General features: G+C 70.1%; 48 protein-coding genes and 1 pseudogene (2 of these 49 only partly in view). 21 read left to right on the top strand and 28 right to left on the bottom strand.

The window, feature by feature from the left end:
- The 5 genes from F8M74_RS37670 to F8M74_RS01115 form a co-directional block, all read left to right on the top strand.
- Positions 1-504, top strand: partial view of a DUF1629 domain-containing protein gene (locus F8M74_RS37670; RefSeq protein ID WP_228559606.1) — the 3' portion only. The gene continues 96 nt to the left of window position 1, outside the view; the window shows 504 of its 600 coding nt (coding positions 97-600); its start codon lies beyond the left edge, outside the window; its stop codon occupies positions 502-504.
- A complete protein-coding gene (locus F8M74_RS01130; RefSeq protein WP_141254900.1) occupies positions 501-1,838 on the top strand; it encodes a TIGR02270 family protein in 1,338 nt (445 codons plus the stop codon). Before F8M74_RS37670 ends, F8M74_RS01130 begins: the two co-directional genes overlap by 4 nt.
- Positions 1,835-2,962 carry a hypothetical protein gene (locus F8M74_RS01125; RefSeq protein WP_141254899.1) on the top strand — a complete coding sequence of 376 codons (1,128 nt, stop codon included), beginning with the start codon at positions 1,835-1,837 and terminating at the stop codon, positions 2,960-2,962. Before F8M74_RS01130 ends, F8M74_RS01125 begins: the two co-directional genes overlap by 4 nt.
- Before the next feature lie 33 nt (positions 2,963-2,995).
- Positions 2,996-3,763, top strand: coding sequence for an Imm49 family immunity protein (locus tag F8M74_RS01120; RefSeq protein WP_141254898.1), 768 nt, complete (start codon positions 2,996-2,998; stop codon positions 3,761-3,763).
- 239 nt (positions 3,764-4,002) lie between these two features.
- Positions 4,003-4,161 (top strand): hypothetical protein, encoded by a 159-nt coding sequence (locus F8M74_RS01115; RefSeq protein ID WP_228559604.1) that lies wholly within the window; start codon positions 4,003-4,005, stop codon positions 4,159-4,161.
- A 224-nt stretch (positions 4,162-4,385) separates the two neighbouring features.
- Here F8M74_RS01115 and F8M74_RS01110 read toward each other — a convergent pair whose 3' ends face one another.
- From F8M74_RS01110 to F8M74_RS01100, 4 genes and pseudogenes are all read right to left on the bottom strand, one after another.
- Positions 4,386-4,844, bottom strand: a complete 459-nt coding sequence (locus F8M74_RS01110) for a hypothetical protein (protein ID WP_228559602.1) — start codon at positions 4,842-4,844, stop codon at positions 4,386-4,388.
- A 331-nt stretch (positions 4,845-5,175) separates the two neighbouring features.
- A complete protein-coding gene (locus tag F8M74_RS37665) occupies positions 5,176-5,307 on the bottom strand; it encodes a DbpA RNA binding domain-containing protein (protein ID WP_228559600.1) in 132 nt (43 codons plus the stop codon).
- A gap of 74 nt (positions 5,308-5,381) precedes the next feature.
- Positions 5,382-5,480, bottom strand: a pseudogene (locus F8M74_RS38515) (hypothetical protein); the annotation flags it as partial.
- A 140-nt stretch (positions 5,481-5,620) separates the two neighbouring features.
- Entirely contained in the window at positions 5,621-6,277 is a 657-nt protein-coding gene (locus tag F8M74_RS01100) for an SDR family oxidoreductase (protein WP_141254897.1), read from the bottom strand.
- A 223-nt stretch (positions 6,278-6,500) separates the two neighbouring features.
- On the opposite strand from F8M74_RS01100, the gene F8M74_RS01095 reads away from it, so the two are divergent.
- From F8M74_RS01095 to F8M74_RS01080, 4 genes are all read left to right on the top strand, one after another.
- Positions 6,501-7,043, top strand: a complete 543-nt coding sequence (locus F8M74_RS01095; RefSeq protein WP_141254896.1) for a DUF2378 family protein — start codon at positions 6,501-6,503, stop codon at positions 7,041-7,043.
- Between the two features lie 36 nt (positions 7,044-7,079).
- Positions 7,080-7,748, top strand: a complete 669-nt coding sequence (locus F8M74_RS01090; protein WP_141254895.1) for an exopolysaccharide biosynthesis protein — start codon at positions 7,080-7,082, stop codon at positions 7,746-7,748.
- A 142-nt stretch (positions 7,749-7,890) separates the two neighbouring features.
- Positions 7,891-11,430 (top strand): serine/threonine-protein kinase, encoded by a 3,540-nt coding sequence (locus F8M74_RS38510; RefSeq protein ID WP_301340579.1) that lies wholly within the window; start codon positions 7,891-7,893, stop codon positions 11,428-11,430.
- Entirely contained in the window at positions 11,427-12,299 is an 873-nt protein-coding gene (locus F8M74_RS01080; protein WP_141254894.1) for a methyltransferase domain-containing protein, read from the top strand. The genes F8M74_RS38510 and F8M74_RS01080 overlap by 4 nt, the downstream gene beginning before the upstream one ends.
- Positions 12,300-12,369: 70 nt before the next feature.
- Here the strand turns inward: F8M74_RS01080 and F8M74_RS01075 are convergent, their stop codons facing one another.
- The 8 genes from F8M74_RS01075 to F8M74_RS01040 form a co-directional block, all read right to left on the bottom strand.
- On the bottom strand, positions 12,370-13,197 hold the full coding sequence (locus F8M74_RS01075; protein WP_141254893.1) for an SDR family oxidoreductase: 828 nt from the start codon (positions 13,195-13,197) through the stop codon (positions 12,370-12,372).
- On the bottom strand, positions 13,194-13,964 hold the full coding sequence (locus F8M74_RS01070; RefSeq protein ID WP_141254892.1) for a lysophospholipid acyltransferase family protein: 771 nt from the start codon (positions 13,962-13,964) through the stop codon (positions 13,194-13,196). The genes F8M74_RS01075 and F8M74_RS01070 overlap by 4 nt, the downstream gene beginning before the upstream one ends.
- Entirely contained in the window at positions 13,961-14,929 is a 969-nt protein-coding gene (locus F8M74_RS01065; RefSeq protein ID WP_141254891.1) for a 3-oxoacyl-ACP synthase III family protein, read from the bottom strand. The genes F8M74_RS01070 and F8M74_RS01065 overlap by 4 nt, the downstream gene beginning before the upstream one ends.
- Positions 14,926-16,788 carry a patatin-like phospholipase family protein gene (locus F8M74_RS01060; protein ID WP_228559598.1) on the bottom strand — a complete coding sequence of 621 codons (1,863 nt, stop codon included), beginning with the start codon at positions 16,786-16,788 and terminating at the stop codon, positions 14,926-14,928. Before F8M74_RS01060 ends, F8M74_RS01065 begins: the two co-directional genes overlap by 4 nt.
- Positions 16,789-16,857: 69 nt before the next feature.
- Positions 16,858-20,019, bottom strand: a complete 3,162-nt coding sequence (locus tag F8M74_RS01055) for an efflux RND transporter permease subunit (RefSeq protein ID WP_141254889.1) — start codon at positions 20,017-20,019, stop codon at positions 16,858-16,860.
- Positions 20,020-20,028: 9 nt separating this feature from the next.
- Positions 20,029-21,186 carry an efflux RND transporter periplasmic adaptor subunit gene (locus F8M74_RS01050; RefSeq protein ID WP_141254888.1) on the bottom strand — a complete coding sequence of 386 codons (1,158 nt, stop codon included), beginning with the start codon at positions 21,184-21,186 and terminating at the stop codon, positions 20,029-20,031.
- A complete protein-coding gene (locus F8M74_RS01045) occupies positions 21,174-22,634 on the bottom strand; it encodes a TolC family protein (protein ID WP_141254887.1) in 1,461 nt (486 codons plus the stop codon). The genes F8M74_RS01050 and F8M74_RS01045 overlap by 13 nt, the downstream gene beginning before the upstream one ends.
- 197 nt (positions 22,635-22,831) lie before the next feature.
- Positions 22,832-23,824, bottom strand: a complete 993-nt coding sequence (locus F8M74_RS01040) for a hypothetical protein (protein WP_141254886.1) — start codon at positions 23,822-23,824, stop codon at positions 22,832-22,834.
- Positions 23,825-23,921: 97 nt separating this feature from the next.
- Between F8M74_RS01040 and F8M74_RS37650 the strand changes: the two genes are divergently transcribed.
- From F8M74_RS37650 to F8M74_RS01025, 3 genes are all read left to right on the top strand, one after another.
- Complete coding sequence (locus F8M74_RS37650) at positions 23,922-24,371, top strand: hypothetical protein (protein WP_228559596.1); 450 nt, start codon at positions 23,922-23,924, stop codon at positions 24,369-24,371.
- A gap of 34 nt (positions 24,372-24,405) precedes the next feature.
- Positions 24,406-25,647 (top strand): AAA family ATPase, encoded by a 1,242-nt coding sequence (locus F8M74_RS01030; protein ID WP_141254885.1) that lies wholly within the window; start codon positions 24,406-24,408, stop codon positions 25,645-25,647.
- 117 nt (positions 25,648-25,764) lie between these two features.
- On the top strand, positions 25,765-26,592 hold the full coding sequence (locus tag F8M74_RS01025; protein WP_141254884.1) for an alpha/beta fold hydrolase: 828 nt from the start codon (positions 25,765-25,767) through the stop codon (positions 26,590-26,592).
- A 32-nt stretch (positions 26,593-26,624) separates the two neighbouring features.
- Here F8M74_RS01025 and F8M74_RS01020 read toward each other — a convergent pair whose 3' ends face one another.
- The 5 genes from F8M74_RS01020 to F8M74_RS01000 all read right to left on the bottom strand — a co-directional run bounded on the left by F8M74_RS01020 (position 26,625) and on the right by F8M74_RS01000 (position 31,644).
- Entirely contained in the window at positions 26,625-27,389 is a 765-nt protein-coding gene (locus F8M74_RS01020; RefSeq protein ID WP_228559594.1) for a sterol desaturase family protein, read from the bottom strand.
- A gap of 32 nt (positions 27,390-27,421) precedes the next feature.
- Positions 27,422-27,613, bottom strand: a complete 192-nt coding sequence (locus F8M74_RS01015; RefSeq protein ID WP_141254882.1) for a hypothetical protein — start codon at positions 27,611-27,613, stop codon at positions 27,422-27,424.
- Positions 27,614-27,768: 155 nt separating this feature from the next.
- Positions 27,769-30,003, bottom strand: coding sequence for a hypothetical protein (locus F8M74_RS01010; RefSeq protein WP_141254881.1), 2,235 nt, complete (start codon positions 30,001-30,003; stop codon positions 27,769-27,771).
- On the bottom strand, positions 30,000-30,776 hold the full coding sequence (locus F8M74_RS01005; protein WP_141254880.1) for a DUF3142 domain-containing protein: 777 nt from the start codon (positions 30,774-30,776) through the stop codon (positions 30,000-30,002). The genes F8M74_RS01010 and F8M74_RS01005 overlap by 4 nt, the downstream gene beginning before the upstream one ends.
- A 70-nt stretch (positions 30,777-30,846) precedes the next feature.
- On the bottom strand, positions 30,847-31,644 hold the full coding sequence (locus F8M74_RS01000) for an ABC transporter ATP-binding protein (protein ID WP_141254879.1): 798 nt from the start codon (positions 31,642-31,644) through the stop codon (positions 30,847-30,849).
- Between the two features lie 240 nt (positions 31,645-31,884).
- On the opposite strand from F8M74_RS01000, the gene F8M74_RS00995 reads away from it, so the two are divergent.
- A complete protein-coding gene (locus tag F8M74_RS00995) occupies positions 31,885-32,898 on the top strand; it encodes an ABC transporter ATP-binding protein (RefSeq protein WP_141254878.1) in 1,014 nt (337 codons plus the stop codon).
- 6 nt (positions 32,899-32,904) lie between these two features.
- Here F8M74_RS00995 and F8M74_RS00990 read toward each other — a convergent pair whose 3' ends face one another.
- On the bottom strand, positions 32,905-33,102 hold the full coding sequence (locus F8M74_RS00990) for a hypothetical protein (protein ID WP_141254877.1): 198 nt from the start codon (positions 33,100-33,102) through the stop codon (positions 32,905-32,907).
- Positions 33,103-33,375: 273 nt separating this feature from the next.
- Between F8M74_RS00990 and F8M74_RS00985 the strand changes: the two genes are divergently transcribed.
- The 4 genes from F8M74_RS00985 (at position 33,376) to F8M74_RS00970 (ending at position 37,074) form a co-directional block, all read left to right on the top strand.
- The gene (locus F8M74_RS00985; RefSeq protein ID WP_141254876.1) at positions 33,376-33,681 is read left to right on the top strand and encodes a DUF2171 domain-containing protein; all 306 of its coding nucleotides are present in this window, start codon (positions 33,376-33,378) and stop codon (positions 33,679-33,681) included.
- A 295-nt stretch (positions 33,682-33,976) separates the two neighbouring features.
- Positions 33,977-35,050, top strand: coding sequence for a kelch repeat-containing protein (locus F8M74_RS00980; protein ID WP_228559592.1), 1,074 nt, complete (start codon positions 33,977-33,979; stop codon positions 35,048-35,050).
- A gap of 121 nt (positions 35,051-35,171) precedes the next feature.
- On the top strand, positions 35,172-35,546 hold the full coding sequence (locus F8M74_RS00975; protein ID WP_141254874.1) for a hypothetical protein: 375 nt from the start codon (positions 35,172-35,174) through the stop codon (positions 35,544-35,546).
- 121 nt (positions 35,547-35,667) lie between these two features.
- Positions 35,668-37,074: a M24 family metallopeptidase gene (locus F8M74_RS00970; protein ID WP_141254873.1), complete on the top strand. Its 1,407-nt coding sequence runs from the start codon at positions 35,668-35,670 to the stop codon at positions 37,072-37,074.
- Positions 37,075-37,131: 57 nt separating this feature from the next.
- Here the strand turns inward: F8M74_RS00970 and F8M74_RS00965 are convergent, their stop codons facing one another.
- The 6 genes from F8M74_RS00965 to F8M74_RS00940 all read right to left on the bottom strand — a co-directional run bounded on the left by F8M74_RS00965 (position 37,132) and on the right by F8M74_RS00940 (position 43,656).
- Positions 37,132-38,925, bottom strand: coding sequence for an Ig-like domain-containing protein (locus tag F8M74_RS00965; RefSeq protein ID WP_228559590.1), 1,794 nt, complete (start codon positions 38,923-38,925; stop codon positions 37,132-37,134).
- 65 nt (positions 38,926-38,990) lie between these two features.
- On the bottom strand, positions 38,991-40,523 hold the full coding sequence (locus F8M74_RS00960; protein ID WP_141254872.1) for a caspase family protein: 1,533 nt from the start codon (positions 40,521-40,523) through the stop codon (positions 38,991-38,993).
- Positions 40,520-41,311 (bottom strand): hypothetical protein, encoded by a 792-nt coding sequence (locus F8M74_RS00955; RefSeq protein ID WP_141254871.1) that lies wholly within the window; start codon positions 41,309-41,311, stop codon positions 40,520-40,522. Before F8M74_RS00955 ends, F8M74_RS00960 begins: the two co-directional genes overlap by 4 nt.
- Positions 41,308-41,820 carry an RNA polymerase sigma factor gene (locus F8M74_RS00950; RefSeq protein WP_216619838.1) on the bottom strand — a complete coding sequence of 171 codons (513 nt, stop codon included), beginning with the start codon at positions 41,818-41,820 and terminating at the stop codon, positions 41,308-41,310. The genes F8M74_RS00955 and F8M74_RS00950 overlap by 4 nt, the downstream gene beginning before the upstream one ends.
- A gap of 88 nt (positions 41,821-41,908) precedes the next feature.
- Positions 41,909-43,072, bottom strand: coding sequence for a cytochrome-c peroxidase (locus F8M74_RS00945; protein WP_141254869.1), 1,164 nt, complete (start codon positions 43,070-43,072; stop codon positions 41,909-41,911).
- A gap of 173 nt (positions 43,073-43,245) precedes the next feature.
- Positions 43,246-43,656, bottom strand: a complete 411-nt coding sequence (locus F8M74_RS00940; RefSeq protein ID WP_171410180.1) for a hypothetical protein — start codon at positions 43,654-43,656, stop codon at positions 43,246-43,248.
- A 425-nt stretch (positions 43,657-44,081) separates the two neighbouring features.
- On the opposite strand from F8M74_RS00940, the gene F8M74_RS00935 reads away from it, so the two are divergent.
- Positions 44,082-44,540, top strand: a complete 459-nt coding sequence (locus tag F8M74_RS00935; RefSeq protein WP_141254867.1) for a DUF2267 domain-containing protein — start codon at positions 44,082-44,084, stop codon at positions 44,538-44,540.
- 59 nt (positions 44,541-44,599) lie between these two features.
- On the opposite strand, the gene F8M74_RS00930 is transcribed toward F8M74_RS00935, so the two are convergent.
- Positions 44,600-45,277 carry an outer membrane beta-barrel protein gene (locus F8M74_RS00930; protein WP_216619839.1) on the bottom strand — a complete coding sequence of 226 codons (678 nt, stop codon included), beginning with the start codon at positions 45,275-45,277 and terminating at the stop codon, positions 44,600-44,602.
- A gap of 110 nt (positions 45,278-45,387) precedes the next feature.
- Positions 45,388-47,121, bottom strand: a complete 1,734-nt coding sequence (locus tag F8M74_RS00925) for a S8 family serine peptidase (RefSeq protein ID WP_228559588.1) — start codon at positions 47,119-47,121, stop codon at positions 45,388-45,390.
- A 349-nt stretch (positions 47,122-47,470) separates the two neighbouring features.
- Between F8M74_RS00925 and F8M74_RS00920 the strand changes: the two genes are divergently transcribed.
- Positions 47,471-49,813 carry a serine/threonine-protein kinase gene (locus tag F8M74_RS00920; protein ID WP_141254865.1) on the top strand — a complete coding sequence of 781 codons (2,343 nt, stop codon included), beginning with the start codon at positions 47,471-47,473 and terminating at the stop codon, positions 49,811-49,813.
- A 31-nt stretch (positions 49,814-49,844) separates the two neighbouring features.
- Here the strand turns inward: F8M74_RS00920 and F8M74_RS00915 are convergent, their stop codons facing one another.
- A complete protein-coding gene (locus tag F8M74_RS00915) occupies positions 49,845-50,516 on the bottom strand; it encodes a hypothetical protein (protein WP_228559586.1) in 672 nt (223 codons plus the stop codon).
- A 411-nt stretch (positions 50,517-50,927) separates the two neighbouring features.
- Between F8M74_RS00915 and F8M74_RS00910 the strand changes: the two genes are divergently transcribed.
- A complete protein-coding gene (locus F8M74_RS00910) occupies positions 50,928-55,028 on the top strand; it encodes a two-component regulator propeller domain-containing protein (protein WP_216619840.1) in 4,101 nt (1,366 codons plus the stop codon).
- 17 nt (positions 55,029-55,045) lie between these two features.
- On the opposite strand, the gene F8M74_RS00905 is transcribed toward F8M74_RS00910, so the two are convergent.
- A complete protein-coding gene (locus F8M74_RS00905) occupies positions 55,046-56,020 on the bottom strand; it encodes a PDR/VanB family oxidoreductase (RefSeq protein WP_228559584.1) in 975 nt (324 codons plus the stop codon).
- Between the two features lie 278 nt (positions 56,021-56,298).
- On the opposite strand from F8M74_RS00905, the gene F8M74_RS00900 reads away from it, so the two are divergent.
- Positions 56,299-56,665, top strand: the 5' portion of a protein-coding gene (locus F8M74_RS00900) for a hemerythrin domain-containing protein (protein ID WP_141256579.1). It continues 269 nt past the right edge of the window; only the first 367 of its 636 coding nucleotides appear in the window; its start codon is at positions 56,299-56,301; its stop codon lies beyond the right edge, outside the window.

The raw sequence follows: 56,665 nt of genomic DNA, 5'->3' as shown, positions 1-56,665 counted from the left end.
TATGCCACGAACCTCGGCGAGCGGTTGCGCCCCTTCTATCCGAAGGATGCCCGCATCCCGATGAGCCCGGAGCACCCGGGCATCAAGCTGTCGGCACTGATTGGCAATGGGCGGGGCATGCTGATTGCCTCCTCCGCGCTCAAGGAGGCCATCCAGAAGCACTGCACAAACGAGATCGAGTACCTCCCGTTCACGCTTTACGACCACCGCAATCGCCCCTACAGCGGCGACTACTTCATCATCAATCCGATTGGCACCGTCGACTGCCTTGACCTCGAGGCGAGCGATATCTCGTGGAGCACGAAGGCCCCGAAGAAGATCCTCCGCATTCGCAAGTACGTCCTGGACCGCGCGAAGATGCAGAACGCGCCCCAGCTCTTCCGGGTGGACGGGGACCCATCCGAGTATGTCATTGGCCGGGAGTTGGCGCGGGAACTGTACGACCGCAAGCTCACCAACATCCTCTGGATGGAGCTGCGCTTCAGCGACGAGCCGAAGACATGAGCGAGGCCCTCTCTCCATCCTTTCCTCGCGCCGTGACGCGCCGCCCGCCGCTGCTGTGGGATGTGCTCGCGGAGCACCTGGAGGAAGCCAGCTTCCTCTGGACGCAGCGGGAACGGGCGATGGACTCCCCGGATGATACCCTGCTCGAAGTCGAGGCGGGCGACGAGGCCCGGTTGCGAGCTCATCTGGACGGGCTCCGGGTGGGCGGACCGCCAGTCGCGCTCCGGATACTGCGGCCCGCGCTGGAGAGCGAGGAGCCCGGAGGCGTGGCCTCCGCCGCCTTCGTGCTGCTCGCGTCCGGCGAGCAGGCGCTGGTGCTGGAGCGATGGGGGGAAGACGCGGAGCGGCGCCCCTGGCTGCGGCATGCGCTGGCGCTGTGCGAGCGCCAGGAACTGGACGCCGCGCTGCTCGACCTGCTGCCGCGTCTGGTGCCGACGCTCCAGGCCGAACTGCTCGACCTCCTCGCCTTCCGGCAAGTCGACGCGGGCTCGCTCCTGGAGCGCCTGGTCCTCGCGGACACGGAGCCGGTGCTCCTCGCGGCCGCCTTCCGCGCCGCGCGGGTGACGAAGCCGCCGGTGCTGGCGACCTGGCTTCGCAAGGGGATGGAGGACGCCCGGCCCCTGGTGCGCGATGCCGCCATCGAAACAGGGCTGCTCCGGGGCCTGCGCGCGGCCTGGCAGTCCTGCCAGCGGCTCGCGACAGAGGGGGCGGAGCCCCGCCTGGCGATGCTCGCGCTGGCGGCCGGAGGGGCTCCCGCCGACGTGGAGAAGCTGGTTCGGGCGTTGGACAGGTCCGAGCTGCGCGCGGAGGCCCTGTGGGCGCTCGGCTTCAGTGGCCGGTTGGCGGCGGCGGACGCGGCCCTGGCCGTGCTGAAGGAGCAGACGCCGGAGGTGGCGTGGCTGGCCCTGCGGACCTTCTCCGTCATCACCGGTCTGTCCACGGAGGGCCTCTTCATGCGCGGGGATGACGAGGACGACGTGGCGCCGCCTTCTGGCGCCGTGTCCTCCAGCCTGCCGCCCCCCGAGCACCGTCCTGGCCGGGTCCAGGTGGCCGAGGTGGAGCGGTGGTGGGCCCGGGCTCGTAAGCGCTTCGAACCGGAGGGCCGCTACCGGGATGGCGTGCCGTGGACACCCGAGGCCCTGCTCCAGGCCCTCCACCTGGCGCCGATGCGCCACCGTCCGGCGCTGGCCTTCGAGCTGGCCGTCAGGAGCCGGGGGGGCTGCCAGGTGGAGACCCGAGGCTGGTGCGGACACCAGCGCGCGCGGCTCCGGGCCGCCGGGGCGCTGTCGCTGGAGCGGCTCACGCGCGGCTTCGACGCGTGGATGAACGCATGAGCGCCCCCCGCGAGCCCCACCCGCGAGACGTGCTCGGGGTCATCACCGCCATCGGAGCCGTGACATCGGTGGGACGTGATGCCGCCTCGGCGTGCGCCGCCATCCGGGCAGGCATCTCTCGCCCTCGAAGGGTGAGTCACTTCCAGGTGCTGGAGCCGGAGACCCAGGACACCCTTCCGCTCACCGCACACCCCGTCCAGGGCTATACGGACGGCTTTGCGGGAATGGGGCGATGGCTGCGCCTGGCGCGAGGTTGCCTCCGTGAAGTGTTGGAGACGCCCGGACTTCCTCGCCCCTCCGACGCGAGGTTCTGGAGCAGCACGGCCCTGATGATGGTCGCCCCCTCCCGTGATGATGGGGTGTTCGAGGTGGAGGGGGACGATGGCCTGGATGGCATCCGCGAGCACTGCCTCCGCCCGCTCCGCGACGCGCTGGGGCTGTCCCTCCCCGACGCGAATGTGCGGGTGGTGGACCAGGGCCCCGCGGGAGCGGCGGTGGCGGTCCAGCAGGCCTCGGGCGAGCTGTGGCGGGCCGGCTTCGAGCGGATCCTCGTGCTCGCGGTCGACTCGCTGCTGGACCCCGAGGCGCTGCGGGTGCTCGACGAGGAGGGCCGCCTGAAGGTGGGCGACAATCCGGTGGGCCTGATGCCCGGAGAGGCTGGCGCGTGCTTCCTGTTGGAGCAGGAGGGAGGGGCGCGCCAGCGCGGCGCCGCGCCCCTGGCCCTGGTGACGGGCGTGGCCACTGCCCAGGAGCGCCTTCACTTGTACGCGGGCCACGTCAGTCAGGGAGATGGGCTCACGGCCTGCATCCGCGAGGTGCTCGCGCGAGGCCCGCGCCCGGCTCGCTTCGAGGGGGACCTCTACTCCGACTTGAACGGCGAGGAGTGGCGCGCGCGGGAGTGGGGGACCGCGCTCATCCGCTTGGGGGAGGAGCTGGCCGCGCCGAACGTTCATCTCCCCTGCGTCTCGGTAGGGGATGTCGGCGCCGCGAGCGGAGCGCTGGGGGTCTGCCAGGCGGTCCACGCCTTCGTCCGGGGACATTCCCGGACGGGGCAGGCCCTGGTCGTCTCCAGCTCCCCCTGGGGCATCGTGGGCTGTCTGCGTCTCCACTCCGCGGGGGCCTGAAACCCGCCCTCATTCCCGCTTCCAGGTGCGCCCATGGCCTCCCGCTTCCTGCCCGCCGTCATCGAAAACGCCCTGCACCAGAACCGGGCCCTGCGACGGGTGCTCGTCCGTGGGGCGGGACGCTCGCGGCACATCCTGACGTTCTGTGACAACTTCCGTGTCGCGGGCATTGGCTCGCTCTTCCTGACGGGCACCTCGGAGCCCTTTCTCCATCACCTCCATCGGAGCGGCCGGGCCTTCGCCCACTACCTGCGCAACGCGGGGAACGCCGACGTGCGACTGAGCCTCTCGCGGCCCTTCTTCGACGCGGTCGGCGTAGGGGACTTCGACGGCGCGGCGCTGATTGCGCGGCACGCGCGGCGGGCCTGGGCCCAGGGCGAGGAGTACGAGGAGGACTTCCTCTTCATCGAGTTCCTCATCCAGCATGGCGTGCTGGGGGCCCCGGTGGCCGCCTGTGAGGACCTCCTTGCCCGCTATGAGCGCGCGCTGAGAGGCTCCGAGGACCTCCGGCTCGACGTGTGCCGGGCACTGCTTCAAGCAGACTCGGACGCCTTCAATCAGGCGCTCGCGTTGTTCCTTTCGGACAGGAAGGACAGGCTGGAGGCGCAGGCGGAGACCACCCCCTTCCCCGAGGAGTTTCTCGCCACCGAGTGGAACTTCTCCCTCGAAGGTCTGGTGCTGGCGCGGCTGGCCGAGCGCAACGGGCTGGAGACCGAGGAGGATTATCTCCACATCCCGTCACTCACACGAACGCTGGACCGGACGCGGCCGGGTGAAGACTCGTGGATGGATGTCGACTGAGGTTCATGCTGGCCCCGGCCTCCGGCGAGGGGGTTCCCCAGGAGAGGAGGCACGAGGATGTGCGGGCCCTCTTCCTGGGCGCTATCTCGCCGCGGACGACGGGCAAGGAGCCGCGGGTCCTAACGCAGAGCTCCGCCGAGTGCTTCCTTCAGTTCTCTCTGGAACGCCGGAAACCGTGAAGTGCGTGTGCGCAGGGCAACGGCGTCTTCGGAGGCCTTCTGCCGCGGATTGCCTCGGCGGTGACGGTGGCCACGGGCAACATCTACGCGGGGCTCATCTACCCGATCGCCGTCGACCTCACGACCTTCGTCGTCGGCAGCCTGTACCTCAAGGAAACGAAGAACGTGCGCATCTGGGACGAGCAGGAGGAAGCGCGCAAGTCCGGCGAGGCGCGCTGAGCGCCCCCGCCACGGCCTTGAGGCCGGACGTGACACGAGAACGGGGCCGGAAGCCGCTGAGCGTTCAGCGGTCTCCGACCCCATTGCTTTCAGCCCTGGAAGGAGTGCTCGGTGGTAGGCCAACGAACTCCGTCCAGCGTGATGGGATGAGCGGAGAAGTTGGTTTCCTCCATACACTTAGTTGAAATGGAGTTCCTTACATGACCTCGCAGGGAGCCCAGGTTTCACTGGTAGTCGGCCCACTGCCTGTCATTCGGCGACGAGTTGGTCGAGCGCGTGAACGTCGCGGTCTTCCCCACCGCGTCCGCATAGCCGATGGTCCGGTCCAGCGTGCAGAGAAGCGCGTCGTTTCCGTCCACCTTGAGGCCTTGGCAGGTCATCAGGTCGCCGAGCTTCAACGAGCTGCCACTGACCCTCCAGGTGCCGGTGCGTTTGAACATGCGGGAGAGAGGAATCTCGGCGGTGTAGCCATTTGAACGCACGGTCCCCGCGCCCTCGGCGTAGTAGAGGATGAAGCTCTTGTCCTGCTTCAGAAAGGCGGTCGCGGCGAACAGGTTGATGCCATCCCGCTGGGCGGGGAACGCAACCGCGCCACCCGGGGCGCCAGCGTATTTCTCATAGGCGAACTGTGCGTAGTACTCGCTCGCGGGCCTGCCGTTCACCGTCGTTTCCGTGACAGGCACCTCCTCTCCATTTCCATCTCCATCTCCATCTCCGTTCGGATTGGACGGCTCCGAGTCACCTCCACAAGCAACGAGAAGGGCCCCGAGGGAGAGTCCAGCAAGCGCGCACGGCCAACGCATGAACGACGTATTCACAGGATGAATCCTTTGATGCGAGGGTTTGCTCTCGCGAGCTGCGGCCCTGAACTCGCGGCCCCAACAGCGCGAAAATTCCGACGAGCACCCGCGAGCGCCGTCGGCCCCCGTGGGACCGCGCATACGGCGAGTTAATTCACGCGAAACACACCACTTGGAAGATTTCACACTTTGAGAATGTGACAGGGAGAGGCGACTACCGCACGCGCTCGATGCGGTGCTTGCGCCCCTTGATGCGCCCCTCGCTCAATCGCGGAAGGGCCATCTTCGCGACGCGCTTGGAGACCGCGACGAAGGCGTGGCGGTCGTGGATATCGATCTTGCCCACGTCCGACGCGGCCAGCCCACGCGCCTCGTCCGGCCGATGCGATGAACGTACGCCTCGGGGTGTTGGGGCAACTCGTAGTTCACCACCGAGTCCAGCGCCTCCACGTCGATGTCCCGGCCCGCCACGTCCGTGGCCATCAGCACCCGCGTGCTGTGGTTGCCGAACTTCGCCATCACCCGGTCCCGGTCGAACTGCTCCAGGTCTCCAAGAACTGTCCGCCTCCTGCGGAGGCTGCGTCGCTCAGGACGGCTGGGGCACCTGGCGCTTCGGGTACCCCCTGAACGGATTCAAGCTCTCTGGCTTAGAAGATGGCTCAGGCGCCCGCGGCGGCGACCTCGGCCCAGAGCGTGTCGCCTTCCAACACCTGGTTCAGCGGCGCGCGTCGCTCGGAGACACGCAGCAGCACGGCGGCGAGCTGGTCCAGGTGGATGGGCCGCATGTTCCGCAGTGGCGGCAGGCGGGTGAGGGCGCGCAGCACGGGGTTGATGTGGTGGTACTCGCCCTCGAAGGCGGGCGGGCGCACCACGGTCCAGGGGATGCCGCTGTCGCGCACCAGTCGCTCCGCCTCCGCCTTGGCCTTGAGGTACGCGCCCACCGGCCGGCCCGCGCCCACGGAGCTGAGCAACACCAGGTGGTCCACACCCGCGCGCCTGGCGGCCTCCACCAACTGCCGCGTGGTGCCGATGTCGCTCGTCTCATACGTGTCGCCCGACCCGAAGCGCTTGCGCATGGTGCCAATCAACTGGAGCACCGTGGTGCAGCCGCGCATCATCTCCACCAGCGTCTCACCGTCAGACAGTTCCACCATGGCCTTGTGGGGCCAGGGGCGGACCAGGTCGCTGTCCGCGCTCTTCGGCCGCACGTGTGCGAGGACTGGCGGCGCACCGCGCGACAGCGCCTGTCGCATCAGCGTGCGGCCCGTGGCACCCGTGGCGCCAGCGACGAAGAGGTGACGAGAGGGCGTGTTCATGAGGGCGGACTCCGGTGGAGAGGGGCAGCGCGTCGTGCGGGCCCGAGCGATGACGCGGACCGTCGGCTCTTCATCACACTGCGTCGCGCGAGCCCAGCGCGGCGTGGCGCTCCGTGTCGAATGAGGCACACGCCGCGCCCCCATGCCGGGTGTTGAATAGCCATCGATAGACAGTCACCCGATGGGTTGAGGCCCTGTGCTCCAGGCGATACATTGCCGCGCCTTGGAAAATCCCGAACCCCTTGTATTCCAGCAGAGCTTCCAGGGACTGCTTCGCGCCCTGGGCGATGACCTGGATGACGCGTGTGTGGGCCGGCTGCGCGAGGTGGGCCTCGATGCGCGAGGCTCGCTGGCCCTGGCCTATCCCTTGAAAGTCTGGGTGGCCGCGCTGAAGGTCGCGGCGGCCACGCTGGCACCGGAGGCGCCGCTGGACGAGGCCGCCGCGGTGGTGGGGCGGCGCTTCGTGGAGGGCTTCAGCTCCACGCTCATCGGCAGCGCGCTGCTGGGCACCGTGCGGCTCCTGGGGCCGCAGCGCATGCTGGCGCGGATGACGCGCAACCTGCGCACGGGCACCAACTATCTGGAGACGCACATGGAGCAGTTGGGGCCCACCCGGTATGCGCTGACCTGCCGGCCCGTGGTGGTGGCGGGTTTCTACGTGGGGCTCTTCCTGGCGGGGCTGGAGGCCAGCGGGGCGAAACACCCCTCGGTCCAGATTGTCCGGAGGGAGGGCGAAGAGGCGGTGTACGACATCGCTTGGAGCTGAGCATTGACGGGGAGGGCGTGGTAGTGACGGCTTGAAATGTCGACGCCTTCGCCTACCCCCTCTTCGTCCACGGGTTTTTCGGACACCCAGGCCCAGCTCTCCGCCACCCTCCGCGCGCTGTCCGCGCGGCTGCCCGAATCCCTGACGGTGCGGGAGCTGATGCAGGCGTGTGGTGAGCAAGGCCTGCTGCTCTTCTGCTGCATCCTGACCTTCCCCTTCCTCCTGCCCGTGTCGATTCCGGGCGTGTCCACGGTGTTCGGCCTGCTCATCGTCCTCATCGGCGTGGGCGTGACGTTCAACCGGACGCCCTGGCTGCCCCGGAAGCTGCTGGACAAGCCGCTGCTGCGCACCAACCTGGCCCCGGCGTTGGACAAGGGCGCGGAGGTCTTCACCAAGTACGTGGACAAGATGAGCAAGCCGCGGCTGCTGGCGCTCACGCACGGTTCCAGCACCAACCGCTTCAACGGCTTCATGCTCTTCTTCGCGGGCGTGCTGCTGATGATGCCGTTCGGCCTGATTCCCTTCAGCAACACGTTGCCCGCACTGGCCGCGCTCTTCTTCGCCATCGGCATCCTGCAGCGCGACGGCTACTTCATCCTCATGGGGCATGGGATGACGGTGGGGTCGCTCACCTACTTCATCGTCATCATCTACGGCGCCGTGCAAGGGGGCCGCAGCCTGGCCAGTGTCTTCGGCGGGGGCTGAGCCCGCACCTGGGTAGTGGCTGACCTGCCGCCCGGGCTCGCCTTATTTGCCCGGTGAGCCGGGGATTACGGTGCGTCTGGAATCAGTCCTACCGCCGCCAGGGGTTCCCGTTATCATCGGGGGGGCGGGCGGCCCCCCTCTGATGCGGCAACTTCCTTACGAAACCCGGCACCGGCCGGAGGATGCGACGCGTCGCCACGCGGAAGGCGAGGTCGTGGGCGGGCGCTACCGCATCCTCGGCTTCCTGGGCCGGGGCGGTGCGGGCACGGTGTGGCGCGCGCAGGACCTGCTGGCGGGCCCCGTCGCGGTGAAGCGGCTGCACCAGACGCTGGAGGACCTGGCGCGGCTGCCTCGGCTGCCCGAGGGCGAGTACACGCCGTCTTCCATCGCCCGGCATGAGCTGGCGCTGTCGCTGGCGCACGAATTCCAGACGCTCGCCTCGCTGCGCCATCCGCATGTCATCAGCGTGCTGGACTACGGCTTCGACGCCGAGCACCGGCCCTATCTGGCCATGGACCTGCTGGAGGACGCTCGGCACCTGGTGCAGGCGGGCACGGGGCAGCCATTGCGTGTGCAGGTGGGGCTGCTGGTGCAGACGCTGATGGCGCTGGCGTACCTGCACCGGCGCGGCATCATCCACCGCGACCTCAAGCCCGCCAATGTGCTGGTGGCCCACGGGCAGGTGAAGGTGCTGGACTTCGGCCTGGCGGTGGGGCGCGAGCACGTCCACCGCGCGCAGCCGGCCGGCACGCCGGGCTACCTCGCGCCGGAGCTGTTCGAGGACCAGCCGCCCTCGGAGGTGACGGACCTCTTCAGCGTGGGCGCCATGGCCAGCCAGATGATGTTCGGCCGGCTGCCGCATGCCGGACAGGTGCCCTCGCCGCCGGACTTCCCGCCCGCGCTGAAGGCCGTGCTGGAGCGGCTGGTGTCGCCGGACCCGAAGCTGCGGCCCCGCAGCGCGGACGCGGTGATTGCCGAGCTCTGCGCTGCCACCGGTGAGCCGGTACCGCCCGAGTCCGCCGCCACACGCGAGAGCTTCCTCCAGGCCGCGCGCTACGTGGGCCGGGTGGCGGAGCAGGCGCGGCTGTCCACCGTGCTCGAGTCAGCGATGGTGGGCCGCGGCGGCGCGTGGCTGGTGGGTGGGGAGAGCGGCGTGGGCAAGTCGCGGCTCCTGGAGGAGCTGCGCGCGCTGGCGCTGGTGAAGGGCGCGGTGGTGCTGCGAGGCCAGGGCGTGGCGGCGGGTGGTAGCCCGTACCAGGAATGGCGTCCGGTGCTGCGCTGGCTGGCCATCCTCACCACGCTGAGCGAGCGCGAGGCCAGCATCCTCAAGCCGCTGGTGCCGGACATCGAGGCGCTGTTGGGGCACCCCGTCGCGGACCCCGCCGACGTGGGCGCGGACATGGTGCAGGCGCGGCTGCTCCAGGTGGTGGAGGACGTGTTCGCGCGGCTGACCCAGCCCGTGGTGGTGGTGCTGGAGGACCTGCACTGGGCGGGCGATGAGTCGCTGCATCTGCTCTCACGGCTCGCCACGCGGGCGTTGGCGCTGCGCCTGTTGCTCATCGGCAGCTTTCGTGACGATGAGGCGCCTTCGCTTCCCTCGGCACTGCCGGGCCTTCCGCTGCTGCGGCTGCCTCGGCTGGACGCTCGGGAGGTCTCCATCCTCAGTGAGTCCATGATGGGGGCACCCGGAGCCCGGCCCCACCTGGTGGACCTGTTGCTGCGCGAGACGGAGGGCAATCCCTTCTTCCTCGTGGAGGTGGTGCGGGCGCTGGCGGAGGAGGCGGGAGGGCTGGACCGGCTTGGCGACATGGCACTGCCGGAGCGAGTCTTCGCTGGCGGCGTGCGCAGGCTGGTGCAGCGGCGGCTGGAGAAGGTGCCGGTTCCTTCGCGGGAATTGTTGCAGGTGGCCGCCATCGTCGGGCGGCAGGTGGACGTGCCGCTGCTCCAGCAGGCCGCGCCGGATGTGGACGTGGAGCACTGGCTGACGGACTGCGCGGCGGCGGCGGTGCTGGACGTGGCGGATGGGCGCTGGCGCTTCGCACACGACAAGCTGCGCGAAGGGGTGCTGGATGATTTGCCCGTGGACGCGCGGCCCGCGTTGCACCGGCGCGCCGCGCTGGCGATGGAGGCGGCGCATGGGCAGCGGGCGGAGTGGACAGCGGCGCTCACCTACCACTGGGGCATGGCCGGGGACGCGCTGCGTGAGGCTCGCTATGCGCTGCGCGCGGGCGAGGAAGCCCTTCGCGTGGGAGCCTGCCGCGAAGCACTGCCTTTCCTCACCCGGGCGCTGACACGGGTGACCGAAGTGGGTGGCGACGCCATGACGTTGGGGCACCTGGAGGCACTCCTGGCGGAGACGCGCTTCCAGTTGGGGGAGCTCCAGTCCTTCCGTGAGCATGCGGAGCGTGCGCTGCGGCACTTCGGCTGGCCCGTGCCGTCCAGCCGCATGGGCTGGGCGCTGGGGACGCTGGGGCAGGGCCTGCTGCGGCTGGCGCAGAGCTCCCGGCCGGAGGACTACGACGAGGAGACGGAGGAGCAGCGGCGGGTGCGGCGCGTGGCGGGGCGGCTGTTGATGCGGCTGCTCGATGCGTTCATCTATGCGCACCAGGCGCTGCCCGTCCTCTGGTCCGGCCTGCGCGCGTTGAACCTGTGCGAGCCGGCGGGTGCGTCGTCGGAGCTGGCGCGGGGCTACACGAGCATGGCGGTGGTGGCGGGCACGTTGCCCATCCGGTCGGTGGCGGAGACGTGGGCCCGCCGCGCATTGGAGGTGGCCGAGCGCGTGGGCAACCCCGCGGACCTGGCCTTCGTGCTGTGCCGCAACGCCGTGTATGGCGCGTACGTGGCGCGGTGGGCGGAGGCCGAGGCGTGGCTGGAGCGGGCCATGGGTATCGTCGACTCGGTGGGCGACGTGCGGTTGGCGGAGGAGTGCCGCGCGCTGCTGACGGTGGTGTCGTGTTACCAGGGGAAGTTCGCGCGGGGGCTGCCGCTGATGGCGTGGCTGGAGCACTCGGCGCGGCGGCGCGGAGCGCTCCAGACGGAACACTGGGCTCTGCACTACCAGGCGCACATCCATTTGCGGCTGGGCGACTACGCGAAGGCTCGCGCCGCGCTGGCCCAGACGCTGGCATGGACGGAAGCCCAGGGTGGGCAGACGGACCGCATCATCGTGGAGGGGGCGCTGGCGCTGTTGCGGCTGCGTGAAGGTGACGCGGAAGGGGCCCGGGCCGCGGCGGACCAGGCGCTGGCGAGGATGTCGTCCGGAAAGCCAGTGGCGCACTTCGTCTACTTCGGCGTGATGACGGTGGCGGAGGTGCTCTTGACGCTGTGGGAGCGGGGCACGGATGCCTCGCTGGTGGCGAGCGCCAAGGCTGCGCGCCGGGAGGCGGAGGTCTTCGCCAAGGTGTTCCCCTTCGGTGAGGCCGCGGCGCGCTTGTGGCGTGGGCGGGAGGCCTGGCTGGACAACGACGCCACGCGGGCCTTCGAGGCGTGGCGCCGGTGTATCGCTGTCGCATCGAGGAAGGGGCAGTCCTTCGAGGAGGCCCACGCGCGAGTGGCGCTGGCCAGGCACCTGCCATTGGAGGACCCGGCACGGTGTGTCCATCAGCAGCGCGCGGTGGAGTTGTTCACCCGGCTGGGCATGCGGGATGAGCAGGCCCGCGCGGAGGCGCTCGCGCGTTCATGAACGGTGTGCGCGTCCGGGACGTGGCGTTGCTGGCGTGTCCCGCATGTGGTGGGGCGCTGGTGTTCCACGGGCTCGAGGCGGACGGATGCATCCGCGATGGGTGGCTGCGTTGCGGTGGCTGCGGCGAGGCGTGGAGCGTGGCGCGCGGCATGGCGCGGCTGTATCGCGAGGACGCGGTGCGCGGTACGGACCGGCTGATGCGCATCATCTACGACGGGCTGCCGGTGTTGCATGACCCGCTGACGAAGCTGCTGACACCGCTGTTTCAATCTGTCTCGGAAGCGCGGATGCGCGCGGGGTACATGCGCCGTGTGGAGCTCGGCTCGCTGACGCCGCACGAGGACGGGAGCCCGGTGCGGGTGCTGGAGGTGGGCGTGGGCTCGGGGGCGAACCTGCCGCTCCTGCGCGACGGCTTGCCGCCGGGGCTCGACGTGGACGTGTGGGGCGTGGACCTGAGCGAGGGCATGCTCAAGCACTGCAAGCGGCGGTTGCGGTCTGGTGGTTATGCGGGCGTGCGGCTGATGATGGCGGATGCGCACGCGCTGCCGTTCCCGGATGCGTCGTTCGACCGGGTGTTTCACGTGGGAGGCATTGGCGGCTACCGGGCACCCGAGCGGGCCCTGGCGGAGATGGCGCGCGTGGCGAAGCCGGGCACGCCGCTGGTGGTCGTGGACGAGCAAATGGACCCGGCCTTCCGGCCCTCGCTGTTCCAGCGCGCCGCGTTCCGCGCGATGACGTTCTACTCGTGGGATCCACACTGCCCCCGGGAGCTGCTGCCTTCGGGGGCGTTCGACGTCACCGAGGAGCAGGTGGCGCCGTTTTATTACTGTCTGTCGTTCCGGATGCCGGAGCAAGACGCACGGGCCTGACGGCCGACGCACATGTCTGTCTTGAGGGAGATGCCGATTCCTGTCTCTCGGCCATCGGACAGGGCTGACCTCACGGATTCAGCACCAGGTCCAACAGCCGCAGCGTCATCCCGCCAGTGAAGTCGATGGTGGCTCCGTTGAACCAGCCTGCCTCCTCACCGGTGAGCACCGTGACGAAGCGGGCCACATCCTCCACGGTGCCCATGCGTCCCGCGGGATTCATCCTCGCGTGGGCCGCCTCCAGGCGCGCCAGGGCCCCGGGCGAGTACACGTGCTTCAGCGCGGGCGTCATCACCGTGCCGAACTTCAGCAGGTTCACGCGGTGTCCTCGCGGTCCCAGCTCCATGGCCAGGTAGCGCACGTACATCTCCAGCGCCGCCTTCGACGCGCTGATGAGCCCTGTGTTCCCCAGGTGCGTTTCATCCAGCGGGTTCTGCAGACCGAGAAGCCGGGCCTCCGGCGCCAACATGTCTTCATTCACCAGGGCCTGCACCCAGAAGACAAACGAGTGCGCCATCGTGTCGAAGGTCCGGCGGATGCGCCGCGCGTGCAGTCGGTCCTCGCCCTCGGACAGGAATCGCCCCACCGACGCCCCCGCAATCGAATGCACGAAGAGCTTCACGCTCCGAGGCCCGGCGACGTCCCGCAGCGCCGCCACGCCTGCCTCAGCGGCCTCTGGAGACGACGCGTCCGCCTGCCACATCACACTGAGTCCACCGGCGTCCCGCACCCGCTGCTCCAACTGCACGGCACCGTCCGCGTACCGGCCCCGGTGGACACCGAAGACATTCAACCCGGGCTTCCGAGTCACTGCCTCCGCGATGGCCGCGCCCGTGCCAGACGAAGCTCCCAGGATGAGCGCCCACTGTCGCGCCTCGGAACCCTCACCTTCCTTCATTGCACTGCCTTCCGTGTGCTGCCCTTGTCCACGTCGCGAGCCTTGTCGAGCAGCCCCTGCACCGCGTCCGCCACTTCCTGATGCACCGCGCGCATCGCGTCCCGGTTGCCCGCGTCGAAGCCTGGCTCCAGGTGGCGCGTCAGCGGCTCGCCCACCCACTGCGTCATCTTCACGGGGAAGGGAAGCGACAAGGGCCACAGGCCCGTGGCACCCACGCCCAGCCACAGCGGCAGCCGCGCGGGCATGCCCACCCGCCGGCCCAGCGCGTACCCGTCGTTGAGGCCCACGTACGCGTCGTCCATGCCGCTGCCGCCCACGGGGACAATCGGCAGCCGGTAGCGCACCGCCAGGCGCAGGTAGCCCATTCGCTCGCCCCAGTCGACGCGGTAGCGGTGGCGGAAGTCACGGCAGCCCTCGCGCGTGCCTCCTGGCTGCAACAACACGTGCTCGCCGCGCGCCACCGCCTCCGCCAGCCGCGGGTCATCCCTTGTGACGAAGCCCAGCCCGTCCGCCACCGTGCGCATGCCCGGAATCGAATCGAACGCGCCGTGCGCCACGCCGTGCGGCAGATAGCCCAGGCGTTCGTGGAGCGTCACCGTCAGCATGCACAGGTCCACGGCCAGGGGGCGCCCGTGGTAACCGACGATGAGCTTCGCGCCGGGACGGAGCAGCGGCTCCAGGTTCACCACCTCGTAGCGGTGATACCGGCGCAGCAGCCGGAATGTGGTCAGCCATGCCGTCAGGGGCCAACCGCCCGCCTGTTTCATCCGCCCACCTGGTAGAGCACCGCGCCGTGGGCCACGCCCGCGCCCACGCCCACCAGGAGGATGCGGTGCCCTGGCTTCACCGGACGCGTGCGCAGCAGCCGGTCCAGGCTGGTGCCCAGCGAGGCCGAGCCCACGCTGCCCACCGTGTCCACCACGCGTACGCTCCGCTCCGGTGACACCTCCAGCGCCTGGAGGATGGCCTCCAGCATGCTGCCATTCGGCTGGTGCGTGAGCACCCACTCGACGTCGCGAAGGGCCACGCCCGCCTCGTCCAACGCCGCGCGCGCCGCCCGTACCAGCGCATCCAGCGCGACGCGGGTCATCTCCTGACTGGGCGTCAGGAAGCGCATCCGCTCCAGCTTGCCGGTGGCCGTCGGGTTCTCCAGCACCACGTCCGTGGGCAGCGTGCCGTCATTGCCCAGGGCCACGCCCAGGACGCCTTCTCCCGAACGGCCCGCGCCCATCACGGCGGCGGCGGCGGCGTCGCCCAGCACCAGGTAGGGGCGGGGCTCCTCGGGCGTGGTGGTGCGCGACAGCAGCTCCACGGACACGATGCCCACCGGCCCCAGCCCCGTGGCCACTGAGCGCGCCGCCAGGTCGAAGGCGCTCAGGAAGCCCATGCAGGCGTTGCTCAGGTCCATCGCGTCGCAGCTTCCCGACAGGCCCAGCGCCGCTGCCACGCGGTTGGCGGTGGCGGGCGTGGTGACGTCGCCGCCCATGGAGGTGACGCAGAGGATGCGGCGCAGGGCCCGGGCCTCCAGTCCCGCCGCGTCCAGCGCGCCGCGCAGCGCCTGTGCCGCCACGTCCGCGGCCTTCGTCCCCGGTGGCGCGAAGTGGCGGGTGCGGATGCCCGTCTTCCGTTCCACCTCCGCGGCGTCACGTCCCACGCGCGCGCACAGTTCCGCGGTCGTCACGGCGGGGCCGGGAAGGACACTGGCGGTGCCCATGATGCGAACGGGAATCATGCGGCTTGCTGTCCTCCTGGATGCGCGTGGGCACGGGCACCCCGGGCTTTGACCTGGAGCCAGTGCTGCTTCATCTCCTCCAGCCGCTTCGCGAGCGAAGCATCCTCCGCCGCCCGTCCGAGGATGTCCCGGGCCTTGGTGAACTCCATGGCGGTCAGCAGCGGCGCCTCCGCGGATTGGATGTCGTAGCGGACGTCCGCGAGCAGGCTCTCCACGTCACCACTGCGGTGCAATAGCAGCACGCCACTGGCCGCCAGGTCCAGCGCGCGGGCCACCGGATTGAGTCCCGCCAGGAATCGCCCCAGGCCGGACTGCCGCCGCGGGGACGCATGCCGGACGCCGAAGGGGAAGATGTTGCTGGAGAAGATGACGTCCGCGCCCGCGTTCAACAGCACGTGTGCGGGCACCATGCTGGTGAAGGCGCCGTCCACGTACCGCGCGGGAGGCACCACCGTGGGGCCCCAGATACCCGGCGCCGAGCCACTGGCGCGCACCGCCAGGGCCACCGGCCCCTGCTCCAGCGCCACGCAGTCTCCGCTGGTCAGGTCCGTCGTCACGGGCAGGAAGCGGATGGCCATTTCCTCCAGGCAGAGCCGGCCCAGGTCCTGCTCCACGAAGCGCTCCAGCGAATACGTGGTCACGATGGCGGCCGTGGCGGCCAGGGTGAGCTGCCGGCTCATTGCTCGCTCCTCCAGCCGTCGCAGTCCTCCCATCCCGTCGTGCCCATCCAGCGCGCTGCCGCAGAAATACGCGCCCACCAGCGAGCCCATGCTGGCGCCGCTGACGATGTCGATGGGCACGCCCTGGCTCACCAGCCAGCGCAGGATGTGGACGTGATAGAAGCCCCACACGCCGCCGCCGCTGAGCGCTAGGCCCACGCGCCGGTGGGTGAGGGCACGGGCCCAGCGGGAGAGCGCGTCCCGCTCGCCGGGGCTCAGCACCGTGGCGTCCAACGGACGGTCATCCACGAGCACCCGCGCCATCCTGTCCATGCTCAACCGCAAGGGACAGGGCGGCAGCCACTGGGGATGCAGCGACTGGCCACTCAGCTCCGACGCGTGTGACGCACGGCGGGGCTCCACCACCACGGTGGGAAGCACGCGAGGGGCCGACGTCTGCCGCGCGTCCAGCGTCGTCACCAGCCGCGCCGTCTTGCCTGTCATCCCGGCGTCCGCTACGCCGCAGCCGTCGAGCAGGGCGTAGTGGAGGCCGTGCTCGGCCGTGAGCCGTTGGAGCACCGATGGGGTCAGCAGTCCGGGACCGCCAGCTTCCGCTGGAGGCAGTGTGGCGCGCAGGACGCCATCCGCCCCCTTCGTGACGGGCGCGTCATGCCCGCCCGGTGCGCTCCGGAGCAGCAGCACGCGGTCTCCGAAGTCACGGTGGATGACCTTCGCCACCAACTCGATGAGGGAGGACAGGGGCGCGCCGCGCACGTCGCTCTCGAAGGCGATGACCTCCGCTGGCGGACGGGGCCGCTCCTGCACGCCGGTGGGCGCGTGCAGCAGGCTCGCGACAGCGTCCTTCGGAAAGAAGAGGCCCTCGGAGTCCGTCGTCGCGCGGATGGTGAAGGCGTTGCTGCCGCTCGACAGCGCCTCCAGTCCCAGGGGCGTGCCGGGCTGGAGCGTCATCAGGAGCGCGTCACCGCGCATGACCTCCAACTCGCCCTCCAGGAGAAGGGAGAATCCCTCGGGGGGCTCGCCTTCCCGGCACAGCACCTCGCCGCGAGCCCAGGACACGTCCTGGCCCTTGCCCAGCAGTTGGAGCAGCGCGGTGTTGCCATGGTGCCGGAGCCCGGGCGCACGTTTGAGTGCATACAGCCGCTGGCGCCGCCGGTCATCGCGTGACGGGAAGTGAGACATGGCACCCCGCAGGATAACGAAGCCCCTCCGGCGGGGCATCCAGTGGGCCCCCAGGCCGCTGGTCAGCACTCAGGGTGCGTGGGGCTCCGGAGGGCGGACGGAGGGCGGCGGCGTGTTGACATCGCCATGCCCGCGGACGCGGAGCCTGGCGGCCTCCAGCACCACGTACAGCACGGGGATGAAGATGAGGTTCACGAAGGTGGACAGCAGCATGCCGCCGAACACGGTGGTGCCCAGGGACTTGCGCGCGGAGGCCCCCGCCCCCGAGGCCAGCATCAGCGGCACCACGCCCATGAGGAACGCGAAGGACGTCATCAGGATGGGCCGCAGGCGCGTCTGGGCGGAGTGGATGGCGGCGTCCACGACGCTTCGGCCTTCGTGGCGGAGCTGCTCGGCGAACTCGACGATGAGGATGGCGTTCTTGCTGGCCAAGCCTACCAGCATGACGAGCCCGACCTGGCAGAACACGTCGTTCTGGAGGCCGCGCAAATTCTGCAGCCCCAGCGCGCCCAGCATGGCCACGGGGACGCCCAGGAGGATGACCAGGGGCAGGGCGAAGCTCTCGTACTGCGCGGACAGCACCAGGAAGACGAAGACGACGCCCAGCCCGAAGATGAGCAGCACGCTGCGGCCCGCCTCCTTCTGCTCCTGGGACAGGCCCGTCCATTCGAAGGTGTAGCCCACGGGCAACGTCTTGCGCGCCACCGCCTCCATCGTGTCCAGGGCCTGCCCGGAGCTGGAGCCCGGCGCGGCCTGCCCGTTGATGGTCGCCGAGCGATACAGGTTGTAGTGCTGGATGTTCTGCGCGCTGGTGATGGGCCGCACCTGCACCAGCGACTCCAGCGGCACCATCTCTCCCTTCGCGGAGCGGACGTAGAGCGCGTCGATGTCGCGCGGCTCGTTGCGGAACGGGACGGCGGCCTGCACGTACACCCGGTACACGCGGCTGGCGAAGGTGAAGTCATTCACGTACTGGCTGCCCAGGTAGACTTGCAGCGTGGAGAAGACGCCGTCCAGCGGGACGCCCATCGCCAGGGCCTTCTCCCGGTCCACCTGCACGTCCAGGAGTGGCGTGTTGGCGGTGTAGGAGGAGAAGACACCGCGCAGGCCGGGGTTCTGGCTGGCCGCGCCCACCAGCATGTCCGTCGTCTGCGCGAGCTGAGCGAGCGTTCGGCCGCCTTGCTGGTCCTCCAGCACGAACTCGAAGCCGCCCACGCTGCCCACGCCGCGGATGGCGGGGGGCTCGAAGGGCAACACGCGCGCGCCGCCAATGGCCATCAGCGGGCGTCGCAGGCGCTCCACCAGTCCCGCCACGCTCTGGTCCGGCCGCTTGCGCTCGTCCCACAGGTGCAGGTTGACGAAGAGGGTGCCGTAGTTGACGCCCGTGCCCAGCAGCGAGAAGCCGCCCACGGTGAAGATGTCCGCGACCTCCGGCTGCTGGCGCAGCACGTCTTCCGCTTGGATCAGCACATTGCGCGTGTAGTCCAGCGACGTGCCCTCCGGTCCCTGCACGGCGATGATGAGGTAGCCCTGGTCCTCGCCCGGGATGAAGCCGGTGGGCGTGAGGTGGTACACCAGGATGGTGCCGGCCAGACACACGACGAAGGCGATGACCACCGGCCAGCGCAGCGGTCCGATGAGCTTCGCCAACATCCGGCCGTAGGCGTCGCGGAACGCGTCGAGCCCCCGGTCGAACATGCGGAAGACCTTCCACTTCTGGCCTTCGTGGGGCCGCAGCAGGATGGCGCACAGCGCGGGGGACAGGGTGAGCGCCACCAGCGCGGACAGGCTGATGGAGAAGGCCAGGGTGAGGGCGAACTGCCGGTAGATGATGCCGGTGGTGCCGGGGAAGAAGGACACCGGCACGAACACCGCGGACAGCACCAGGGCAATGGCCACCAGCGCGCCGGCGACCTGCTTCATTCCCCGGTGGGTGGCCTCGCGAGGGCCCACGTTGTCCTGCTCCATGGTGCGCTCGACGTTCTCGATGACGATGATGGCGTCATCCACCACCAGGCCCGTGGCCAGCGTGAGGCCGAAGAGCGTCAGCGTGTTGATGGAGAAGCCGAACGCGTTGACGAAGAGGAAGGTGCCCACCAGCGACACGGGCAGCGTGGTGGCCACCACCAGCACGCTGCGCCAGCCGTGCAGGAAGATGAAGATGACCAGCACCACCAGGAAGATGGCCTCACCCAGCGTCACCAGCACCTCCTCGATGGAGGCCTGCACCGCCGCCGTGGTGTCGAAGGCGCGCTGGTAGCGCATGCCCGGCGGGAAGTTGCCCTTCAGCCGCTCCAGCTCAGCGACGATGCCGTCGCGCACCTCCAGCGCGTTGGAGCCGGGGAGCTGGAAGATGCCCAGGCCCACGGCCTCACGGCCGTTGAAGCGCAAGAGCTGTCCGTAGTTCTCCGCGCCCAGCTCCGCGCGGCCCACGTCCTTCAGCCGCACCAGCGAGCCGTCCGGCCCCTGCTGCACCACGATGTTGCCGAACTCCTCCGCGGACGTGAGCTGCCCCAGCACGCGCACCGTGAACTGGTACGTCTGTCCCGGCGGCGCGGGCGGCTGTCCCACCTGTCCCGCGCCGATTTGAACGTTCTGCGCGCGCAGGGCGTTCACCACGTCCGTGGCGGCGAGCCCACGCCGCGCCAGCTCCGAGGGGTCCAGCCACAGCCGCATGGCGAAGCGCCGCTCGCCGAAAATTCGCACGTCGCCCACGCCCGTCACGCGCAACAGCGCGTCCCGGATGAAGACGTCCGCGTAGTTGCTGAGGAAGCCCGTCTCGTAACGGTTCTCCTCGTCGAACAGGCCGAAGGCCATGAGCAGCTGCGTCTGGGCCTTGGTGATGGTGACGCCCAGCGCGTTGACGGCGGCCGGGAGCTGCGCGGACGCGGTGGCCACGCGGTTCTGGACGTCCACCGCGGCGATGTCCAAGTCCCGTCCTGGGTCGAAGGTGACGGTGATGGTGCTCACGCCCGTGTTGCTGCTGGTGGAGGAGATGTAACGCATGCCCTCCACGCCGTTGAGCTGCCGCTCCATCACGGTGGTGACGGCGCTCTCCACTGTTTCCGCGGAGGCGCCGATGTACGTCGCCGTCACCTGCACCACGGGCAACGACAGGTCAGGGTATTGCTCGACGGGCAGGATGGGGATGGAGATGGCCCCCACCAGGGTGATGATGATGGACACCACGCTGGCGAAGACGGGACGGCGGATGAAGAAGTCGGTGAACATGGCGGCCCCTCACTGTTCCGGCGGGGTGCCGCCGTCGGCGCCGCTGCCGCCCACGCCATGAGGTGGCTTGCGCGAGGGGGCCTTGGGTTGGATGGGCTGGCCATCGCGGAGCAGCTGGATGCCGCTGAGCACCACGGGCGTGCCCGCGTCCAGTCCGCCCGTCACCTCGTAGTCATTGCCGGAGACGAGGCCCAGGCTCACCGGCGCCCGCTGCGCCACGGTGCCCGCGTCCGAGTCCTGCACCACGAACACGAAGGCCTGGCTGCTGATGCGGGTGACGGCGGAGGTCGGGACGCGCAAGGCTTCCCGCGTGGCATAGACGACCCGGGCGCGCACGAACTGTCCCGCGCGCAGGCCCACGGTGTTCTCGAAGACGCCGCGTATCTCCACCAGCTGCGTGGTGGCGTTGGGCGTGGGCGCTACGAAGAACACCGGCGCGGACACCACGAGCCGGCCCTCCGGGTCCAACACCTCCACTGGCGTGGTGCCCACCCGGACGGTGCCTGCCCGCTCGACGGGAATCTGGACGGACAGCTCCAGCGTGTTGCTCTGGTCCAGTGTGGTGAGGACCGTCTGCTGCGTCACGAAGTCGCCCACGTTCACCGGGTAATCGCCCACGATGCCGGCGAAGGGCGCGCTCACTTCGTAGAAGCCGAGCTGGACCTCCTGGGCCTGCACCTGGGCTTCGATGGCATGCGCGTTGGCCTCGGCTTGCAGTGCCTGCGCCACCGCCTGGTCATGGTCCTGGCGGCTCTGGAGTCCCTCCTTCAGCAGTTGCGCGCTGCGCTTGCGCGTCTGTTGGGCGTACTCTCGCTGCGCCATGGCGGCGGCTTGCTGCGCCTGGGTGGCGCGCAGGCCCGCGCTTTCTCGCCGGGGGTCCACCACGAGCAGCACTTCACCCTGTTGGACGCGTGCTCCTGGCTCGAGCGGAATCGCCTTCACGTAACCCGCGACCTGCGGATAGACGGTGATGCTGCTGCGGGAGATGAGCGCGCCCAGGTACTCGTTGGACTCGCGCACCTCGGCGGGGGCCAGGCGCTCCACCTCCACCGGCATGGGCTGGTTCGTGGCCTCCTGGCCTCCCTGCGGCCCCGGATCGCTCTGCGAGCGGCAGCCCGCGAGGAGCAGAACGGCGAGCCCCGTGCTCCACGCCCTCACCAATCGCATGCCGCCTCCGTGAGAAACGCCGCGACCCGCGCCTGCTCCAGCTCGAACTCGCGCACCACCAGCAGCAGCTCCGCCTGGCGGAGGTCCGACGCTGTCTGGATGAGCTCCAGGCTGGTTCCCGTTCCCACCTCGAAGCTGCGCCGGGTGAGCCTGTCATTCTCCTCGGCCAGGGCGCGTCCCCGGCCCGCGATTCGCACGGCCGCCTCCGCGACCTCCACGGCGCGCCGGGCCTGCAGCACCTCCACTGAGGCCGTGCGCTCCAGCTCCACCAGCCCCTGCTTCGCCACCTCCACGCCCGCGCGCGTCTGCCGCAGTTGGCCTTCACGCGCGCCGCCATCCCAGAAGGGCAGCACCAGGCTGGCGCCGATGTTCCACACCGGCACCGTCGCGAAGCCCTCTTCCACGGTGAGGGCCAGGGTGGTGCTGGTCAGCGCGAGCGTCGGGGCATAACGCGCCTTCACCTCCGACACCTGCCGCTCCGCCAGCGTGCGCCGCGAGCGCGCCACCGCGATGTCCGCGCGCCGGTCGAGCGACTCCAACTGCTGGCAGTCCCGCCGCGAGTGCTGGAGCAGGGTCTCCAACTGGACGCCCCGGACCAGGCCCACGCCTCGAGGAATGCCCAGCACCAGTCCCAGCGTCTCACGGGCCTTGCGCAGGGTCTCGTCACCCAGGACGACGAGGTTGCGCGCCGTCTCCGTGTCCTGCTGCACGCGCACCACGTCCAGCCGCGTGCCCGCGCCCAGCTCGAAGCGACGCTCCGTGAGGGCCAGTCGCTCCAGGGCGGTGCGGAGGTTGACGCGGTTGACCTCGGCCGTCCGCTCCTGCGCGGCGACGAGCACTAGAGACTGGGCCAGCGCGCTGGTGAGCTGGCGCCGCGTCTCCGCCAACGACAGGTTGGCGGTGCGCCGGGCCTCGCGCGCGGTGCCCAGCGCGATGATGGACGGGAGGTTGAACAGGGGCTGGGTGGCGTTCAGCAGTCCCAGGAAAGGCGGGCGGGTGAGGCCCGGTGACTGGGCGCCTCCGACGTCGCCGCCAATGCCGCCTCCCACGCCGCCGCCACCACCACCCAGCAGCGGCGTCGCGTTGGGGTTGAGCACGTTGTACTGGACGGAGACGGTGCCGGTGAGCGTGGGCAGCAACGCGGCCAGGGCGATTCGCTGCGCGCCCGCGGCGGACTCCACCTGGGCCAGTGCGGTGTACAGGCTGGTGGAGCGTTGACGCAGCAGGTGCAGCGCCTCGTCCCAGGTCGCCACCTGCATCTCGGCCGGGGGAACGGGCTCCAGCAGCGGGTCGGACACCGGGAACTTCGGCGGCTCGGGTGTCTCCGGGGAGAGGGCGGGAGCACGGGTCGCGGGGGGCTCCACGCCCGCGTCGGTGCCGGGGCCCGCCTGGGCCAGCAGGAGGCTGGAGGCGTGGGACAGCAGGACTGCGAGCAGCAGGGCATTCATGGGAGCGCGCGCACAGGTAGGAAGCGCGTTGCCCAGCCACCACGGCCGGCGGGGCTGCCCTGCGTCTGGTGGACAGAAAAAGGGACGGGACTGCGTGTCAGTGCATGAAGAAGGGCAGGACAGGCAGCCCGTGGGGCAGGGCTGCTGTCATGCACGGCCTCCGGGGGCGATGCGACTGCGCGGGCTTGGACAACAGCTCAGAGCTCCGCGTCCCAGTAGTAGTCGAAGCGCAGCATCCCCGTGAGGGTGCGTGCGTCCGTTCGCGGAGTGAGCCGGGCGTAGCCCGCGTGTGTCTCGATGCCGGCCCGGAGTTTCCGGTGGGTCACCCACAGGCCGCCGCCCAGTTCGTGCGTGCGGAACGCGCCGGAGGTCAGCTCACCAGCGAACCGGTAGTTGAGGCCGAGCCCCAGGTTGATGGTGGGGCTGCCGAACACCTGAACGTGCTCCCTCTGGATGCCGCCGCCCACGCCCACGTCGAGGAGGCCCACGTCACCGGGGCCTCGGGCGAAAAGGTGAAGGTAGCGGGCATGGGCGGTGAGCTGGGTTTGGAAGGGCCAGCGCGAGGGGGCGTTCCGGACGACGAGGCTGGGCGCAAGGGTGGTCCTGCCACCGGCCGACAGCGGCGCTGGGGTCAGCACGCCCGCGAAGCCTCGCGCGTTGACGTACTCGCCGTCGAGGTTGGCGGTCATGTCGAACGAGGGGCCCAGGAAGGACAGTGACTTCGAGACGCCCGCGCCCGCCGACCAGGCGCGCCGCTCGGACTCTGGGAGGTCCAGGCCTTCGACGTGGGTGAACGTCGAACCGCTCAGGTGCGCCCGCGCGGCGATGGTGGGCCACGCATAGTGCTGGACGTTGAAGCGCGCCGAGGGCCCACTGTAGGTGCCGGAGGGTGCGTCATCGCCGGTGAGGGTCAGGCTCGAATAGGCCAGTCGTCCACCCGCGTGGTCGTAGAGGTCGGTGTCAGGAACGTCCTCCGGCGTCATCTGGGTGGGATTCCCCCAGTCGCAGAACGGGAGGATGCACGCCTCATCGGGGCCGGTGCAGATGCCACAGCCGCTGTTGCAGCAGGCGGTTCCTTTCGCACAGTCAGTGGGGCCACAGCGGATGCGATTGAAACAGCCCGTGAGGCCCAGGCTTGCCGCAATCAGGATGAGGACGCACAGCCGCCGGTTCGAGCCAGGTGTTGTCATATGAGGGAAACTAGACAGGGCGCCCCGTGTCGTTGCATCACGGAACCCTCATGGATGGCGCATCCTTGCGTCCTTCCATCGCCGCCATGGAGTCGGAATGAGAGTGGAAGAATTTCGCCGCGCCCTCGACAAGCGGAGCGCCTCTCGTGGGCTGGAGGTGGTCTTCCACCCACCCGCTTCAACCGAGGCACTCCAGGCGCTCTCGGAGCAGCTTGGCGGACCGCTTCCATTCCAGGTCGAGCTCTTCTGGCGCGCGCATGATGGACTCGTCGTGCGGGAGCCAGCGCTGTGCGTCCTGCCCTGTGCGCAGTGGGTTCCGGTGGGTGGCTTCGTGCATTTCGCCACGTTCGACGGCCAGCATCGGCTGGGCTTCGACACCCGGGCCCGGAATGACGCCGACCAGTGGGACATCGTCCATGTCGATACCGGAGACTGCGTGACGCTGACGATGGCCAGCTTCTGGTCCAACAAGGTGTTCGCGTGGGTGGACAAGCGCCGGCCCATCTGGGAGTCCCAGGGGGGCATGCTGCCGTGCGGCGCGAGTTGACGCTGAAGCGTCCAGGGAGCCAGTCTTCCGGCTGATGCTCAAGCTCCAGTGGCTCCAGGTCCACCAGTTCCGCTCCGTGAAGCCCGGGACGCGGTTGCTCTTCAGCCCGTCCCTCAACGTGCTGCTCGGAGATAACGGCACCGGGAAGTCCACGCTGCTGGATCTCGCCGCCGCCGTGGTCAGCTCGGACTTCACGCCGTTGCGGCATGAGGCGTTCGACCTCGAGTATGCGCTGGCCGCGGACACCGGCCGCATCACCGTGCGCGTGCGCAACGTGCCCTCGGGCGCGGAGGGCACGAGCGGCTTGTCCATGGACATCACCGTGGCCCCGCGCGACATGGCCTGGCCGCTGGTCATCCACCGCGAGGGCCAGCAGCTCCGCGTCTCCCGCGAGGACGACACCACCGACGTCGTGCACGAGCGCATCGCTCCCGAAGTCGGTGGCCGGCTCTGGCTCGTCTTGATGACGGGCGGCATCGCCTGGGTGGAGAAGACGGGTGAGGGCACCGCCGCCGTCGAGCCGATGCTCGCCATGGCGCGGGAGGTCTCCGCGCAGGCCGACCTCCGCCGCTTCGACGAGGGGCTCGCCCACTTCGACCAGCTCTGGCGCGCCGAGCTGCGGCTCTCCCGTCGCGCGGAGGGCGTGCTCGCCACGGGCACGGGCGTGGCCTCGGAGGACCTGCTCGACGGCCTGCGCAAGGTCGCCGCCGCGCAGTGGGGCGCCGCCCGCTACGTGCTGTCCTCGGAGAACGTCCCCTTCCTCCGTGACGCCGCCCGGCTCCTCGGCTTCGCGTCCGCGGAGGCGCTCCTGTCCCCGCTGGAGACCCAACCCCAGGGCAAATACGAAACGCTGTCCCTGGGAAACCTGGACCTCTGCTTCGTCACCGCCGCCGGCCAGCGCCTCTCCGCCCGACAGCTCGGCTACGGACAGAAGCGCCTGGTGGCCTTCCTCCACTACCTGGCCCACGCCCGCGCCGTCGTCATCGCGGATGAGGTCGCGCACGCCTTCCACCCCCGGCAGGTCCGCGCCATCCTCGAACAGCTCGAACCCCGGCAGGCCCTGCTCACCAGCCAGAGTCCAGAGCTGCTCGACAGCCTCACCTTCGACTCGCCCGAGCAGGTGCGCTCCACCTTCGTGCGCTGCCGCCGCGAGGAGGACACCGGCCGCCTCATCTGGGAGAACCTGTCCCCCGACGCCGCTGGGGACTTCTTCACCGCCTGGCGCGCCGAGCCCCGCCGCGTGGGCGAGCTGCTTCAAGCCAAGGGACTCTGGTAGCCAGTCGCGTGGGCTCCGAGGGCAGCGCGACGTCATCCGGCCAACGGCTCCGCGAAGGGGCGTACCCGTTCGTGTGAGTCGCTCGCCTATCCTCGCCAGCCGGGGAGGGTGCTGCGCATGTCGATGCTGACCGTCAACGGAACGGAGCTGTACTACGAGGACTCGGGTGGCACGGGCGTGCCCGTCGTCTTCAGCCACGGCTTGCTGTGGAGCTGTCGCCTCTTCGACCCGCAGGTGGAAGCGCTGTGCGGACGTTACCGCTGCATCGCCTATGACCACCGGGGCCAGGGCCAGAGCGCCGTGCCTCCGGCGCGCGTCATCGACATGGAGACGGTGTACCTGGACGCGGTGGCGCTCATCGAGCAGCTGGGCGTGGGGCCCTGCCACTTCGTGGGCCTGTCCATGGGCGGCTTCGTCGGCATGCGCATCGCCGCGCGGCGTCCGGACCTGCTGCGCTCGCTGGTGCTGATGGAGACGTCCGCCGACCCGGAGCCCCTTCACAACGTGCCGCGCTACACGCTGCTCAACCTCACCGCGCGCCTGGCGGGCCTGCGCCCGGTGGCGGACCCGGTGATGCGCATCATGTTCGGCCGCAGCTTCATGACGGACCCCAACCGGGCCGAGGAGCGCAGCCGTTGGCGCACGCGCCTCGTGGAGAACCGCCGCGACATCTGGCGCGCCGTCAACGGCGTCATCGAACGGCGCGGCGTGGCCCATGAAATCCCACACATCCGCGTGCCCACGCTCGTCGTCGTCGGCGCCGAGGACACGGCCACCGTCCCCGCCAAGGCGCAGCGCCTGCACCGGCTCATTCCCGGCTCACGTCTGGTGACCCTGCCGCGCGGAGGGCACTCCTCCACCGTGGAGGAGCCCGCGCTCGTCAATGCCACCTTGGGAACATTCCTGGACGCGCAATCAGAGACGCGGACCTCCAGGGCGGGGTGACGGATTGCCGCCAGCGGGAACGAAATTCCAGCTCAGCGTGGCGTATTCCTGCTGTCAGTCGCCCGCGTCACGGGCGAGAGGAGCTGGGCCCAGAAGCGCCGGGGAAACGGCTCCACGAGCCCGAGCGGATACTGCTCGGGCCCGGTGGGCCGGTGGTAGGTGCCGAAGAGCCAGTCCGTCCACGGCGCGAGGTTGCCGAAGTTGTGCCGTGTGTGCCGTTCGCGCGCGTGGTGCCAGTGGTGTAGTTCGGGCGCGCCGAAGAGGAAGCCGAGGGGGCCCAGCGGCAGCCGGACGTTGGAGTGGATGAAGATGGCCCACATCCCGCGGAAGGCGATGAGCATCGCCAGCGTCTCGAGCGGAAAGCCCATCATCATCGCGGGGAGGTTCACCACCAACTGCGTGAGCAGTCCGTCCACTGGGTGCTCGCGGTGCGCGGCGAGCCAGTCGAGGTGCTCGGCGGAGTGGTGGACGGCGTGGAAGCGCCAGAGGAAGTCCACCTGGTGGGACAGTCGGTGGAAGCCGTAGACGAGCAGGTCGCAGAGCACCACCGCTTCAAGTGCCTGGAGCCACCAGGGCTGGTGTGCCACGGCGGCCTGGAGTCCGGTCAGGACACCCACCTGGCAGAGTGCCTTCACGTGGCTCAACACGAACAGCGCCAGCGGCGCGAGCACCAGGTACTGCGCGACGAAGTAGGCGAGGTCGGTGCGGAAGGCAGGACGCAGCAGCGGCTGTCCGGGGCGCGCGGCCCAGGCCTTCTCCAAGGGCCAGAAGACACACGCGAGCACCCCGAAGGACATCGCGGCCCCCCCGCCTAGGACCTCCAGACTCATCACGGCGTGGCCGGGGGCGCCGTGTCACCGTCATCGAGGGATTGCAGGCCGCCCTCCGGCATGCCGAACAGCGGGCGGATCTTGGTCCCACCGAAGAAGGTTCCAGCCGCCGTCAGCACCACGAAACCCAGCAGGAGGACCGCGAGGATCACCGTCACCGTACGAAGAACCTTGCTGCCTTGTGATTGCATGGACACGCGTACTCCCGTTATCCGGGAGGCTACACCACGCGTGCCATTCGAATGCAAACGCACACCATCTCAGCGGCTGAGAAGATAATCCGGACAGTCACTCCACATCCCGACCGCATCCGCCAGGCCACCCAGCGCGTGCTGTAGGCAGGCCGTCAGTACACGTAGGGCGTGCGCTTCGCCCAGCTCGTCTTGCCGTAGTGCTTGTGGAGATATCGGAAGGCATCCCGGGCCTCGCGCGTGGCCTGTCCGCAGCCGCGCTTGCTGGCGCGGACCGCGCGGAACAGGGCGATGGGCGAGCGCGGGTCATCCGGGTGGGCCTGGGCCCAGGCCATGGCGACGCGGGCGAAGTAGGGCACCGAGTTGCCCGCGTCCTGGAGGGCCTTCCACTCCCGCGCCGCGTCCGGTGTGTCGGGCGTGTCCTCGAAGTGTACGGAGGGCACGCTCGCGTCTGGCTTCGGGCCGCACCACCCGTTGCGCTGGTAGGAGATGTCCATGGTGAGGCTGAGGTTGGGATGCGTGTTCGCCAGCCGGTCCTCGCCCGGGTAGAGCCGCGCCGAGACGGCGGGCAGTCCCATGAGGAGCAACTGGGCCTCGAATTGACGCTCTTCGGGCGTGGGCTTGCCGGCGAGCGCCAGCAGCTCCGCCTTGGCCTTGGGCTCCGTCTCCGCCAGGCGCTTCGCCACGGCCTGAATCGTCGCGTCATCACCCGCGACGGTGGCGCGTGCGAAGGCGGTCCACATGAGCTGCCGCCGAAGGGCGGGAGGCAGGGTGTCCCCCGCCGCCAGCTCACCCATGCGCTTCGCCGTCAGCCGGGGCTCCAGCATGGCCACGGCGCGCGGGCTGAAGAGCCGGGGCCGTTCGGCCAGCGGCGTGGTGTAGGGCTCGGAGTAGCTGCTGGTCATTTCATAGTCGGCGATGATGTTGACGGCTTCCCGCATGGCCTCGTCCAGGTCTCTGGCCACCGCGAGCCGCTCCTCGCGCAGCAGGTTGTCCGTGGAGGGAAGGTCCCGGGTCAGCTCGGCGGGCACCGTCGCGAGCCGCGCCCGCGCCGCCTCCACCTCGCCTCGGCCATGCAAGAGCCGCGCGGCATGGTACGCCACCATCAGGCCGGCGGGAGACGTGGGCGCGACCTTCGCGGAGGCGGCGAGCAGCTCCGGCACGCCCGGCGCGTCCGGCGTCGCCTTGCTCAGCGCGGCGACGAGCCACGGTATGTGCGCCGTCTTCTTCCATCGGGCCAGGGCTCCGTCGTATTGCGCGCGGCGCTCCGCATCGGGCGCCGCGCTGTAGGGCGTGTCCTTCATGGCGTGGAGCCACGCCTGGAGCGCCTCGGCGGGCGCGGGGAGGCCCTCGCAGGTGCTCGCTTCCCGCAACATCAGGTCGAGGTCGCCCAGCTCCGCGGCGAAGGCAGTGCCCGTCCCGGGTTCGAGCACGTGCGACAGCAGCTCACAGTGCCAGGTCTTGGGTCGCAGCCGGTAGCGCACCAGGCTCCGCAAGCCGCGCGCGGACGCATGGACGCTCCGCAGCTCCGGGGAGGCGAGCACGCCATCGAGCACCCGGTCCGCCTCGCTCAGTCGCGAGAGGAAGACGGCGTCTTCCCGCGACTCGAAGGGATACTCCCCCTGCTTCTCCATCAGCGCCTGCCGGACGTGGGTGCGCGCCACGAGGTAGGCGGCGAGCGCCCGGTAGGGCGATTCCTGCGACGCAGCGAGCTTCTGGAACGAGGACAGGGCGCCGGGATAGTCGTCGCAGTAGAAGCGCGAGGCCGCCTCCTGGTAGGCGCGCTCGTCCCGCCGGCGGGCCTGGTGCTGCGCGCTCACGCCTTCATCCAGCCGCGGGTCGGGCTCCGGCAGGCTGGCGCACGGGCCGAAGACGGTGTCCTGGTTGCGCACCCACTCCTCCACCAGCGCGGGGTGCTTCTTCCACGCCTGGGCCAGGTCGGTGGCGGTGTTCGCGGCGCGCTGGAACGCGTCACCCTGGATGCGGGGGACCTGTGCGTATTTCACCTGCCGGGAATGCGCGAGCGAGGCTTCCGGGAGCTGAGGCGCCACCTGCTTCCGTGCCGCCAGCCAACGCTGGAATCCAGGTGTCAGGGAGAGGTGCTCCGGCAACGCCTGGTGCATGAGCTCCCAGCGCGTCACCAGGGGCTGTTGCTCCTCGGGCGTGGTGGGAATGCCCATCATCGTCCGGTAGGCGAACGCGAGGTAGGCGGTGCGCATCGAGCCGTGCACCACGCCCAGCCGCCCGGCCGCGAAGGTGGAGAGCGGCCAGTCGGGATGGCTGCTGGTGACGAACACGGGCCCGGCGAAATCGTGGGCACACGCCCTCGCTTCGGTGGGGGTGAGCAGGAACGCGAGGCCGCTGGTGACGGTGATGAGCAGCTTCTTCATGGATGGAGCTCCGCCACCGCGCGCGCGAACGCATCGGGCGTCCAGGGCCGGGGGTTGAAGACATAGAGGGTGGAGACGCCAGGGGGCACGGCCTGCCACTCATCGAGCGCCAGCCCCACGCTGCCCCGGCAAGGGGCGGGCAGTCCGCGCGCGAAGCGGGCCCGCCACGTGGGGGCCTCCGGGCCCATGCGGAAGAGCTGGGGCACCACCTCGTCCACGGGGGCGTGCGTCAGCCAGCTTCCGGGCGTGCACCATGAGGCGAGACCGGTGATGGACAGCGCCATCGATGTGGGCAGCTTCTGGCGGAGCGCCTGGAGCAGCGCGACGTAGGCGTCGTATTCGGACGCGCGGGCATCGAAGTCAATCTGGAGTGCCGTCAGCTCCGGAAGGCGCGCCAGCGTGGCGAGCCGGTCCGCCAGCGCGTGCAGTCGCTCGGGCGGGTACCGCGCGAGCGACGCGCCCGGCTGGGTTTCCATCCGCACCGTGGCCCTCAAGGGTGTCCCGGGCGGAACGTGGAGCGGCTGCCGGCGCGGGTGTTCGCGCACCTCCGTCTCCGTGAGCGCGAGCGTGGCGCGCAGGAAGGCCACGCTGACCGGGCGCCCCGTCCGCGCGAGGAAGCGGAGGTCTTCCGGCCGCTCCCAGGCCCAGAGCACCACGCGCGGTGGCTCCGGCGGCGGCGTGGGCGTGCTGCACGACATGAGCACGGCGAGGGTGGCCAGCAGGCCGCTCCGTGTCCAGGGTGCCACGAGGGGCGAAGGGGATGGGGGAAGCATCGTGGTCGTCGGGCCGCACTCGCGCGGTGGACCGGACTGTTTGCAACGCGCGTTCCGGGTACGCGCCGCCTCAGGCCTGGGCCGCGCGCTTGTTCTGGGCGCGGCGCCGGAGCCAGTTGCGGAGGAAGGCCTTCACCGCGGGGTGCTGTGACTCACGGAATGCGTCTGGCGGGCCGTACTCCACGATGCGGCCTTCGTGCATCAGGGCCAGGTGGTCCGCCATGCCAAAGGCGGAGGCCACGTCCGGCGTAATCACCAGCGAGGTGGCGCCGAGCTGCTGCTTGCCGGTGGTGATGATTTCATTCACCGCCGCGGTGGTGAGCGGATCCAGTCCGGCGGTGGGGTCGTCGTAGAGGAGAATCTTCGGCTGGAGGATGGTGGCGCGCGCGAAGCCCACGCGCTTCTGCATGCCGCCGGACAGCTCGCCGGGGAAGCGCTGCGTTGCGTGCGACAGGCCCACGCGCTCCAGCGTCTTGTTCACCGTCTCGGCGATTTCTGCCTCGGGCATGCGGGTGCGCTCGCGCAGGGGGAAGGCCACGTTGTCGAACACGGTGAGCGAGTCGAAGAGGGCGTTCGCCTGGAAGAGGATGCCCTGCTTGCGGCGCATCTGGTCGAGCGCGGCCTCGTTCATCCGCGCGATGTCCTCGCCATCCACCAGGACGGTGCCCCGGTCCGGCTGCAAGAGGCCCATGATGTGCTTCATCAGCACCGTCTTGCCCGACCCGGACACGCCCATCAGCACGCAGGTGGTGCCCTCTGGCACTTCCAGGTTCACCCCACGCAGCGCGTGCTGGTCTCCGAAGGACTTGTGGAGGTCCCGCACTTCGATGGCCAACTGGCGGGAGGACGGTGGGCTCGAGGGGCTCATGGCCGCGCGAACATAGTGCGCGTCCGCCGCCTTCCGCCTCCAAGAAGCGGCTGCCAGGCGTGGGGAAGGGGCGCCCGGCCGCCCGGCTTCCATCCCGGTGTGGAATGGCGGTCAGAGGCGGGGCGGCCCCTCGCCACGGGGCTTGCCCTGGGAGCGGAGGGCGCGATGCTTCGAGGTCCGTGGGGGAGACGGAATGACACATGGGGCGTCCAGAGGCCGGGCGCCCGGGAGGCAAGGCGTTTGGCGACGGTGTCCCTGGAGGACGTGCGCAAGGTGTACCGGGGCGGCGTGGTCGCGGTGAAGGGCGTGAGCCTGGACATCGCGGACGGCGAGTTCATCTCGCTGGTGGGCCCGTCGGGCTGCGGCAAGTCCACGACACTGAACCTCATCGCCGGGCTGGAGGAGATGTCGGGCGGCACGCTGCGCATCGATGGCGCGGTGGTGAATGACATGTCACCGCGGGAGCGGGATATCGCCATGGTGTTCCAGAGCTACGCGCTCTACCCGCACCTGGACGTGGCGCGGAACCTCGCCTTCCCGCTGAAGGTGGCGGGGATGGCGAAGGCGGAGATCGACGCGCGCGTGCGCGAGGTGGCTTCGCTGCTGGGGCTGGAGGGCCTGCTGTCGCGCAAGCCGAAGGAGCTGTCGGGAGGCCAGCGGCAGCGCGTGGCATTGGGGCGCGCCCTGGTCCGCCGTCCCAAGGTGTTTCTCTTCGACGAGCCGCTGTCCAACCTGGACGCGACGTTGCGCACGCAGATGCGGGGGGAAATCAAGAAGCTGCACGAGCAGCTCAAGGCCACCTTCGTCTACGTCACCCACGACCAGGCGGAGGCGATGACGTTGTCGGACCGCGTGGTGGTGATGAACCAGGGTGAGGTGCAGCAGGTGGCCCCGCCGCGCGAGCTGTACGACGCGCCGGCGAACCTGTTCGTGGCGGGCTTCTTCGGCGCGCCACGCATCAACCTGGTGAGGCCCCGGACGCTGGGGCTGCCGGACGCGGACGTGGTGTTGGGGCTTCGTCCCGAGCACCTGGAGGTGGGGCAGGGCACGCCGCCACCGGACGCGCTGGAGGGCCGCGTGTACCTGGTGGAGTCCATGGGCGCGGAGAGCTGGGTGACGGTGGACGTGGCCGGGGAGCGCATGGTGGCGCGCGCCGCCGGGGACTTCCGTGTGCCCACGGGCGCTCCGGTGTGGCTGCGGTATGACGCGGCGAAGCCGCGGCGCTTCGATGCGAAGTCGGGCCGGGCCCTGTAGCGGGCCTCAGGCGTAGACCTGTTCTCCCTCCAGGCTCATGTCGAGCCGGCGGTTGAGTTGGTCCAGCCGCTCATATCGCTCGCGCAGCAGGTCGCGATGGGCGCGCGGGTCCGCATGGGCCATCTCTTCCAAGATCGCGCGCAGCGCTGTGTCCAACGCTTGCTTCACGTCGCGCGCCTCCACGGCGGACAGTTCCAGCAACATGGTGCACCTCCTGCCTGGAACGTTAGGCACGCACATACCCATGTGGCCTCGCCGCCTGCCCGGAGTACGCCAGGGCTGGCGGCCAGGCGCCTCGCGTTCTCCTGGCAGGACATGAGGCCCGGCGGCCCCTGCGTTCGCGCGGTGGTGGAGCGGCGGGCCGTCGTCGCGAGCGCTCCACCGTGTGCGCCGTTGCAGGTGCGTCCCGTCATGCCCGCTCGCACTGTTGTCTGGGAGTCCCGGACGGGCCGGGCACCCGAGCGCGAGGAGGCCGGAATGATTCGGACAGACGACGTACACGAAGGCATGACCGTGCGGACGGCGACGGGCCGTGTCATCGGGCGCGTGGCGGGCATCGGGGACACGCACTTCGAACTGGAGCAGGGGCTGATGCCCATTCCCCGGCGCGACTACCTGGTGGAGTTCTCCGACGTGGACTTCATCCGCGGCCACGACGTCTACCTGGTCAACGCGGACCATCCGCTCCTCGCGCTGGAGGTGGATGACGACGGCGGCGCGCTCCCGCCTCGCCATTCCGAGGGACTGGAGCGCGAGCCCGTGAATGTCGACGTGGAGTCTTGAGCCGCGAGAAAACGAGTGACGCAAGGCGTTGCACGTTCGCTCCGGCCCGCTCTGGACAGGTGGCCGGACAGGCCCCGAGTGCCGGGTAAGCGTCGGGAATCACTCAGGTTGGACCGCCCTGGAATGTCAGACGGTCAGTCTAGACATGACTGCTTCGACGGGCATTCCAGGTGGGGTCATGCAACGGTTTTCGGCATCATGTGTCACGGTCATTCTCTTCGCTGTCTCGTTCGCTTGCAGCGCGGGTCCGCGCGCGGAGGACGGGGGAAATGGGGCGGCGGAGCAGGGCCTGTTCTTGTCCACACCCCGCAAGCTCCTGCCCTTCGTGGTGATGGAGAGCGGGCATGTGCTGGCCTCGGGCGGGCATGACGGGAGCCGAACGCTGGGCAGCTGCGAGGTGTTCGAGCCGGAGACGGGCCGCTGGCGTGAGACGGGGGCCCTGCGCACGCGCCGGCGCAACCACGCCGCGGTGCGGCTGACGGACGGCCGAGTGCTGGTGATGGGCGGCTCCAACGGCTTGGCGATGGGCGCGCTTGCGGACGCGGAGGTGTATGCGCCGGCCACCGGGACGTGGACGGAGGTGCGCCCCATGGGCGTGGCGCGCAATGACCCGGCCGCGGTGCTGCTGGCGGATGGGCGCGTGCTGGTGGCGGGGGGGACGGATGTGGACCAGCGGCCGCTGCGCTCGGCGGAGGTGTTCGATCCTGCGACGGGGATGTGGAGCGCCGTGTCGCCTCCGGGCTTCTCACGGGGTGGGGCTCAGACGGCGGTGGTGCTGGCCAACGGCAAGGCCCTGTTCGTGAGTGGCCTGCAGGCGGAGCTGTATGACCCGGTGACGGGACTCTGGGAGAAGGCGGGACTCACCGGTGGGGCGGCGGGCACGCACCGGCTGGCGCACTCGGTGACGTTGCTGCCGGATGGGCGCGTGTTGGTGGTGGGGGGAACCACGGCGCGCGCGGCGGCCACGGCGGAGGTGTATTCGCCGGAGACGGGTGTGTGGACGCTGGTGGGAGCGCCCAAGGTGCCTCGTGAGCATCATGCGACGGTGGTGCTGCCGGATGGCGCGGTGCTGATGATGGGCGGCGAGCACTACACGACGGGGGCGCTCGCGTCGGTGGAGCGCTTCGATTTGAAGACGGAGACGTGGTCTTCCGCGCCCGCGCTGGACGAGCCGCGCGAGAAGCTGGGCGCCCTGGCGCTGGGCGATGGCGCGGTGCTGGTGATGGGCGGTGGCAACGAGGCGGCGGGCATGCTGTCCGAGAGCGAGCGCTATGTCCCGGATGCTTGTGTCGTGGAGCCGTGTGCTGCGCGAGAGATGGATGGGGCCGAGGCCGTGATGGAACTCTCCGTGGCCGGGCAGGTCGAGTGACGCGCGTCTCGCAGGCCTCGCTGTGTGTGGGTGAGCGCGGCGAGGCTCGAGGTCGCTGGGGGCAAGCGGGCAGGCAGGCGTTGAGGGTGACTCCAGCGTTAGCGCCGGGTGAGATGGGGGCATGAACCCGTGGAAGGCGTCGCTGGTGGTGTGCGTGTGGCTCGTGGCGTGTGGTGGCTCGGAGGCACCGCAGCGCTCCTACGCTGGCTGGTCGGAGCGCGTGGCGGCATCCGCGTGCGCGTATGAGGAACAGTGCGGAACCCTGACGGTGTCACGCGAGCAGTGCGAGGCGGACCGCATCGCGGCCTACGCGGCGGTGGAGCCGGACCTGTCGCGAACCGAAACTGGCGCGAAGGCGGGCTGCGTGCAGTGCATGCGCGTGCGCATCGATGAACTCGACGCGGTCGCCGCGAGCGGTTGCCTGAAAGCCATCGACGAAGCCCGTCTGCTCGCTGTGTGCGGCGTGGATGGCGCGGCCTGTGCGGGCGTGCCCTGACGCCGGCGATTTCACGGCTGCTCCCTGCGTTCCGGAGTCGCGGGCCTCTCGGGGCGTGAGCCGCTGACGGCGTGCGGACTCCGCGCGCGCCGCGTGCCGGTGCGTGACAGACTGCGCGGCCATGCGCACTCGGACCCTGTTGCTTGCCCCGTTGCTGCTCTCCACTTCCTGCGCCACCGTCTCTCCGAAGGCACAGGCACCGGACGCCACCACCGCCGAGGCGAAGTCCCCGGCACCCGAGCGTCCCTTTGGCACCCTGCGTGAGCAGGCGAAGCGCCAGCAGGCATGGCTGGCCGAGCGTGTGGAGAAGGCCCTGCCCCAGCTCATGCGCCAGTACGGCGTGGACATGTGGGTCATCCCCATGCGCGAGTACAACGAGGACCCTGTCTTCAAGGCGCTCGTCTCGCCAACGACGTTCGCCGCGCGCCGCCGGACCATCTACGTCTTCTTCGACCGAGGTCCGGAGCAGGGCGTGGAGCGGCTCGCGCTGGGAGGTGGCTCGCAGGGAGGCATCTACACGCCGCGCCGCGCGCAGCGGCAGGTGGACGGCGGCGGTGTGAGTCGGCAGGCGGAGCTGTGGGGCCCCGAGCAGTGGCAGGTGCTCAAGCAGGTGGTGGAGGAGCGCCAGCCGAAGCGCATCGCCCTCAACGTGTCGCGCACCTTCGCCTTCGCGGACGGCCTCACCCATGGCGAATACGAGGGCATGGCGGAGGCGCTCGGCCCGGACTGGGTGAAGCGCTTCACCTCCGTGGACGGGCTGGCGGTGGACCTCCTCGCCTGGCGCAGCGCGGATGAGGCCCGCTTCTACGAGGAGCAGACGAAGCTCGCGTGGAACATCATCGAGACGGCCTTCTCCAACCAGGTCATCACCCCGGGCGTCACCACCACCCGTGACGTGGAGTGGTGGATGCGTCAGCGCCTGGCGGACCTGGGCCTGGAGACGTGGTTCCAGCCGTCGGTGGACATCCAGCGGCAGGGCGTCACCGAGCAGGAGCTGGGCGACGACCCCATCATCCAGCGTGGCGACGTGCTGCACTGCGACTACGGCGTCACCGCGCTGGGTCTCAACACCGACACCCAGCACATGGGCTACGTGCTGCGTGAGGGGGAGACGGACGTCCCCGCAGGACTGAAGGCCGCGCTGAAGACGTCCAACCGGCTGCAGGACATTGTCTTCGAGGAGCTGCGTCCCGGTCGCACGGGCAACGACATCCTCCGCGCCTCCCGCGAGCGGATGCGCGCCGAGGGCATCGACGGCACCGTGTACTCGCACCCCATTGGCCTGCACGGCCACGGTGCCGGCCCCATGGTGGGCTTGTGGGACCGCCAAGAAGGTGTGCCCGGCAATGGAGACCACAAGGTGATTGCGAACCAGTGGTACTCCATCGAGCTGCAGGCCACGTCCGCGGTGCCGGAGTGGAACGGCCAGCGGGTGCGCTCGGCGCAGGAAGAGGACATCACCATCGACGCCGAAGGCCGCGTGCACTGGGGCTGGAAGCGCCAGACGGACTTCCATCTGGTGCGCTGAGCACGGTGCCGGGATGCTGGGCGAGCGGCCTCACTCCGGGGCCGCTCGCGGCGAGCCCTACTGTGGCCGCACGACGGTGAAGCCCGACAAGACCCAGGGGAACGCGTTTCCGTCGAGGAGGAACGTCGACAACGTCTCCCCGGAAATGAGTTGCTTGGGCTCCCAGGCTCCGGCGCGGCGCCTGCGGTAATAAGTCTTGTTGTCCTGAGGAAACGGATATTCGGTCCAGGCCAACCACGGCTCGTTGTCGCGGTCCACGACGAGCCTGAGCGATGCATGCGTGCTGGTCTGGCTCAGGACTTCAATTGATTCGGGCGTGGACCAGTTGGATGACCAGGAGCGCAGCGCCGCGGATGAGAATCGGATGGTGCTGACATTGGTCGTGGGGTTGATCTCGCTCCATGCGAGGGCAGCGCGGTTGTTGGGCTGAAACGCAAGCTCCACTCGATCCACGGAGGTGTCCGCCGGGATGGGGATGGACGAGCCCACGGGAAACCATCTTCCGTTCTCGAACATGCTGACGTGAAGGTGGAGGGAGCCGGTATCAGCGGAGGTCTCCAGCCAGCTCACGAAGACCACGCTGTCGGCGGCGATGGCTGCCCGCCACGAAGGGGTGCGAGGCGCAGGGTTGGCACTGAGCGGCTCTCCCAGGGCAATCCATTCCGTGCCGTTCCACTCGATGACGCGCACTTCGGTTTCGTTCAGCTCAGGCATCTGTTCCAACGCGATGACGGGACGTCCCCACCAGTTCAATGCCAGCTTGACCTGGGTGTACTCGGATTGTGTGTCGTAGGGCGCCCCCAGGCGTTGCCAGGCCGTTCCGTCGTAACGCACCACGTGAATCTGGTCGAACCCGGTTTCTTCAACCTCTTCGCGCCAGGTGGCGACGAGGGTCTCCCTCGTCGCGGCAATTTGGAGGTCCAGGGCGCGCCGGGAGCGTGCATCCTCCGCCCGGAGTGGAGGGAGCTGCTGCCATGCATGACCATCCCACCGCGCGACGGCCGGTTCCGATGCGCTGTCGGTGAAGCCGACGACGGGCATTGTTCCGCTAACGCCGCTTCCCAGCACGAGCGACATGGGGACGACGGAGGAGTTCGTCGGGTCCAGGGGCTCCGTGGCGCGGGCGAAAGGCCAGTAGGTGGCGTTGTGGGTGAGGGAAAAGGCCGTCAGGCTCGGGTCGAGCAGGTTGCCGGCCCGGTCGGTCAGCGTTCGCTGGAGCAACACCGCATGGAGCGTGGTGGGAGGGCGGATCGGCGATGTCGGCACCAACTCGAGGACCGTTCCGTCCTCACTGAGGGCCGCTCGATGGGCGACGGAGAACCCGTCCGGGTCACGCAGTTGGGTGGGCACGGGCTGGAGTGAGCCCGGCTGCAGCGGCTCGGAGAAGACGAACGCCAGCGGAGACGTCACAGCCGGGTGGCTGAGGCGCGGGAGCCAGGAGACGATGGTGGGGGGCGTTCGGTCCACCTCCACGGAGGCGCTCTCCGCCTCGAAGTTCCGGTCCTCGCCCACGGCTCGGGCCACGAACGAGAAGCGGCCCTCGGCATGCGTGGCGCAGTCGATGACGTGTTGGTACGGCGCCTCCAGCATCATGGGCTCTTGCGCGTTCGTGAGGAGCTCCACGCGCTCCGGCGTGCCGCCTTCCACGGAGACGAAGAGCGTCCACTGGCCTTCCCGGCAGTACTCGGGACCCTCGGTCCGAACGGTGACGCGCAGCTCGGGAGGTGGTTCCTCTTCGCCGGGGGGAGGCGGCGGGACAGGCTCTGATTTCAGGCTGTCACAAGCGGTGGTTCCCAGTGCCACATAGAGCAACGGGAGCGCCCAGCGGGCACGGGTGCGGCGGGGAGTCATGAGGAGCCTCTCGGATGGAGTTTCGCGTGTCGTGCCTTGGACACGCGAACCCGCGAAGTTGGGACTCAGCGCACGAAGCTGATTCCCAGACTCCCCCCGAGCGACAGCGCGGACGCGGTGCCCGCCTCCTCACGGACCCAGGTATGTCCCGCGTTCACGAGCAGCGACACACCGAAGGGCCCGTGCACGGGCAGCCATGCGCCGCCCACCGCGCCCACCATGGGTTGCAGGGCGAGCGCCTTCTCTCCATTGCTGGGCTGCCATTGCTGGGACAGGGTGGCGCCTACCTCCACCGCGCCGTGGAGCCTCAGGCTCCGCCAGACGCGCGCGTCATGGCCCACGCCCAGCCGCAGCGTGTGGTCGTTCTGCCGGAGGTTCCCGGAAGGATGCCGTCCATGCCGCACGTCCACGCCTGCGGTCATGACGTTCGCCCAGGCCGCCGCCCACGTGTACTGGAGCGCGGCGGTGCCACCCATCATCGCTCCGAAGGACGGCACGAGCGGCCTGCCGACGCTGGGCCCCACGTGTATCCGCAACGCTGACGCCTGCTCGCCCTTGAGCGAGTTGACCTCCAGCCGCTGGGGGCGGAGCTGGGCCCGCGTGAGCTGCGCGCGCCCGGCGTCGGGCACCTGCACGCGCGCCGTCATCGCGGTGTGCTCGCCGCGAGTGGTGACGATGTATCCACCCGCGGGAAGGGCGAGCGTGGCCGTGCCCGCGCCCTTGCGCAGGTTGCCCAGGAAGGGTTCTCCCGCCAGCGTGAACACGGTCCAGTCCCCGGGCTCGTCGATGGCGAGCGTCAGCAGCGACGTGGCCTGCGCGGGAGAGGAGAGGATGAGGTCCCCCTTCCCCTGGAGGTCGAAGTGGAAGCTGGGATGCTGCGCGCCCGCGCGGGACATCAGCGAGGACTCCACCGTCCGCGCGTAGGAATAGGTGTAGGCCTCCGCGAGCGTGACGCGGCCATCCCCGGACACGTCCGCCGCCCCGCGCAGCGCGGCGACCAGGTGGTGCGTGAAGACGGAGCCCCCGAGCGCGTCCGACTCCTGCGCGGCTTCATCCGCGGCAGAGGCGGTGATGATGACCCGTCCCGCCAGCTCCGGCCGCTCCACGCTCACCAGGACGCCGGGAATGGGCTTCAGCCCCTTGAGCCGCACCGCCTCGCCTGACTGGCACGAGTCCACCACCAGCAGCGCGACGCTCACCGGCGCGCGCTCGATGAACCGCACCAGCTCATGCAGGGGCAGGTTCGTGCCGGACAGGTGCAGCTCGCCCGCGTCCGCATGGCTGGAGACGTAGACGAAGAGCTGGTCTCCCTTCCGCGCCTGCGCCTGGAGGTGGCGCTCGAAGCGGGACACCGCCTGTCGCACCGTGTCCGCGTCATTTCCCAGGACGAGCACGGCATCCTCTCGCCGCACGCCGCCCACCTCGTACAGCACGTCCATCAGGGTGCGCGCGTCACGCTCCGCGTAACGCAGCACCGCGTCCGCGCTGGAGCCCCGGTTGTTGCCCACCGCCAGGGCGAACCGGCGCGGGCTGCCGTCCGCGACCGCTGCTGTTGGCTGCGCCGCCACCACCGCCGCCAGGAGCAGGGCGAGCGTCATGGACGGGCCTCGACCTGGAGCGCCACGGCCGCGTGCGCCACGCCCGGGGGGACGCCGGCGAGCGACAGACACGCGGCCGACATCGGCGCGGCGCGGCACTCCGGCTTCAGCGTGCTCAACCAATCCCGGACGGTGTCGAGCCGCAGCGGCGTCTCCGAGTACAGCGCGTGCACCACAAAGTCTCCTTGGGTGACCTGGAACAGGGGGGCGGGCTGCGCGGCGGCCAACTCGCCGCTCTGACGTCCTTCGGGGGGCCACAGTGCCTCCACCTCTTTCCCGCTGTCCATGGCAACGACCAGCGCGTAGCGGTGCCCCCCACTCCTCAGCCGGAGCGCCACCTCGTCGCCTTCCTGGAGTAGGGGGTTGATCTCGCCGTCCTTCAGCCGGAGCAGCTCCACCTGAGGAGGTCCCTTGATCCGCATGCCCAGGAGCGGCTCCTGCGTCCCCGGATGGGCGAAGGGGGCCTCGGGGGAGGGGCCCTCGGGCGAGGTCACCGGGTCCACCGCCCGTGCTCCGCGGACCACCACCACGGTGGCCAACGTGGCCAGGACAGGGACGAGCAGCCACCGGGTGAGCCAGGCGCCGCCGGGCTTCCGTGGCGGGGCCGCCCGCTCCGACAGGACGCGAGCCCGGACGCGGGCGAAGTGGGGCCCGGCACGGACCTTCTCGGCGTGCGACTCCAGCAGCGCCAACCGCTCACGGCAGGCGACACAGGAGTCCAGGTGTGGCGGACTCATACCGCCAGCGACCACCTCGTCCATGACGAGGTCCGACAGGTGTTCACTCATCCGGCACCTCTTCGAATCCCCTCGGGCTCACCCAGCGCGCGGGCCAGGGCGCTGATGCGCTGGACGTCGCGGACAATGGTCTTCCGGGAGAGCCCCAGGACCTGGGCAATCTCCTCCTGGGACATCCCATCCAGGTAGTGCAGCGTCGCCACCGTGAGGGCGCGCTCGTCCAGTTCGCGCGCCAGCTTCATCAGGAAGTCGCGGCACTCGGTGGCGGCGAGCGCGTCCACAGCGCCTTCGCTTCCGGCATCCTCCGGGGCGACATCCCGCAGGGCCCGGGTGCGGAGCATGTTGAGGCAGACGTTGGTCGTCACCCGGTAGATGAACGTCATCGGCCGGGCCTCCCGCCGGAATGCGGCGGCGGATTGGAGGACGCGGATGCAGGACTCCTGCACCGCGTCCCAGGCGTCCGCCTCCCGCTGAAGCAAGGCGAAGGCCCTCCGGTACATGCCAGGGGCATACCGGTCGTACAGGTCCTGGAGCTCCTTGGCGCTCAACCCTGGTGGCATCTTCGCCACCTTGGACACGGGGGCCGGGACAACTGGGACATTTCCCGTGCGAAAAGGTGCCGGGGCCCCAAGGGCCGCCCCGCCTGCATCAGGGGTGCGTCGCGCCCGTCATGGACTGGAGCAGCGTCACCAGCGCGCGCTTCTCCTCGTTCGTCAGCTCCAGCGGCACGATGGTCACCGTCTTCTGACCCACGAAGCTGCCGGCCGCATCGCCGCCCTCGTTGTAGAAGTCGATGACCTCCTCCAGCGTGGTCTGGGCGCCGGTGTGCATGTACGGTGCCGTCAGGGCCACGTTGCGCAGCGACGGCGTGCGGAACGCGCCTTCCAGCGTCGCCGGGTCCGCCTGGGTGCGCAGCGTCTGGAGCCGCGCCGCGATGGTGCCGGTGGGCGCGTCGCTATAGCGGCCGGCGGCGTTGAACTCCCAGTCCAGCAGCGGCGTTAGCGCGCTCCACTGCCCGCCCGCGCCCGAGCTGCTGTCCTGCACGCCGATGTTGTGGAACAGGTCGTCGGTGAGCGCCGGCCCCTTGTGGCAGACGATGCACTGGCCCTTGCGCAGGAACGTCTTCAGCCCCAGGTACGCCGGGTCCGCCTCCGCCTGGCCGGCCTCGGCCGCCGTGATGAAGCGCCGCACGTCCGTGTCGAAGGGCGCGTCGATGCGCATGAGCGTCCGCTGGTAGGCCGCCATCACCTTGCCCACGTTGGCCAGCAGCGCCGAGTCCGTCTCGTCCGCGGGCGCCTTGCCGAAGAGGGCCTGGTACTCCGTGGTGTACGACTCCTCCGCGGTGAGCCGGGCGCGCACCACCTGCGCGTCCGTGTTCATCTCCACCGGGTTGAGCAGCGGCAGGATGGCCTGGCTCCAGAGCCGGTCCGCCCGTCCGTCCCACATGAACCAACGGTTGTAGGCCACGTTCAGCAGGGTGGGCGGGTTGCGCTCGGACAGGTGTCCGTCGCAGCCCTTCGCCTTGGCGGTGGACACCGTCAGGCCCTCGCCGCCATGGCAGCTCGCGCAGGACACCGTGCCGCAGCGCGACAGGCCGCTGTCGTGGAACAGCACGTCGCCCAGCGCCTCGGCGCGCGCGACCCCGTCCATCCGGTTGGTGCTGTCCTTCGGCGGCTGCCGCCCCAGGCTGTGGAGGCTGCGGAGCTGGTCCAGCTCGTCGAGGTTGGGGAACGGCTCTTCGGATTCACACGCCATGCCTGACCCGCCCAGGGCCAGGGCGAGCGTCACGGCGCGCAAGCGGTACGGAGTCATCACCCAACTCGTCTTTCTGCGAAGGACCCGGGAAGCTTCGCGTCCCCTTCGACGCGAATCAATCCACAAGGGCCCCTTGCCCGCCAGACGAGTTCGTGCTGATGGCGTGACGCCGCTACGCCTGCCCCATGGGGAGGGCTGGACGGGCGGCGTCACAGGCGTGCTTCAGGACCTCAGGCGCCGCAGCTCAGGGCGAAGTCGCGCGTGGCGGTGCCGTAATCGCTCACCTTCACAGTGGAAGGCTCCGGGGTGATGGTCGGCGTGGCGCCCGTCTCGCACTTCAGGCCGCCGCCCGCCGCGAGCCCGACCTGGAGGTCGGTGTTGCTGGGGACGCCCGACACCGTGAAGGAGCAGCGGTTGCCGCGGCTCGGCTTCACCATCGTCCGGCCCAGCCCGTTGGTGGGCGCGTCCGGCGAGGCCACGATGACCTGGAGCTGCCCGCAAGCGTCATCGGCACGCAGCCCGCTCTCCGGCAGGCGGATGACGCCGGCGATGGTGGCGTTGCCCTCACGGCCACCGCCACCGCCCGTGGTGGCGCAACCGGACGCGGCAAGGACCAGGGCGGCTACGGCAATGCGATACATGAAATCCTCAATTCTTGATGGTTGAGATGGCGGCAAGGTCGCCGTGCAAGCGGTCTTACGATGCGCCCTCAAGACAATTGCGATGGGAATTCATTCCAGCCACCCCTCGCATTCTTCGTGGGGCCGGGATTTGAACAGTTCCCAAGGAGTTCCAGGCGGTTTTGAACGCCATGTGTTTCCGGCGGAGCACGCCGCGTGGCGCTCCATCAGATGGAATCATCGGTCGAATCAAACACAAACGCTTGACGCGTTTGGCTGTCACCTCGGTCCCAAAGACGGACACGGAAGTCCCGAATCCGGGCATGTCTGGTCTTGGCGCGCGGAGGCTCTTCCCACGTGACGGGCGGCCCTGCCTCCGCCGCGCGGTCTGCTGTCAGCGCTCCCGCGCACCCCCACGGTGAAGGGCAGGGAGAGGAGACGACACCATGTCGATACAAAAGCAGGAGCGCACGCCTTCGTGGACGGGACTGGGCGTGGGGACGGACCGCAAATCGTTTCTGGACGCAGTATCCTCCCAGATTCCGGATTACGAGGCGGACAAGGCCGCCGAGGCGGTGTTCTGTGCGTTGTCGGAGCGCCTGTCCGGTTCGTGGGTGGAGCACCTGCGCGAGCAGCTCTCGCCGGACGTGCGCGAGTTGTTGCGCGGTTGTCACAGGCACCGCGGCGAGGCGCCCGCGAAGCTGGACCGCGACGACTTCTACTTGATGGTGGCCAACCACCTGAACGCCGAACCAGAGAACGTGCGGCTGGTGCTCCACGGCGTGTTCTCCGCGCTTCATGCCCAAATCACCGAAGGGGAGGCGAAGAAGTTGGAGCAGCAGCTTCCCGCCTGGCTCCAGGGGACGTGGGCCGCCGCGCGGATGCATGTCGATCGGCCCTACTGAGGCCGTGCAAGGGGCGGGGCACCCGGGGGAGAAGGCCCCGGACGCTTCCGCCGCCGCCGTCAGTAGGTTCCGCCCAGCGAGAGCATCGCCGAGTAGCGGCCGTCCAGCGCGCCGGGAGCCCGGCCGCCCGGGGCGAAGTCCTGGTCGAACAGGAAGTTGTAGTTCACCCGGGCGTCGGCGGTGATGAGGTTGCCCATCTGGTAGCGCAGGCCCGCGCCGGCGGGCACGTAGCCGCTGGTGTCATCGGAGAAGCCGCGGACGGCGCCCCGGGCGTCGTTGCGGACGTTGTAGCGGTCCAGGCCGATGCCCGTCAGGACGTAGGGCTGGAGCCGGGTGTCGGTGAAGCTGCCCACGACGACGGCCTGGCCGGCGTTGCGAACGATGTCCGGTCCGCCCTCGCCGTCGTCGAGCAGCCCCATGCGGCTGTCGATGTCGCTCAGGCCGCCGCTGTAGCCCAGCTCGACGGCGAAGAATTCGTGCGGCCGGTAGCCCAGCGCGGCGCCATAGGAGAAGCCCGGCGTGACTTCCGGCGCGAGCTGACCGGTGTAGCCCTCCAGGCCGCCGCCCAGTTGGGCATAGATGCCGGTGTCGGCCCGCTTCCGCCCGCTGTCGCTGAACTCCACCGTCTCCGCGGACCGCATGCGCGGCTCCGCGATGGGGCGGTCCTCCGCCTGGGCCAGCGCGGCGCCGCCCCAGAGCGCCGCCCCGCACAGCGCGCCACGTACGAGTGCCTTCATGACGGACTCCTTTGTTCGCGTCCGAAAGGCAACGTGGTCCGCGCGGGAGGGCCTGGCAATCAGGCCCACGCGGGCCGTGGGGCACCTGGTGCGACTGTCCTTCCCACCCCTCAGGGCAGCTGGGTGAGGACCTCCAGCGCGCTGCGGGCCTGCACCAGCCCATGGCCAAAGTCCTCGTCATGGCCGGAAGGCCCCAGGTCCTTCGCCGAGGACAACAGGGCGTGTTTGACCTGGTCCGGCGTGGCGGAGGGACGGGCGCTGAAGAGCAGCGCGGCCACGCCGCTCACGTAGGGCGTGGCCATGGAGGTGCCGGACATATAGGCGTAGTCCGCCGGGCTCATGCTGATGCGGGCCAGCTCCCCCAGCATCCGGTGCAGCACGGTGCCACCCGCCTGGGTGATGGTGACGGCGGGCACCCACTGCCCTCGCCGAGGCATGGCGAGGATGTCCACGCCGCCCTCCCAGCTCGAGTTACCGAAGATGACGGCGCGCGCGCCCTGCTTCATCACGTTGACCATGGCCATGTCGGTGGGCACCTCGCCGTGCCGCACGTACGCGACGAAGCCGCTGCACGTGCTGCCCTTGCACGAGTCCAGCGTCGCGCCGCCCCCGCAATCCACCAGCTTGCCCCACTTGTTCTCGATGGGGGCATACAGCAGTGAGCGCGACAGCGGCCGGGTGTCCCGCACGTCCACCGTGGAGAACGCGCCCTGTCCGCGCGGGAAGGTGGACAGCACGTCCACGCCCGGGGCTACCAGCGCCAGTTGGCTTCCGCCGGAGGAGAAGGTGGCCCGCTGGTCCAGGGCGTCCACCGCGCCCACCGCCAGCACGTGCGGGTCCGACGCGGGGTAGTCCACCCGCTGGGCGTTGCTGTTGCCCGACGCGGCCACCACCAGGATGCCCTGCGCGTGGGCCGCCGCGAAGACCTCGAACGTCGTCTTGGAGGGCACGCCGCCGCCCAGCGACAGGGAGATGACCTTGGCGCCCTGCTCCGCGCAGTATTCCACCGCCGCCAGGACGAAGCTCATGTGCGTACGGCCGTGGATGTCCAGCACCCGGGCGATGATCAGCTCCACGCCCGGTGCCACGCCCATCACCCCGGTGTCCGACAGCTGGGGCGAGCCGCGCCCGCCGTGGCCTGGCCGCGCCGCGATGATGCCCGCCACGTGCGTGCCGTGGCCGGTGCCCCAGCCGTGGCCGCTGCTGAAGTCGGAGGGGTCGTCATCGTCCTCCAGCAGGTCGCGGCCGGCGACGACCGCGTCGCGCAGCTCCGGGTGCTCCAAATCCAAGCCGCTGTCGATGACACACAGCCGCACGCCCGCGCCCGTGGGCCGGTCCGGGTCCGGCAGTCCGTCCCCATCCACGTCCCACACCTCGTGCGCCTGGACCTTGCGCAGCCCGGGGGTGAACTCGCGCGGCGTGGCGCCCCGCGCCACCGAGGCCAGGACGGGATGAATCGGCACGGTGGCGGGGGCCAGGGCGCGCCACTCCTGGTCCAGCTCGATGCTCTCCACTGTCGGGTCTTCGGCCAGGAGCGCTCGCTGTTCCTGGAGAGTCATGCGCGCCGCCACCGCGGGCGTGGAGCGGAAGGTGGCTGTCACCTGTCCACCCACCTGTTGCACGCGGGCGGTGCCCATCACCCCCTGATTCCGGTAACGGATGATGACCCGCTGCCGGCCATCGTCATCCGTCAGGGGGGCCTGGACGTGCCGTGTCTCCACGGGTTCCGACAGGGAGCCCGCGATGATGTTCGGGCAGACCTGGCTCTGGGCTCCCTTGTCTGAGGAGTCGTCCGGCCCACATGCCGCGAGTGCCAACAGCCCCATGAGTCCCCACCGCTTCATGAGCCGCTCCTTCTCGAACGGCACCCGGCGGAGACACCGGGCGCGCATCCCCCAGGGAGCGCATTTCGCGAAAGCGTGGCAACGGACTGGGGGGCGCCCCCCTGCCTGAGGTGCGGCGGTTCACACCGCATCTGTTGAGCGGCGGAATGAGGCTCCAGATCAGGGTTGCCTTCACGCACGCACCCGGCATTCGCCGCTCTCCTGAACACCCACCCCGCCCGACGGGTACGCGGCGGCCGCACTGTCGGAGGGCGAGTTTCCGTCCATGGCCCTGGCAGTGTCTGAGGGAAGGAAGTCGCCCGCTGCTTGATTCCGTCCGCTTTCGGGTGCTTCGCTGCCGCCAGACGCCATGAGTACCGTCCCTACAGAGTCCTCCCGCTTCCTTGGGCGCTATGAGCTCGTCCACCCCCTGGGCCAGGGGGGCATGGGGGAGGTGTACCTGGCGAAAATCAGCGGCGCGGCCGGTTTCGAGAAGCCGTGCATCGTGAAGACGATTCTGCCGGCGCTGCTGAAGGACCGTCAGTTCCTGGATCGGTTCCACCACGAGGCCAAGGTGTTGGTGCACCTGGTGCACTCGTCCATTGCCCAGGTCTACGACATGGGTGAGGCGGACGGCACGTACTTCATGGCGTTGGAGTACGTGGCCGGCGTGGACCTGGCCTACCTGTTGGAGCAGGCGCGCTCGCAGGGCGTGGCGGTGCCGGTGCCGGTGGCGTTGTTCCTCGGCCAGCGCATCGCGGAGGGCCTGGGCTACGCGCACCGCAAGACGGGGCCGGACGGCTCGCCGCTGGGCATCGTCCACCGCGACGTGTCCCCGCACAACGTCATGGTGTCCTATGAAGGTGAGGTGAAGGTCATCGACTTCGGCCTCGCCAAGTCCGCGGCGCGCAGCAAGTACACGCTGCCGTCCACGGTGATGGGGAAGCTGGGGTACATGTCCCCCGAGCAGGTGCGCGCCGAGCCCCTGGACCACCGCAGCGACATCTATTCGTGTGGCGTCGTGGTGTGGGAGATGCTGGCCGGCCGCTCGCTCATCCCCCATGGGACGGTGGGCGAGATGATGGCGGCCATGTCGCAGCCGGTGGTGCCGTCGCTGAGCGAGCTGCGGCCGGACGTGGACGCCGCGCTGGACGCCGCCGTGCGCCGCGCGCTGACGGCCCGCCCGGACGACCGCTACATGCGTTCGGACGAACTGGCGCGCGCGCTCAACACGGAGTTGGTGCGCTCGGGGACCGCGATGGGCGCCGAGGAGGTGGGTCACTTCGTGCGCGCGCTGTGCCCGGAGGCGTTCGACGCCCAGCGCAAGCTCATCTCCAAGGTGTCTTCGTCCTCCAACCACCGCCGCACCCCCGCGCCGGGCTATGGCACCGGGCCGCAGCAGGCCGCGGGCTTCGAGCCCACGCTGATGCGCGGCCCGGCGGTGCAGTCCGGGTTCGGCTCGGGAGGCGTGGCCCGTCCCGGCGCCATCTATGCGGACGGCGATGACCTGGGCACCGGGAGCACCACGGTGCGGCCGCCTTCCGACTCGCCCTCCAGCGTCGTGGTGGCTTCGGGTGGCGAGCCCGCCGCGTCCCAGTCCGTCGTCGCGCCCACCGTCGTGTCCGCGGCGACGCTGGAGGAACGGGCGTCCCGGAAGCGGCCTGTGGGGCTCTATGCCGCCATCGCCGTGTTGCTGGTGATTGCCACCTCCGCTGTCACCGCGCTCTTCGTCCAGTCGTCGGGCGTGGCGCCGGTGGCTACCGGGACCGTGGCCGGTGCTTCAGGGCAGGTCGCGTCGCCCCCGGCTTCCGACGAGGGGGTGGAGACGCCCGTCGCCGCCGCGCGGCAGGGGGCGACCGTGGAAGCAGCGCCCTTGTCCGACGCGAGCACGGGCGCTGACGCCGGTGCGGCGGTGGTGGCCGCGGGCGGGCCGGGTTCCGCAGAGGTGGCGTCCGCGCCGTCCTCGGTGCACGCCGAGAACGACAAGGCGGAGCCCGAGCGGGCTCGGACGCCACGCCCCGCGTCGGTGAAGACTTCCGCGAAGAAGACGGCGGTCACCGTCGAGCCCGCCGTCGTCTATGCCACGCCGGCGAAGGTGCTCCCGATTCAGCGCGCGAACGGGCGCTACTATGTCGACCGGAGCATCATCGGGCGGGGCTTCCTCCCGGGCGCGGAGATGGACGTGCTGGGGCCGTTGAAGAACGGCAAGCGCGAGGTGCTGGGGCGGGCCCGGGTGGTGCGGCCGGGACGCGGCGTCGTGATGCGACCCACGCGGGCGTTCATCGAACTGGATGACCGTGCCCTGGCGGCTTCGGGGGACCTCTTCGTGGCGGCGCCTGGACGGGATGACGCCCCCGCCGACGCGTCGGCGACCGAGGAGTCCCAGGCGCAGGCCGCCGAGCCCGACAAGGGCGAGGTGGAGGCCGTCGTGGCCGCGGCCCCCGCGAAGCGCACGCTGCGCGGCCACGCGAGCGAGCAGGGCGGGGTGGGCGGCTTCCTGGACCCGGGTGTGGAGGTCCAGAACCACGAGTCCATCGACTGGACGGACTGCTACGTGGTGAAGGACATCCGCAAAGCGGCGTGGCTGGGCGTCGTGAAGGCCGGGGACCGGAAGACGGCCAGCCGTTTCCGCCACAACCCGAACTTCGACGTGGGCTCCGGCTACCTGGGCGTCATCTGCAAGGAAGGCGAGCTGCGGGTGAAGGTGCGCTGAGGCGCTCCGCGCCGTGACGGACGCGGAAGGCTCACGGCCCCAGCCGCGCGCCGGCGACGGGGCAGTCGGCGACGAGCGCCTTCACCTCGGCGTCCCCACTCCGGGCGTTGCGCACCGCGCGGTCTAGGGACGTGCGGCACTGCCACGTCACCTCGCGCGTGCCGTGGCAGCAGTGCCAGCCCGTCAGCGTGCGGCCCAGGTACTGGAGCATCTCCGCCTTGGTGGGGGTGACGAGCAGCCACACCGCGCCCGCCAGCACCGCCAGCCAGGGCAGCTGGAGCGCCACGCCCTTGAGGCGAGGGCCCGCGCCGGGAGCAACGGGCTCCGCGTGGAGCCCGAGCAGCGTGTCCAGGGGACGGCGCATCAGCACCCCGTTCAGCAGCAGGTCCAGCGGCGTGGTGAAGGCGCGGGCCAGGCCGCGGAGCAACCCGGGCGTGCGCTCCGCGTGCACCAGCTTCACCCCGGCCACCTGTCGCCAGAAGGTCCGGCCCGTCAACCCGCCCACGGCGGACGCGGTGAGCCACGCCAGGGCCATGGCCAGGGGCATCGATAGCGGGGTGCGGTCCTGCTCCAGCGCGCGTAACGCGCCCCAGCCCACGAGGACGGACGTCCCCAGGTCCAGCACATCCGCCACCCACAGGTGCCACTGGTACCGCGCCTGCGTGGTCACCTGGTCCGTCGCAAACAACGACCCGTTGCTCATCCACCCTCTTTTCGGCGCGCGGAGCATAGACCGGACGGGAGGACGTGCGCCTCATGGCTCCGCTGGGTTCGACCAGGGGACACCCAGGGTGTCGCATTCCCGCAGTGGCGCGGTGGGGGCGTGGCTCGCATCTTCACCACTGCGCGACGCGTCGGAGGCCTCCGCCACCACCGGGGCCTCCTCGCCGGGCGCGCAATGGCCAAGGCCATGACGGAGCCGGGGGTGCGGTTCCCGGCTCCACAGGTGGTGGCGGACGCGGCGGCAGCGGCGGGGGGAAGTCGGTGGGGCTGTACAGGGGGAGGAGGCCGGTCCCTCGCCGCTGCCGCCAAGACCGTTCACTGAACGTTCCACCTCCGGTGAATTCGGCGGCGTGTGGCCTCTGGGCCGTTTCTGCCGGACACTGCAGGCGACATGCGCACTCCGGGGCAGCGAGCCCGCGCTCTCGGGCGGGGGTTCATCGGGTGGTTCTTCGTCGTGGGACTCGTCCTGGCAACGCCGGGCATGGCCCTGGACCCCCAGCGTCGTGTCTCGCAGTACAGCCAGGACACGTGGCGCAGCGACGACGGGCTGCCGCAGAACAGCCTGCTGTCCATGGTGCAGACGCGCGACGGCTACCTCTGGCTGGGCACGTGGGAGGGACTGGCCCGCTTCGACGGCGCGCGCTTCACCGTGTTCGACAAGCGCAACGCGCCGGAGCTGCGCAACCACACCATCAAGGCGCTCGCGGAGGATGCGTCGGGCACGCTGTGGATGGGCACGGGCCAGGGGCTGGTGGCGTACCGCAAGGGCCACTTCGAGCGCGCTCCCGGCGCCGCCGCGCCGCTGGACTCCGCGCGGGTGGAGACGTTGGTGGCGACGGATGGCGTGCTCTGGGTGGGGACGACGACGGGCCTCTGGCAGGTGCCGCTGGGCGAGGGCGTGGCGCGCCAGTACACGGTGGCGGATGGCCTGCCTGCCTCCCACATCACGGCACTGACGCCCGGTGAGGGCACATCGCTCTGGGTGGGCACGCCGGAGGGGCTGGCCCGGTGGGTGGATGGGCGCGTGGAGCCGGCGCCGTTCCCCTTCCCCGGGCCGGAGTCCCGGCCCTATGTGATGGCGCTGCGTCGCGATGCGACGGGCGTGCTCTGGCTGGGGACGAAAGCGGGCCTCTATTCGTGGAATGGCGTGGTGGCCCAGCGCTTCACGACCGACGAAGGCCTGCCGTCCCTGTCCGTCAACGCGCTGTACGCCGACGGTGACGGCAACCTCTGGGTGGGCACGCATCGCGGCGGCCTGACGCGGCACAACACGAAGGGCTTCAGCGAGCCGGTGCCCGGCATGGAGTGGATGGCGGAGTCCGCGGTGCTGTCGCTGCTGGAGGACCGGGACGGCCACCTCTGGGTGGGCACCTATTCGGGCCTGATGCGCCTGCGTGACGGTCCCTTCGCCACATATGGCATCCCCGAGGGGCTGGCCGACGAGACGGTCAGCGCCGTGCTGGAGGACCGCCGCGGCACGCTGTGGGTGGGGACCACCAGCGGCCTGTTCCGGTACGAGGACCGCACGTTCCACCACGTGGGCACCGAGCAAGGGCTTCCGGAGAGCGTCATCCCCGCGATGCACGAGGCGCATGACGGGACGTTGTGGGTGGGCACCCTCACCGGTGCATACCGGTATGACGGCCAGCGCTTCACGCGCGTGTCGCGCGCGCAGGGGCTGCCGCACGACGTGGTGACGGCCATCCTGGTCGACTCGCGGGGGGACACGTGGTTGGGCACGCAAGCGGGCCTGGCGCGGATGCATGGCGGCGGCGTGACGGTGTACGGCCCGAAGCACGGCTTCACCAACCCCATCATCGTCATGGTGGAGGACTCGCACGGCCGGGTGTGGTTCGGCTCGGACACGGGGCTGGTGCGCTGGGACGGCGAGCAGAAGGGCTTCCAGCGCTTCACGCAGCAGGACGGGTTGCCGGGCGACCTGGTGCTGGCGCTGCACGCGGACCCTGACGGTACGGTGTGGGTGGGCACGGAGACGGGGCTGGGCCGGTGGCGCGAGGACACCTGGGCGCGCTTCACCGTCGCGCAGGGCCTGTACGACGACGCGGTGTTCAGCCTGGTGCCGGACGGGGACGGCTCGCTGTGGATGAGCAGCAACAAGGGCGTGTCCCGCGTGTCTCGGCGCGACCTGGAGGATGTGGCGGCTGGCGTGCGTCCGCGTTTGACGACGCTGGACTTCGACACGCGCGACGGCATGCGCAGCGCGGAGTGCAACGGCAACACGCAGCCGTCGGCGTGGCGGGGGCAGGACGGGCGGCTGTGGTTCACCAACCTGCGCGGCGCCATCGTGGTGGACCCGGTGCGGGTGCGCGAGAGCCGGCAGCCGCCCGAGGTGCGGATTGAAGAGGTGCGCGTCCAGGGCTCGCCGGTGCCGATGGAGGGGCCGGTGGAGCTGGAGCCCGGGGCCTCGCGGCTGGAGATTCGCTTCACGGCCTTCACCCCGGTGGACGCGGCGCGGCTGCCCTTCCGCTACCGGCTGGCGGGCCATGATGACACCTGGGTGCACGCGGAGTCGCGGCGGGCCCTGTACAACGGCCTACGGCCAGGCAGCTACCGCTTCGAGGTCCAGGCGAAGGGCCGGGACGGCGGGTGGACCGAGCCGGTGTCCCTGGACGTCGTGTTGGAGCCGAAGCTGTGGCAGCGCACGGGCTTCTGGCTGCTGTGCGTGCTGGGCGTGGGGATTCTGGGCGTCAGCGTGTACCTGCTGCGCGTGGGGCAGTTGAAGGACCGCGAGCGGTGGCTGGCGGAGCGCGTGAAGGACCGCACGCAGGCGCTGGCGCGGGCCAACGCGGAGCTGGAGGCGAACATGCGCACGCTCCGGCAGGCGCAGGCGCAGCTCGTGCAGACGGGGCGGCTGGCGGCGGTGGGACAGCTCGCGGCGGGCGTGGGGCACGAAATCAACAACCCGCTGGCGTACATCGTGTCGAACCTGGAGCACGCCAGCGAGGAGGCGGACGCGCTCGCGCGGGAGTTGGACGGGACGCGCGACGTGGGCGCTCGCTTGAAGGATGTGAATCAGGCGCTGCGTGACGCGCTGCTGGGCGCGGACCGCGTGCGGCGCATCGTCCAGGACTTGAAGATGTTCTCCCGGCCGGATGACGAGAAGCAGGGGCCGGTGGAGTTGCACGCGGTGCTCGACTCGGCGGTGAAGATTGCCATGGGCGAGCTGCGCCCTCGCGCGAAGCTGGTGCGCGACTACGGCGACGTGCCGCGCGTGGAGGGCAACGAGGCGCGCCTGGCACAGGTGTTCCTCAACCTGCTCATCAACGCGGCGCAGGCACTGCCGGAGGGACGGGCGGAGTCGAACGAGGTGCGGCTCGTCACGCGCAGGGGCTCGGATGGGCGGGTGGTGACGGAGGTGCGCGACACGGGCAGCGGGATTTCGCCGGAGCTGCTCGGTCGCATCTTCGACCCCTTCTACACGACGAAGCCGGTGGGCGTGGGCACGGGGCTGGGGCTGTCGCTGTGCCACGCCTACCTGACGGCCATGGGCGGCACCATCGCCGTGGACAGCGAGGCCGGGCGGGGCTCGGTGTTCCGCGTGACGCTGAGGGCCGCGGCGGAGGCGCAGCGGGTTGGAGAGGACGGTGCCTCGGTGGAGCCTCCCGCGACGTCGGAGCGAGGCGTGCCGGGGGCCGCGGTGCCTGTGACTCCAGCGTCTTCGGGACACATCGCGACGGCGCCCGACGTGTCCGTCGAGCACGGTGTGGCGGCGAGCGACGCGACCACGATGCGCCTGCGTGGCGAGGCAGCCCCGCATGCCGAACTGGACTCGACGCCGCGGGCCTCTGCTCCGGAGCGGACGCAAGGCGCTGGGGGGGGCCTCACTCCTCCACAGGCGAAGTCCACGGACGGCCGGGCAGTGGATTCCGACGCCCTGGCGGCGAGCCAGGAGAACGGAGGGCGGATGGCCTCGCAGGACGCCAGTGTCACATCCGGCATGTCACGGTCATCGGATGCGGGCACCGTGGGCTCGCACCTGGGCGAGCCGTCGTCCACCCATGCGAGCGCGGATGGGCCGCCTCCAGACCGCATGGGCGAGGATGGACGGTTCTCCGCTACCGAGGCGGCAACGCGAGGCCGCGTGCTGGTGGTGGACGACGATGCCCTGGTGAGTGGCGCCATCCGCCGCACCCTCGCGCGAGAGAACGACGTGGATGTGTTGGTGAGCGCGCGGCGAGCCCTGGAGAAACTGACCGGGCCAGAGGCCCGTTACGATGTGGTGCTCTGCGACCTGATGATGCCGGAGATGACCGGGATGGACCTGTACGACGCGCTCGCGCAGGTGGACTCGCGAGCGGCGGAACGCATCGTGTTCATCACCGGCGGCGCCTTTACGGCCACCGCGCGGACGTTCCTGGAGCGCGTGGGCAATCCGCGCGTGGAGAAGCCCTTCGACCCGGAAGCCTTGCGTCAGCTCGTCCGGTCCGAAGTGGCGCGTGCTCGCCGGGAGGCGTCGGGCCGGGCGGCATAGCTCCCGGCCCGGCCGTGTCAGAGGTCCAGCACCAGCCGCTTGGAGCGGGCGCGTGACACGCAGACGAGCATGCGCTGGTCACCCGCGGGCTCCGCCTGGAAGAAGGTGTCGCGGTGGTCGGGCTGGCCGTCGCAGACCCGTGTGACGCAGGTGCCGCACGTCCCAGCCTCGCAGTCACTGGGGATGCGCACCCCGTTGCGGCGCAGCACGTTGAGTACCGACTGGCCAACGGGCACCTGCAGCACCTGGCCCGTGCTGCGGATGGTCACCTCGAAACCCTGCTCCTCCCGGCCCGTGGCGGCGCTGGTGCCCTCGGCGGTGAAGGATTCAAAGTGCACCTTCTCCCAAGGCCAGTGGTGCAGGGTGGCCGCGTCGCGCACGGCTTTCATCAACCCCGTGGGACCGCAACAGTACAGCCGGGCCCCCGGCTGTCGCGTGGCCAGCAGTCCCTTCACGTCCAGGCCCCGGGCGGGGTCCCCTCCGTCGAAGGAGAAGCGCACGTGCTCGGCGAAGGGCGCCTGGGAGAGCAGTTCGTGGAAGGCGGTGCGGCCGGGCTCGCGCGCGCAGTAGTGCAGCGTGTAGTCCGCGCCGGTGCGCTGGAGCATGCGCGTCATGGACAGCATGGGGGTGATGCCGATGCCTCCCGCCACCAGCACGTAGCTGCGCGCGAACAGCAGGGGGAAGTTGTTGCGAGGAGGCTTCACCTCCAGCACGCCCCCCTCGTGCACCCATTCGTGCATGGCGTTCGAGCCCCCGCGGCCCTTGGCGTCGCGGGCCACGGCGATGACGTAGCGGTGGGTCTCCTCCGGGTCGTTGCAGAGTGAATACGCGCGCAGGAAGTTTCCCGGTCCTGGGACGTGGACCTCCAGGTGGGCGCCGGCCTCGAAGGGGGGCAGGCTGCCTCCCTCCGTCGCGACCAACTCGTACGACAGGATGTCCTCGGCCTCGCGAGTCACGCGCGCGACCCGGACGCGCAGGATGTCATTCATCATGGTGCTCTCCCTTCCCCAGTCCCAATCAGCGGCGCACCCCATCCTCCCGAGGTACGGTGGCACGGACATTGGCCCGCGAAACGCCCACGGGTGATTGCCCGGGAGTCTGGGCGCCCGTTGCATCCCCAGCGGCGTGGCGGGTTGCCCGTTGAGCGGCCGTACGGCCAGTCCGTCCGTGCGCCGCCCGCGCATCCAAGCGGCGTCATCCCCACCATCCACGACATGCCGCGCTGCGCCAGGAGGCCAGCGGCCAACGAACTCTTCAGGGAGGTGCGTCCATGGATGCCATCGCGTTGCTGAAGGCGGACCACAAGACGGTGGAGCAGCTGTTCCGGAAGTTCGAGAAGGCGGGCCCCAATGCCCACAAGTTGAAGCGTCGGCTGGTGGACCAGCTGGTCACAGAGCTGGCCGTGCACGCCACCATCGAGGAGCAGGTGTTCTACCCCGCGGTTCGTTCACGCTCGGAGGAGTTGGGGCCGGACGTGCTGCGCTCGCTGGAGGAGCACCACGTGGTGAAGTGGCTGCTGGCGGAGCTGGACGGAATGTCCCCGGAAGCAGAGCGTTTCGACGCGAAGGTGCAGGTGTTGATGGAGAACGTGCGCGCGCACGTCCTGCAGGAGGAGAGCGACCTCTTCCCGGCGCTGA

The sequence above is a fragment of the Myxococcus sp. CA023 genome (assembly GCF_010998615.1).
Lineage (GTDB): Bacteria > Myxococcota > Myxococcia > Myxococcales > Myxococcaceae > Myxococcus.
The sequence above is the reverse complement of the archived record's forward strand: the minus strand, read 5'-3'. Positions and strand labels throughout refer to the sequence as shown.

Bases quoted from the DNA above. Each gene is read 5' to 3' on its own strand.
- F8M74_RS01000 (WP_141254879.1), bottom strand. From the start codon at position 31,644: ATGAGCCCCTCGAGCCCACCGTCCTCCCGCCAGTTGGCCATCGAAGTG.
- F8M74_RS00910 (WP_216619840.1), top strand. From the start codon at position 50,928: ATGCGCACTCCGGGGCAGCGAGCCCGCGCTCTCGGGCGGGGGTTCATC.
- F8M74_RS00920 (WP_141254865.1), top strand. From the start codon at position 47,471: ATGAGTACCGTCCCTACAGAGTCCTCCCGCTTCCTTGGGCGCTATGAG.
- F8M74_RS00975 (WP_141254874.1), top strand. From the start codon at position 35,172: ATGAACCCGTGGAAGGCGTCGCTGGTGGTGTGCGTGTGGCTCGTGGCG.
- F8M74_RS00960 (WP_141254872.1), bottom strand. From the start codon at position 40,523: ATGACGCTCGCCCTGCTCCTGGCGGCGGTGGTGGCGGCGCAGCCAACA.
- F8M74_RS00955 (WP_141254871.1), bottom strand. From the start codon at position 41,311: ATGAGTGAACACCTGTCGGACCTCGTCATGGACGAGGTGGTCGCTGGC.
- F8M74_RS01125 (WP_141254899.1), top strand. From the start codon at position 1,835: ATGAGCGCCCCCCGCGAGCCCCACCCGCGAGACGTGCTCGGGGTCATC.
- F8M74_RS00935 (WP_141254867.1), top strand. From the start codon at position 44,082: ATGTCGATACAAAAGCAGGAGCGCACGCCTTCGTGGACGGGACTGGGC.
- F8M74_RS01070 (WP_141254892.1), bottom strand. From the start codon at position 13,964: ATGAAACAGGCGGGCGGTTGGCCCCTGACGGCATGGCTGACCACATTC.
- F8M74_RS01130 (WP_141254900.1), top strand. From the start codon at position 501: ATGAGCGAGGCCCTCTCTCCATCCTTTCCTCGCGCCGTGACGCGCCGC.
- F8M74_RS01080 (WP_141254894.1), top strand. From the start codon at position 11,427: ATGAACGGTGTGCGCGTCCGGGACGTGGCGTTGCTGGCGTGTCCCGCA.
- F8M74_RS00990 (WP_141254877.1), bottom strand. From the start codon at position 33,102: ATGTTGCTGGAACTGTCCGCCGTGGAGGCGCGCGACGTGAAGCAAGCG.
- F8M74_RS38510 (WP_301340579.1), top strand. From the start codon at position 7,891: ATGCGGCAACTTCCTTACGAAACCCGGCACCGGCCGGAGGATGCGACG.
- F8M74_RS00930 (WP_216619839.1), bottom strand. From the start codon at position 45,277: ATGAAGGCACTCGTACGTGGCGCGCTGTGCGGGGCGGCGCTCTGGGGC.
- F8M74_RS00945 (WP_141254869.1), bottom strand. From the start codon at position 43,072: ATGACTCCGTACCGCTTGCGCGCCGTGACGCTCGCCCTGGCCCTGGGC.
- F8M74_RS37650 (WP_228559596.1), top strand. From the start codon at position 23,922: ATGAGAGTGGAAGAATTTCGCCGCGCCCTCGACAAGCGGAGCGCCTCT.
- F8M74_RS00915 (WP_228559586.1), bottom strand. From the start codon at position 50,516: ATGAGCAACGGGTCGTTGTTTGCGACGGACCAGGTGACCACGCAGGCG.
- F8M74_RS00950 (WP_216619838.1), bottom strand. From the start codon at position 41,820: ATGCCACCAGGGTTGAGCGCCAAGGAGCTCCAGGACCTGTACGACCGG.
- F8M74_RS00970 (WP_141254873.1), top strand. From the start codon at position 35,668: ATGCGCACTCGGACCCTGTTGCTTGCCCCGTTGCTGCTCTCCACTTCC.
- F8M74_RS01055 (WP_141254889.1), bottom strand. From the start codon at position 20,019: ATGTTCACCGACTTCTTCATCCGCCGTCCCGTCTTCGCCAGCGTGGTG.
- F8M74_RS00925 (WP_228559588.1), bottom strand. From the start codon at position 47,121: ATGAAGCGGTGGGGACTCATGGGGCTGTTGGCACTCGCGGCATGTGGG.
- F8M74_RS01045 (WP_141254887.1), bottom strand. From the start codon at position 22,634: ATGAATGCCCTGCTGCTCGCAGTCCTGCTGTCCCACGCCTCCAGCCTC.
- F8M74_RS00905 (WP_228559584.1), bottom strand. From the start codon at position 56,020: ATGATGAATGACATCCTGCGCGTCCGGGTCGCGCGCGTGACTCGCGAG.
- F8M74_RS01015 (WP_141254882.1), bottom strand. From the start codon at position 27,613: ATGCAATCACAAGGCAGCAAGGTTCTTCGTACGGTGACGGTGATCCTC.
- F8M74_RS01030 (WP_141254885.1), top strand. From the start codon at position 24,406: ATGCTCAAGCTCCAGTGGCTCCAGGTCCACCAGTTCCGCTCCGTGAAG.
- F8M74_RS00985 (WP_141254876.1), top strand. From the start codon at position 33,376: ATGATTCGGACAGACGACGTACACGAAGGCATGACCGTGCGGACGGCG.
- F8M74_RS01010 (WP_141254881.1), bottom strand. From the start codon at position 30,003: ATGAAGAAGCTGCTCATCACCGTCACCAGCGGCCTCGCGTTCCTGCTC.
- F8M74_RS01020 (WP_228559594.1), bottom strand. From the start codon at position 27,389: ATGTCCTTCGGGGTGCTCGCGTGTGTCTTCTGGCCCTTGGAGAAGGCC.
- F8M74_RS00940 (WP_171410180.1), bottom strand. From the start codon at position 43,656: ATGTATCGCATTGCCGTAGCCGCCCTGGTCCTTGCCGCGTCCGGTTGC.
- F8M74_RS01060 (WP_228559598.1), bottom strand. From the start codon at position 16,788: ATGTCTCACTTCCCGTCACGCGATGACCGGCGGCGCCAGCGGCTGTAT.
- F8M74_RS01090 (WP_141254895.1), top strand. From the start codon at position 7,080: ATGTCGACGCCTTCGCCTACCCCCTCTTCGTCCACGGGTTTTTCGGAC.
- F8M74_RS01100 (WP_141254897.1), bottom strand. From the start codon at position 6,277: ATGAACACGCCCTCTCGTCACCTCTTCGTCGCTGGCGCCACGGGTGCC.
- F8M74_RS01005 (WP_141254880.1), bottom strand. From the start codon at position 30,776: ATGCTTCCCCCATCCCCTTCGCCCCTCGTGGCACCCTGGACACGGAGC.
- F8M74_RS00965 (WP_228559590.1), bottom strand. From the start codon at position 38,925: ATGACTCCCCGCCGCACCCGTGCCCGCTGGGCGCTCCCGTTGCTCTAT.
- F8M74_RS01120 (WP_141254898.1), top strand. From the start codon at position 2,996: ATGGCCTCCCGCTTCCTGCCCGCCGTCATCGAAAACGCCCTGCACCAG.
- F8M74_RS01065 (WP_141254891.1), bottom strand. From the start codon at position 14,929: ATGATTCCCGTTCGCATCATGGGCACCGCCAGTGTCCTTCCCGGCCCC.
- F8M74_RS01075 (WP_141254893.1), bottom strand. From the start codon at position 13,197: ATGAAGGAAGGTGAGGGTTCCGAGGCGCGACAGTGGGCGCTCATCCTG.
- F8M74_RS01025 (WP_141254884.1), top strand. From the start codon at position 25,765: ATGTCGATGCTGACCGTCAACGGAACGGAGCTGTACTACGAGGACTCG.
- F8M74_RS01050 (WP_141254888.1), bottom strand. From the start codon at position 21,186: ATGCGATTGGTGAGGGCGTGGAGCACGGGGCTCGCCGTTCTGCTCCTC.
- F8M74_RS01040 (WP_141254886.1), bottom strand. From the start codon at position 23,824: ATGACAACACCTGGCTCGAACCGGCGGCTGTGCGTCCTCATCCTGATT.